The 52261-nt window shown below is 52.8% G+C and carries 52 protein-coding genes, 1 tRNA gene and 1 pseudogene; 25 read left to right on the top strand and 29 right to left on the bottom strand.

Annotated elements, in window-relative coordinates; all coding sequences use genetic code 11:
• Positions 1 to 119 precede the first annotated feature (119 nt).
• From K9N21_17400 to K9N21_17385, 4 genes are all read right to left on the bottom strand, one after another.
• Positions 120 to 287, bottom strand: a complete 168-nt coding sequence (locus K9N21_17400) for a hypothetical protein (GenBank protein ID MCF8145690.1) — start codon at positions 285 to 287, stop codon at positions 120 to 122.
• 123 nt (positions 288 to 410) lie between these two features.
• Positions 411 to 797 (bottom strand): hypothetical protein, encoded by a 387-nt coding sequence (locus K9N21_17395; GenBank protein ID MCF8145689.1) that lies wholly within the window; start codon positions 795 to 797, stop codon positions 411 to 413.
• Between the two features lie 302 nt (positions 798 to 1099).
• Entirely contained in the window at positions 1100 to 1372 is a 273-nt protein-coding gene (locus tag K9N21_17390) for a hypothetical protein (protein ID MCF8145688.1), read from the bottom strand.
• A gap of 262 nt (positions 1373 to 1634) precedes the next feature.
• Positions 1635 to 2663 carry a restriction endonuclease gene (locus K9N21_17385; protein ID MCF8145687.1) on the bottom strand — a complete coding sequence of 343 codons (1029 nt, stop codon included), beginning with the start codon at positions 2661 to 2663 and terminating at the stop codon, positions 1635 to 1637.
• 795 nt (positions 2664 to 3458) lie between these two features.
• On the opposite strand from K9N21_17385, the gene K9N21_17380 reads away from it, so the two are divergent.
• Positions 3459 to 3710, top strand: a complete 252-nt coding sequence (locus K9N21_17380; GenBank protein ID MCF8145686.1) for a hypothetical protein — start codon at positions 3459 to 3461, stop codon at positions 3708 to 3710.
• 267 nt (positions 3711 to 3977) lie between these two features.
• Here the strand turns inward: K9N21_17380 and K9N21_17375 are convergent, their stop codons facing one another.
• Complete coding sequence (locus K9N21_17375) at positions 3978 to 4232, bottom strand: DUF4926 domain-containing protein (GenBank protein ID MCF8145685.1); 255 nt, start codon at positions 4230 to 4232, stop codon at positions 3978 to 3980.
• Between the two features lie 1442 nt (positions 4233 to 5674).
• Here K9N21_17375 and K9N21_17370 point away from each other — a divergent pair.
• Positions 5675 to 7480, top strand: a complete 1806-nt coding sequence (locus tag K9N21_17370) for an acyl-CoA dehydrogenase (GenBank protein MCF8145684.1) — start codon at positions 5675 to 5677, stop codon at positions 7478 to 7480.
• On the opposite strand, the gene K9N21_17365 is transcribed toward K9N21_17370, so the two are convergent.
• Positions 7477 to 8076 (bottom strand): HD domain-containing protein, encoded by a 600-nt coding sequence (locus K9N21_17365; GenBank protein MCF8145683.1) that lies wholly within the window; start codon positions 8074 to 8076, stop codon positions 7477 to 7479. The two genes, K9N21_17370 and K9N21_17365, sit on opposite strands and share 4 nt — an antisense overlap.
• Before the next feature lie 223 nt (positions 8077 to 8299).
• Between K9N21_17365 and def the strand changes: the two genes are divergently transcribed.
• The 5 genes from def to rpe all read left to right on the top strand — a co-directional run bounded on the left by def (position 8300) and on the right by rpe (position 13430).
• Positions 8300 to 8797 (top strand): peptide deformylase, encoded by a 498-nt coding sequence (gene def / locus K9N21_17360; GenBank protein ID MCF8145682.1) that lies wholly within the window; start codon positions 8300 to 8302, stop codon positions 8795 to 8797.
• Between the two features lie 65 nt (positions 8798 to 8862).
• Positions 8863 to 9792, top strand: a complete 930-nt coding sequence (fmt, locus tag K9N21_17355) for a methionyl-tRNA formyltransferase (GenBank protein MCF8145681.1) — start codon at positions 8863 to 8865, stop codon at positions 9790 to 9792.
• A 539-nt stretch (positions 9793 to 10331) separates the two neighbouring features.
• Positions 10332 to 11168: a DUF116 domain-containing protein gene (locus K9N21_17350; protein MCF8145680.1), complete on the top strand. Its 837-nt coding sequence runs from the start codon at positions 10332 to 10334 to the stop codon at positions 11166 to 11168.
• A gap of 4 nt (positions 11169 to 11172) precedes the next feature.
• Positions 11173 to 12528, top strand: a complete 1356-nt coding sequence (gene rsmB / locus K9N21_17345; protein ID MCF8145679.1) for a 16S rRNA (cytosine(967)-C(5))-methyltransferase RsmB — start codon at positions 11173 to 11175, stop codon at positions 12526 to 12528.
• Positions 12529 to 12767: 239 nt separating this feature from the next.
• Positions 12768 to 13430, top strand: coding sequence for a ribulose-phosphate 3-epimerase (rpe, locus tag K9N21_17340; protein MCF8145678.1), 663 nt, complete (start codon positions 12768 to 12770; stop codon positions 13428 to 13430).
• 21 nt (positions 13431 to 13451) lie between these two features.
• On the opposite strand, the gene K9N21_17335 is transcribed toward rpe, so the two are convergent.
• The 14 genes from K9N21_17335 to K9N21_17270 all read right to left on the bottom strand — a co-directional run bounded on the left by K9N21_17335 (position 13452) and on the right by K9N21_17270 (position 24565).
• Positions 13452 to 13619, bottom strand: coding sequence for a hypothetical protein (locus K9N21_17335; GenBank protein ID MCF8145677.1), 168 nt, complete (start codon positions 13617 to 13619; stop codon positions 13452 to 13454).
• A gap of 141 nt (positions 13620 to 13760) precedes the next feature.
• Positions 13761 to 14246: a cyclic nucleotide-binding domain-containing protein gene (locus K9N21_17330; GenBank protein ID MCF8145676.1), complete on the bottom strand. Its 486-nt coding sequence runs from the start codon at positions 14244 to 14246 to the stop codon at positions 13761 to 13763.
• A gap of 141 nt (positions 14247 to 14387) precedes the next feature.
• Positions 14388 to 16160, bottom strand: a complete 1773-nt coding sequence (locus K9N21_17325; protein MCF8145675.1) for a Na(+)/H(+) antiporter subunit D — start codon at positions 16158 to 16160, stop codon at positions 14388 to 14390.
• Positions 16153 to 16449 carry a hypothetical protein gene (locus tag K9N21_17320; GenBank protein ID MCF8145674.1) on the bottom strand — a complete coding sequence of 99 codons (297 nt, stop codon included), beginning with the start codon at positions 16447 to 16449 and terminating at the stop codon, positions 16153 to 16155. The genes K9N21_17325 and K9N21_17320 overlap by 8 nt, the downstream gene beginning before the upstream one ends.
• A 336-nt stretch (positions 16450 to 16785) precedes the next feature.
• Positions 16786 to 18261 carry a monovalent cation/H+ antiporter subunit D family protein gene (locus K9N21_17315; GenBank protein ID MCF8145673.1) on the bottom strand — a complete coding sequence of 492 codons (1476 nt, stop codon included), beginning with the start codon at positions 18259 to 18261 and terminating at the stop codon, positions 16786 to 16788.
• A 128-nt stretch (positions 18262 to 18389) separates the two neighbouring features.
• Positions 18390 to 19883, bottom strand: coding sequence for a monovalent cation/H+ antiporter subunit D family protein (locus tag K9N21_17310; protein ID MCF8145672.1), 1494 nt, complete (start codon positions 19881 to 19883; stop codon positions 18390 to 18392).
• Positions 19880 to 20275: a cation:proton antiporter subunit C gene (locus tag K9N21_17305; GenBank protein MCF8145671.1), complete on the bottom strand. Its 396-nt coding sequence runs from the start codon at positions 20273 to 20275 to the stop codon at positions 19880 to 19882. The genes K9N21_17310 and K9N21_17305 overlap by 4 nt, the downstream gene beginning before the upstream one ends.
• Before the next feature lie 3 nt (positions 20276 to 20278).
• Entirely contained in the window at positions 20279 to 21103 is an 825-nt protein-coding gene (locus tag K9N21_17300; GenBank protein MCF8145670.1) for a sodium:proton antiporter, read from the bottom strand.
• Positions 21100 to 21345, bottom strand: a complete 246-nt coding sequence (locus tag K9N21_17295; protein ID MCF8145669.1) for a DUF4040 domain-containing protein — start codon at positions 21343 to 21345, stop codon at positions 21100 to 21102. Before K9N21_17295 ends, K9N21_17300 begins: the two co-directional genes overlap by 4 nt.
• 174 nt (positions 21346 to 21519) lie before the next feature.
• Positions 21520 to 21840: a monovalent cation/H(+) antiporter subunit G gene (mnhG, locus tag K9N21_17290; GenBank protein ID MCF8145668.1), complete on the bottom strand. Its 321-nt coding sequence runs from the start codon at positions 21838 to 21840 to the stop codon at positions 21520 to 21522.
• A gap of 119 nt (positions 21841 to 21959) precedes the next feature.
• On the bottom strand, positions 21960 to 22241 hold the full coding sequence (locus tag K9N21_17285) for a pH regulation protein F (protein MCF8145667.1): 282 nt from the start codon (positions 22239 to 22241) through the stop codon (positions 21960 to 21962).
• Complete coding sequence (locus K9N21_17280; GenBank protein MCF8145666.1) at positions 22241 to 22819, bottom strand: Na+/H+ antiporter subunit E; 579 nt, start codon at positions 22817 to 22819, stop codon at positions 22241 to 22243. The genes K9N21_17285 and K9N21_17280 overlap by 1 nt, the downstream gene beginning before the upstream one ends.
• Positions 22820 to 22947: 128 nt before the next feature.
• Positions 22948 to 24021: a PAS domain S-box protein gene (locus K9N21_17275; GenBank protein MCF8145665.1), complete on the bottom strand. Its 1074-nt coding sequence runs from the start codon at positions 24019 to 24021 to the stop codon at positions 22948 to 22950.
• A gap of 67 nt (positions 24022 to 24088) precedes the next feature.
• Positions 24089 to 24565 carry a response regulator gene (locus K9N21_17270; protein ID MCF8145664.1) on the bottom strand — a complete coding sequence of 159 codons (477 nt, stop codon included), beginning with the start codon at positions 24563 to 24565 and terminating at the stop codon, positions 24089 to 24091.
• A gap of 285 nt (positions 24566 to 24850) precedes the next feature.
• Between K9N21_17270 and K9N21_17265 the strand changes: the two genes are divergently transcribed.
• The gene (locus tag K9N21_17265; GenBank protein ID MCF8145663.1) at positions 24851 to 25798 is read left to right on the top strand and encodes a D-2-hydroxyacid dehydrogenase; all 948 of its coding nucleotides are present in this window, start codon (positions 24851 to 24853) and stop codon (positions 25796 to 25798) included.
• A 66-nt stretch (positions 25799 to 25864) separates the two neighbouring features.
• On the opposite strand, the gene K9N21_17260 is transcribed toward K9N21_17265, so the two are convergent.
• Both K9N21_17260 and K9N21_17255 read right to left on the bottom strand, forming a co-directional pair.
• Positions 25865 to 27274, bottom strand: a complete 1410-nt coding sequence (locus tag K9N21_17260) for an MFS transporter (GenBank protein ID MCF8145662.1) — start codon at positions 27272 to 27274, stop codon at positions 25865 to 25867.
• Between the two features lie 71 nt (positions 27275 to 27345).
• Positions 27346 to 27885, bottom strand: coding sequence for a nitroreductase family protein (locus K9N21_17255; protein MCF8145661.1), 540 nt, complete (start codon positions 27883 to 27885; stop codon positions 27346 to 27348).
• Between the two features lie 662 nt (positions 27886 to 28547).
• Between K9N21_17255 and K9N21_17250 the strand changes: the two genes are divergently transcribed.
• Both K9N21_17250 and K9N21_17245 read left to right on the top strand, forming a co-directional pair.
• Positions 28548 to 28985, top strand: a complete 438-nt coding sequence (locus K9N21_17250) for a hypothetical protein (protein MCF8145660.1) — start codon at positions 28548 to 28550, stop codon at positions 28983 to 28985.
• A 25-nt stretch (positions 28986 to 29010) separates the two neighbouring features.
• Positions 29011 to 30138, top strand: coding sequence for a hypothetical protein (locus K9N21_17245; GenBank protein ID MCF8145659.1), 1128 nt, complete (start codon positions 29011 to 29013; stop codon positions 30136 to 30138).
• A gap of 99 nt (positions 30139 to 30237) precedes the next feature.
• On the opposite strand, the gene K9N21_17240 is transcribed toward K9N21_17245, so the two are convergent.
• Genes K9N21_17240 through fusA form a run of 3 tightly spaced genes read right to left on the bottom strand, consistent with a single transcriptional unit; the run spans position 30238 to position 33416 of the window.
• Positions 30238 to 30759 carry a DUF3795 domain-containing protein gene (locus K9N21_17240; GenBank protein ID MCF8145658.1) on the bottom strand — a complete coding sequence of 174 codons (522 nt, stop codon included), beginning with the start codon at positions 30757 to 30759 and terminating at the stop codon, positions 30238 to 30240.
• Positions 30759 to 31301 carry a MogA/MoaB family molybdenum cofactor biosynthesis protein gene (locus tag K9N21_17235; GenBank protein ID MCF8145657.1) on the bottom strand — a complete coding sequence of 181 codons (543 nt, stop codon included), beginning with the start codon at positions 31299 to 31301 and terminating at the stop codon, positions 30759 to 30761. The genes K9N21_17240 and K9N21_17235 overlap by 1 nt, the downstream gene beginning before the upstream one ends.
• Positions 31302 to 31337: 36 nt before the next feature.
• Positions 31338 to 33416 carry an elongation factor G gene (fusA, locus tag K9N21_17230; protein MCF8145656.1) on the bottom strand — a complete coding sequence of 693 codons (2079 nt, stop codon included), beginning with the start codon at positions 33414 to 33416 and terminating at the stop codon, positions 31338 to 31340.
• A gap of 52 nt (positions 33417 to 33468) precedes the next feature.
• On the opposite strand from fusA, the gene K9N21_17225 reads away from it, so the two are divergent.
• From K9N21_17225 to K9N21_17155, 15 genes are all read left to right on the top strand, one after another.
• Entirely contained in the window at positions 33469 to 33795 is a 327-nt protein-coding gene (locus K9N21_17225) for a hypothetical protein (protein MCF8145655.1), read from the top strand.
• An 86-nt stretch (positions 33796 to 33881) separates the two neighbouring features.
• On the top strand, positions 33882 to 34811 hold the full coding sequence (locus K9N21_17220; protein MCF8145654.1) for a tyrosine recombinase XerC: 930 nt from the start codon (positions 33882 to 33884) through the stop codon (positions 34809 to 34811).
• A gap of 28 nt (positions 34812 to 34839) precedes the next feature.
• Positions 34840 to 35394: an ATP-dependent protease subunit HslV gene (gene hslV, locus K9N21_17215; protein MCF8145653.1), complete on the top strand. Its 555-nt coding sequence runs from the start codon at positions 34840 to 34842 to the stop codon at positions 35392 to 35394.
• Positions 35395 to 35560: 166 nt separating this feature from the next.
• Positions 35561 to 36964 carry an ATP-dependent protease ATPase subunit HslU gene (hslU, locus tag K9N21_17210; protein MCF8145652.1) on the top strand — a complete coding sequence of 468 codons (1404 nt, stop codon included), beginning with the start codon at positions 35561 to 35563 and terminating at the stop codon, positions 36962 to 36964.
• A 73-nt stretch (positions 36965 to 37037) separates the two neighbouring features.
• Positions 37038 to 37919: an acetylglutamate kinase gene (gene argB, locus K9N21_17205; GenBank protein ID MCF8145651.1), complete on the top strand. Its 882-nt coding sequence runs from the start codon at positions 37038 to 37040 to the stop codon at positions 37917 to 37919.
• A 69-nt stretch (positions 37920 to 37988) separates the two neighbouring features.
• Complete coding sequence (locus tag K9N21_17200; GenBank protein MCF8145650.1) at positions 37989 to 39167, top strand: acetylornithine transaminase; 1179 nt, start codon at positions 37989 to 37991, stop codon at positions 39165 to 39167.
• Between the two features lie 177 nt (positions 39168 to 39344).
• Positions 39345 to 40601 carry an argininosuccinate synthase gene (locus tag K9N21_17195; GenBank protein ID MCF8145649.1) on the top strand — a complete coding sequence of 419 codons (1257 nt, stop codon included), beginning with the start codon at positions 39345 to 39347 and terminating at the stop codon, positions 40599 to 40601.
• 87 nt (positions 40602 to 40688) lie between these two features.
• Entirely contained in the window at positions 40689 to 42095 is a 1407-nt protein-coding gene (gene argH, locus K9N21_17190; protein MCF8145648.1) for an argininosuccinate lyase, read from the top strand.
• Positions 42070 to 42564, top strand: coding sequence for a hypothetical protein (locus K9N21_17185; GenBank protein MCF8145647.1), 495 nt, complete (start codon positions 42070 to 42072; stop codon positions 42562 to 42564). Before argH ends, K9N21_17185 begins: the two co-directional genes overlap by 26 nt.
• 177 nt (positions 42565 to 42741) lie before the next feature.
• Positions 42742 to 44034, top strand: a complete 1293-nt coding sequence (lysA, locus tag K9N21_17180; GenBank protein ID MCF8145646.1) for a diaminopimelate decarboxylase — start codon at positions 42742 to 42744, stop codon at positions 44032 to 44034.
• Entirely contained in the window at positions 44034 to 44861 is an 828-nt protein-coding gene (dapF, locus tag K9N21_17175; protein MCF8145645.1) for a diaminopimelate epimerase, read from the top strand. Before lysA ends, dapF begins: the two co-directional genes overlap by 1 nt.
• Positions 44862 to 45007: 146 nt before the next feature.
• Complete coding sequence (gene dapA / locus K9N21_17170; protein ID MCF8145644.1) at positions 45008 to 45880, top strand: 4-hydroxy-tetrahydrodipicolinate synthase; 873 nt, start codon at positions 45008 to 45010, stop codon at positions 45878 to 45880.
• Between the two features lie 147 nt (positions 45881 to 46027).
• Positions 46028 to 47437 (top strand): MATE family efflux transporter, encoded by a 1410-nt coding sequence (locus K9N21_17165; protein ID MCF8145643.1) that lies wholly within the window; start codon positions 46028 to 46030, stop codon positions 47435 to 47437.
• Between the two features lie 36 nt (positions 47438 to 47473).
• Positions 47474 to 47920, top strand: a complete 447-nt coding sequence (locus K9N21_17160; protein MCF8145642.1) for a DUF3783 domain-containing protein — start codon at positions 47474 to 47476, stop codon at positions 47918 to 47920.
• A gap of 171 nt (positions 47921 to 48091) precedes the next feature.
• A complete protein-coding gene (locus K9N21_17155) occupies positions 48092 to 48487 on the top strand; it encodes a pyridoxamine 5'-phosphate oxidase family protein (protein MCF8145641.1) in 396 nt (131 codons plus the stop codon).
• 118 nt (positions 48488 to 48605) lie between these two features.
• Here K9N21_17155 and K9N21_17150 read toward each other — a convergent pair whose 3' ends face one another.
• The 4 genes and pseudogenes from K9N21_17150 to istA form a co-directional block, all read right to left on the bottom strand.
• Positions 48606 to 49049 (bottom strand): hypothetical protein, encoded by a 444-nt coding sequence (locus K9N21_17150; protein ID MCF8145640.1) that lies wholly within the window; start codon positions 49047 to 49049, stop codon positions 48606 to 48608.
• 141 nt (positions 49050 to 49190) lie between these two features.
• Positions 49191 to 49261: transfer RNA gene (locus K9N21_17145), tRNA-OTHER, on the bottom strand.
• Positions 49262 to 49445: 184 nt separating this feature from the next.
• The gene (locus K9N21_17140) at positions 49446 to 50489 is read right to left on the bottom strand and encodes a site-specific integrase (GenBank protein MCF8145639.1); all 1044 of its coding nucleotides are present in this window, start codon (positions 50487 to 50489) and stop codon (positions 49446 to 49448) included.
• Between the two features lie 730 nt (positions 50490 to 51219).
• Positions 51220 to 52223: pseudogene (gene istA / locus K9N21_17135) on the bottom strand (IS21 family transposase).
• Between the last annotated feature and the right edge of the window lie 38 nt (positions 52224 to 52261).

Raw genomic sequence — 52261 nt, 5'->3', positions numbered from 1 at the left:
GCGGCATCCCGAGCGTTGGTCCGGGAAGACTCGTAACTGGAATCCAATACCAACGGTGCGGCTGAATCCGCAGCTGAAGGACGAAATGAAAAAAGCTGCATAGTCACCTCGTCCGACAACTATCTTGACACGCGCCGATTCTTCATGGATGTTGAATCGCTTAGATCTACAAACAATACGCAAACTTCTTTTGCAGAATTTTCAATCTCTTTTCCAAGGATAGAGTATTCTTCTTTTTTCTGATGTAATCGCTTGACTAACTCATCAATATTTGTTGAACTTGTCATTAAGAAGACTCCTTATATAGGCCGAACGAACGCCTTACCGGCGCGCGGCGGTCTTCCGCGCGTCCGCGTACAGGCGAATGTTGGGCTCGAACCGTTGAAAGGTAGCTCTCAGTTCAGAGCATTTCATTTATCGCAGCAAATTGTAACTCTTGCATCATCTCCGCTGCAGTCGCCGGAACACCACGCTGCTAGTTGGTACTGGCCGTTTCCGCATTTTGGCTGGGCAACTTTCTCTTCAACAGGATATGCCGTGCAGCGTAGTTGCTTGCCAGCGAGGATAGAAACTTTCCTGTTGAGTTCAAGCAGGCCGTCTTTGTCAGCCAGTTGCTGCTGGATTTTGGAAACCTTGTCCTTTAACAATTTGACCTGTGTTGTAGTCTCAGCTGTCCTGTCATCAATCCGCCTATCTAAGACTGCGACGACGCCAAAGCCAGCTACGAAGGCTGCCACTGCTACGCCTAAAACCCACTTGAGCACTTCAAGGCTTGCGCCCCCATTCTGATTGATCATTTCTGACCTCCTCTTTTGCTTCGACTTTAGCCCAACATAGTATTATCCGACAGTATTATTGAGCTGATTTGATATTAGAACGAAAAAAAACGACATGCAAAAGAACAAGAACCAGCTCTTTTTAGTCCTTTCATTGTTGGATATCGTCGATGTGACATATTGTTGATATGCCGCATCGTGGTCCTGCCTTCAGTATAATTTTTTAGCCCTTAGCAAGGCTAAAAGAGTCTGCTTTATTTGCGGCCCTCCCAAATCTTACGCCTTTGCCAGTCTCCTCCCACACTCCCTCTGTTAAAGATATCCTATCCCTCCGGATACACCCCCTCCGTCACCAGGCCCGTACAATTCACAGCGAGATGTTTCCGGAAACCCAACCAGGACTTCAACCTCACATCGCCCCCATGCTCGCGTCTGTTATATGCCGAGGTGCCGTGCCCGTCGAATATGATCATGTCATCGCCAAGGGTCATGTCGTAATTCACCTGATCCAGTGTGGATATGTCCAGCTCCCTGATGATTTTTCCGGTCTTCCCATCTTCGACCATCGCCTGCTTGTCGACAAACCGGACAGCCAACACCTGATCCCCGCTGATCGCCCGATGCCGCAAATCCTAAAGCAAGGCCTTAAGCCCCGAAAAGTCCCTTTTCACCCTGTCTTAGTCCCAAAGAACAAAACCCCCCATCCCGACAAACACAACCGTCAAAACGGCAATCCTACCCAACCCCCTCTGCCACCCCTTAACCACAAAAAGAACCCCTTACATCCGGATATGACGCTTTACATAAGCTGTTTGGTTAATTTTTAGCCAATCCGCTTATGCAATGTTAGTTTATTATTCAGAAAATATCCTTAAAGGGAGTGGCAGATTTCAACCATTCCGTAATGCCATGTATATCTCTCAATTCAAGTTGCCAACGATATTGCCTTGCCAGCTGCCAAGCACCTTTCGTGAATTCCGAAGTAGTTGCGATACATGATTTTGTTGCACGATAATGGTTATGTAAGAATAAAAGCTGTCTTACAGGTTCAACACCGACTTTATTTTTATAGCGCTTAGCTTGGAGAAGATATCTATGTTCACCTAATGTGCTATCTTTCTTTATTGCAAATAAATCTATACCTTCGTCTTTAGTTCCGCTTTGTAATTCTATCGAGAACCCCATTGAAGTGAGAATGTCTGCTAATAATTTCTCAAAAGCTCTCCAGTTTAATGCCTTTAGTAAGTCTGGATGCTCTATTAAAGATTTATATAAATCACTACTTATAACATCTAAGCGAATAAGAGGTGAAGAAACCTGATTCACATTGGATTTGGTATAAAGAAATGACTTATCAACAATTGTTTTTATGTCACTGGGTACATATTTAATAAGGAAAGGTTCAAAAGAATGATACCCACTACTCGAACGATTATGACCAAAGTTTGTAAACACATCCGGAGCATCCCCTGGCCTTAAATCATAACTCGTGCCATCGTAAGCGACATCCATCAAATCAACTATAGGCCCATAACTTTTATCTAATTCACTATCCGGAATATAAAAATCATCGAGATTTTGGCAGAGGCTGTCTATAATCAAATCCCGCGCATCACTTTCGTTTCTACATAATTCAATTGAGTATGCCATCTGTGGATCCATAAGGACCTCTATTAGTGTATCCGAAAGCAGATCTCTGGCATCATCAGAAAATGTATGTATATTAGATTCCAAATGTAGTTTATCACCACGACAAATATTTTCTATCAATGTCATGATGAACAGATGCCATTTATCTGGTTCATCTGATAGATAATTCGCTGCTGCTGAAATTATATTTTGTTGTGATTCCACTGTATATTCTGTATTACCTACACTGGCGTTCACCTGCGGCGCACGAGGCGCTGTCAGGTGCAACGCCTCGTTTGTTAGGCCCCCGCTTCAGAAGGCACTCACGACCGAACAAGAGATTCACCGACCCAACGCGTGACAATGTTTAGATCCACCAGAAGGATGTACTCCTCCCGGTACAGCATCTGCCGCGGCAATACTTGACGACACCTCCTGATCCTCCAAGGCCACACCCGGGACGAACGGATCCGCCTTGCTCAGCACCCGCTGAATAGCGTCCAGTTCCGGCCTGGGGATAGGCGGGATATACGAGATCAAATACTCTAGATCTGGTTCCTCTTCTTGCATGATCTAACGGTGCCTAAATAGTATTATCCGACAGCATTATTGAACAGGTTTCATATTGGAATCCAAAAAAACGACATAAGAGTTGATATAATCCATCTCTTTTGGCCATCTCATTGTTGGATACCGTCACCCTAACATATTCCTGAACTTTGCCAATCGCTTTCGAATCATCGCTGTTACGGGAAAAGATGATGCATTGAGGAGGTGCCTAAGCTGCGGTAGCTGTTTGGCTGTGAGGTGAAGAGTTGCCGAATTGTTGGATAGGGTTTTTATGTATCCGATTTTTTCCATTGTCAAGGATTTTTACTTGACATTTGCCTTAATTGGGAAAGATAATATCAAAAATATTGAGATAAAAGGCGTCCGGGCCTGATCCGCCCGGGGCGAGAGATAAGGCTGGTATGGAGGCAATCCGTACCGGCCTTTTTGTTTTTCCATGCCTCTTGGATAAACCCAACGAACCAACGAAAGGAGGTCCCATCCATGATCAACTCCAGAACCATCCAGTATCCCTTTGAAGAATCCGATCTGACGCGCCTGATCGAGTACGATGGGAGTAACCTGGCTCTTTACCAAGGCCGGGCACCGCCCGGCACGCCCACCAGTGCGGCCGCGTCGCAGATCCGGAAATTCCTCTATGATGGATCCAAAAATGAGACGGCCAGAAAATTCGCCGGCGGGACCAACGATTACAATCAGGTGTGGGGCGATCGGGCCACATTGTCGTATTCGTAAGGAGGATCGCCATGGCGAACGGAATGCCAAGCTAGGAGTGTCGGGGAGTGTCGTACCCAAAAACGACCAAAAATATAGATTTTTAAAAATCGAAAGTCAATAATAACAACAACTTATACACTAAAGCATATCATGAATCTAACTTATAATCCGCAAATCGGGGGTCCGAATGCTCCCAGGCGCGCCAGCTCCCTGGAATAAGGTTCACCTCGCTCAAAAAAATAGAGGCAGGAAGAGTCAGCATGCAGTTTCTGGCAGTGCAGGTGGTTATATCGCAGAGATGTTGTCAAACTGTCGAACCTGAAGGATCTCATTCTCGTGAACAGGAAAGATCTTTGACTCCTCCACAACAACGACAGCGATGGTATTCCCCACAGCATTGAATACTTCCAGAGAATAGCCTGCCTCCTGGCCGGGACCACCTTCGTGCCGGTCCACAATGGTGGCGATATCTCCTTTTTTGAGACCATATTCAGGCAGATCTACCGCCAAAGATACACGGGTAAATAATTCATAATTCATTTCTATACCTCCTTGTCCGGGAACAGAGTGATAAGTTTGGTTTCACCGGACACTTCCTCCGTCATCCAGATGGCAACAACACGAAGTTTGACGCCATTCGGGCCAATGAGGTCACCACGAATTCTAAAAAGATCTCCATAAGGCGTCTTTCTAACCAGCGCCGCATCGCCCGGCAGTATCTGTGCGCGGATATCATGTTCAAGTCAAAGAACGTTCACAGGCTCACAAATGATATGTGGACACTTATATCAAGGTTCTGGGAATATTTTGCTTTACCGATTTTGTGAATGCTGGAAAGGGATTCATCTTCAAGCGTCAATCCAGTGTGAATTCACCTGTAAGCGCTATGGACCTATACAAAAAAATATCTTATTGAGTCAAGGGATTTGGTGGCTTGATTCACTAAATTTAGAAAGCCTGGACTTATTTTAGGAAGAGAAGCCTGGGATCAATCGCTGATACATGAGGGAAGCGATCCCACCCAATGGTCCATCAGAATGCCAAGGCATTCACCTGCAGAGCTGGTTGCAAACCGTCATTTGTACGGCCTCTCGAAAAAGGTTTCGCGCCCATGTTTCCTTGACTCTTACACGTCGCGCCTGGCCCTGTGCCCTGAGATCCAGGTCCATGCCTTATCCTGCGCCCATGTATAGGGTGCAAACCACGGATTCATTCCCGCACAATTTGATGTGATCTACAACCTATAACATGCTTGATTTATTCCCATACCTTCCCACGGATGCTTCAAGGAGCCGAGTTCCAATCCGCAAATCGGGGGTCCGAATCCTCCCAGGCGCGCCAGAAAATTAAGGGCTTAGCCGATCTCGGCTAGGTCCTTTTTTTAGGCGACAGATCGGAGTCCATATCGGTCAATACATCCTTGTCGGCAAAAAAGAAAACCCTGGACCTTATCGTTGGAGGAAAACGACAAGGTTCAGGGTTTTTGAAGGAGTGCCGAGAAGAGCGACGCAGGCAAAGCTCTCAGGTGGCCTCACGGTTACACCACACTCCCCCCACCAGCGCAGGGGACGCTGGTCTTCTTGCCCAGTGGGAGAGCGGGACCCACAAGACAAAGATATCACCGGTGTCCTTCAGCAAAGATTTGAACTGTTCCTCTGCCAACCATCTATTGTGAGAGCTGTATTTCCTGTGAGTTTCAGAGATACTATGTTCATTTCTCAATCCAGGGACAATGGGGTAAAAACCGTATTTGCATGAGAAATACCCGCACGTTTCGATTTTTTTATTTGGCATCTTGTTGCTAATCGCTGTAGATTGATCCATCTTACGCGCAAGGCCGAATCATGGACCATTCCGCCCTAAACCTGAGGGTCACCTGATGGCGGAATCCCCATTGAGTGCCTTGTCAATTAACTTTGCATGGCCGGAAAACAATTTAATAATGGCAAAAAAAATAGGCTCACATGAGAGGAGGGGGTATTTTGGCTGAGAAGTTCATGAGCATGAGGAACCTGAAATTTCTCCTGTACGAGGTATTCGATGCGGCCTCGCTGACCCGGTATGGGTACTACGAAGAATACGATCAAAAGATGCTGGACATGGTGCTTCAGGCTGCCTGGGAATTGGCTCAAGGACTCCTGTGGCCCCATTTCCAGGAAATGGACCGAAACCCTCCGGAACTGGTGGGTGAAGTGGTAAAGGTCCACCCATCGGTGAGAGAGGTGATGAGAACATTCGGCCAAGGGGGATGGATCGCCATGACGGTTCCCGAAGAGCTGGACGGACAGCAGCTTCCCCAGATCATGGCGGACACTTGCCATTTTATCTTCTGCTCGGCCAATTACTCGGCGGCCGTCTATCCCGGACTCTCCGATGGGGCCGCGCGGCTCATTGAAAATTTTGGAAACAAGGCGTTGTACGACGTCTTTGTTCCCAACATGCGAAGCGGCCGATGGCAGGGGACCATGGCCCTGACAGAACCGGAGGCGGGCAGTTCTCTTGCCGATATTGTCACAACAGCTGAACCCACCGAGGAGGGATATTTCAGGATCCGGGGGCAGAAAATTTTCATCTCGGGAGGAGATCACGACGGGGTCGAAAATGTGGTGCACCTGATGCTTGCCAAAATCAAGGGGGCGCCTGCCGGGGTCAAGGGCATCTCCTTATTTGCGGTGCCGAAAAAGCGGATTACCGAAACAGGGGATCTGGTCTCCAATGATGTCATCACCTCGGGAATTTTTCATAAACTGGGTTACCGGGGATGCCCCATTGCACAGCTCAGCATCGGAGACAAAGATGACTGCCGGGGCTATCTGGTGGGAGAGCCTCATAACGGCCTCCGGTATATGTTTCAGATGATGAATGAATCGCGGATCGGTGTCGGCATCGGGGCTGCTGCCATGGCCACAGCGGCCTACTATGCTTCCCTTGAGTATGCGAGAATCCGAAAACAGGGGCGGATGATTACTGAGAAGGACCCTTCTCTTCCCCCGGTGCCCATTATTGAACACGCCGACGTGAAACGTATGCTGCTGTTCCAGCGTGCAGTGGTGGAAGGGTCTCTTTCCCTGCTGCTGCAATGCAGCAAGTATGTGGATTTGAAAAGGGTGGGGAGCGATGAAGAGGCAGAGAAGTATTCCCTTTTGCTGGATCTTCTCACCCCTGTGGCCAAATCCTATCCATCCGAGGTCGGCATCCTGTCCATCAGTCAGGGACTTCAGTGCCTCGGGGGTTCCGGTTATTGTGATGATTACCCCCTGGAGCAGTACTACCGGGACGCACGGATACATCCCATTCATGAGGGGACCACCGGGATCCAGGGCCTGGACCTGCTGGGCCGGAAGGTCATGATGAGGGGGGGTAAGGCATTCGGACTCTTTGGCGAGGAGGTGCGCAAGACCATCTCCCAGGCCATAGGGGAAGAACCTCTACGCCCCCATGCCGATGCGCTTGAACAGGCACTGATCCTGTTGGAGGAAGTGACCAAGCATCTCAAAAATGTGGCTGCCAAAGGGGGCCCGGCACTTTTTCTGGCCGACGCGACCTTGTACCTGAAGCTTTTCGGAATCGTGGCGATAGCCTGGCAGTGGCTCAAACAGGGGGTCATCCTGGTGAAGGGCCTGGACGGGGCTGCGTTGGAGAAGGAAAAGAATTTCTATCAGGGCAAGCTGTATGCCCTACGATTTTTCTTCGCCTATGAATTGCCCAAAATGGGCGGTCTGGCAGAGCGGCTTATGAATGGCGACGGTCTGACCGTTGAAATGCAGGAGGCGTTTTTCAAAGATTAACCCTGATTGAGGGAGTGGTTGTTTTTAGGGCCGTTGATCCACCAGTCTGTCTTTTTGTCAAACCACCAGGAGTCCCTTTTTGTGGTCATGATTTCCTGGGCCAGCTGCTTTCCACTCGCGGTGAGCAGCCTTTTCAGGGCAAATGAGAGCCACTCCTCAGCCTGGGTATTGCCCAGGTCAAGTTGTTCCTTGAGTTCAAGAATGAGATCGAGCTGGTCTGCGTCCTTTGAAAGCCTGGCTTCAAGGGTTTCCAGCCCATTGAATTCCTGAATCAGCCGTGAGACCTCATCTCCAAAGGGAAGCCCCTGCACCTGATCCTGGACGGCCTTTTCTTCATCAACCGTCACATATTTTTTGTTTACATAATTATGATCGCCGGTCCTGGCCTCCGGAAAATCGTGAAACAGGCACATGAGAATCACCTTTTCCCGATCGGCCTCGGGTTCCATGGATGCAAGCGCATATCCGATAACGGCCGTCCGGAAAGTGTGGTCTGCCACAGATTCCCGGCCGGAACCCAAGAATTGGTATCCGGTGCGAGGGGTCCTCTTGAGCATGCCCATCTCAAACATGAATTCCACCATTCGTTTCAGCATGTCCCTTGATAGGCAGGGCATATGCAAAAGTCAAGGGGTTAGCTGAGGGATCTGTCGCTTTTATCACGGCACCTTCTTGATTTATTCCGGCAAAGCGTATATATGAGAACCATATGGAGGGAAGCTGCGACCCCTTGCGTGACGCGGATCGTGCCGTCCCTGCCGTAACAAATGGAATGGAAACAGAGCGGGTGAACGGCTGATGGAAGATACTGAACGTGAGATGAGAATATATACCTATCCCGATCCGGTTCTCAAGACCCCGGCTGAACCGATACGGGAGATTGATGAAGACCTGCAGCACCAGATCGACTGGATGATAGAAACCATGTACGCCGCCCCTGGCATCGGGCTTGCTGCCAACCAGGTGGGCCTTCTCAAGCGGGTCATTGTATTCGACTGCCGGCCGAGGGAGAAGGGGAGGGATCCCGCAGTTCTGATCAATCCTGAGGTGATCTTGGGAGAGGATAAGATAAGGTGGGAGGAGGCCTGTTTGAGCGTCCCTGATTTTTCCGCCGAGGTAGTCCGGAAGGCCCAGGTAAAGGTGAAGGGGCTTGACCGCAACGGCAATCCAATAGATATCGAAGCCGAAGATCTGCTGGCCGTATGCCTCCAACATGAGGTGGATCATCTGAACGGAACCCTTTTTATCGATCATCTCAGCACTCTCAAACGGGCCCTGTATAAGAAAAAAGTGATGAAAACGCTTAAAGAACAATAGGTTACGTGGAATACACCAAGCACCACCCGATAGAAGGGTTTCCCGCCGATCCCACGATCATCTTCATGGGCACCCCAGAATATGCCGTGCCTTCGATGGAAAAACTGGTCGAACACGGGTATTCCCTCCTGGCTGTTGTGACGCAACCGGACCGGCCCAAGGGCCGGGGCAGGAAATCGATTTTCCCGGCGGTCAAAGAGGCCGCCAGACGGTTCAGCCTTCCTGTTCTTCAACCTGAAAATGTGTCGGACAAGGATTTTTGCAAGATTATTCAGGATTTGGGTCCTGATCTCCTGGTCGTGGTCGCATTCGGCCAGGTTCTCAAAAAGGATCTCCTGGATATCCCCCATTGGGGAGCACTCAATATCCATGCGTCACTCTTACCCAGATATCGAGGGGCCGCTCCGATCCAGTGGGCCGTCATCAATGACGAAAGAGAGACCGGCCTGACCGCCATGCACATGGATGAAGGTCTCGACACCGGGCCCATTCTGTTCCAGGAGGCGGTGCCCATCGGTCCGGAGGAGACATGGGGGGAACTCCATGACCGGCTTTCACGTCTTTCAGGGGACGTGCTGGTGAAAACGATTAAGAAGTTGATAAGCCATGAACTGATGGAAAAGGCGCAGGACGATAATTTCGCGACCTATGCACCCAAGATCGACAAGAGCATCTCCAGAGTGGAATGGGCGCGATCGGCCCGGTCAGTGTCGGCCCTGATCCGTGGCCTGGATCCATGGCCCGGTGCATCGACCCTTGCCGGGGGTAAAGAGATAAAGCTTTTTTCCGCCAGGGTTGAAGAAGCCAACAGTTCCGGTATTCCCGTGACCCGTAACCCGGGCAGAGTCGCAGGCCGTTCTGAAGACGGTCTGCTGGTGGAGACAGGGGAGGGGACGGTACGGATCAGGGAGCTTCAGGCTCCCGGTCGGCGAAGACTGCCTGCCGCCAAGTTTCTCCTGGGATTTCAAATAGATGAGGGAACCGTCCTGGAATGATAATCTGAATCTTTATCTGTAATTTCGCGGTCCGGGACCATTTGCGAAAAATATTGTTGAACCGCAAGGACGCGAGGGCGCGTTGTTTTGTTTTGCTTTAGGCTCTTTGACTGTAACTTTTACGCAACGTGCGGAGAAGTTTTGGTGAACCGCGAAGGCGCAAAGGACGCGAAGAGGTCTTGATGGGTTTATTCTGATCCTGAAAGAAAGATTCAGGATCAGAACACAGCAGGCTCTGCCGAGCCGTCGTTCGTTATTCGGTAATGGCCTTTGAATAAAAGAGATCTTTGTGTCTTGGGTGCGGTGGTTGGACCGCGCCAGGGCATAGTCCTCAGAGTTTTTCATTTAATTGCCAGAATTCCTTAACTTTAGGCACTTTAGATCACTTTAGACATTTTAGTCACTTCTGGGCGATAATTCTTTGGTCGTCAAATGTCAATAACCAAAAAAATCTTTGTGCCTTTGTGCCTCAGTGTGAGATATTTTGGGTTGCGGCCCATAGAAACTTTAGTCATTTTTAACTTCAGGCGTTGGATCATATGAAAGGTTTGGAAGGAGTCGAGAAGTCACAGGAGGAGCGCCCCTTCCCCTTGGCAACCGGGAGGGTGGCGGACGATCCCAATGTGGACAGGCCGAAAAAGCGCATCTTCATCTTTCTGCTTTTGGTTTCCTGTGTGGTGCTGGTGGGGGTGGCCTTCCTCCTTTGGTGGGTCCCCTATGTAGGCCTTGCAAATATCCACCCGAGCCTTCCCCTCATTCTGGCCATCGCCCTGGCCTGTCTGGTCCTCTTCGGCCTCGGCGGCGCATTGACCCTTGTATTGACCATCCTTCGGGGGAAAAATCTTTTTTTCAACCGGCGTATCCGCGGGGTGGTGATACGGGAACTCTTCCCCCTGCTGGTGGGTGTGGGCAGATGCTTCGGTATCAGTAAACAGGCCATCCGAAGATCCTTTGTGGCCATCAACAACAAACTGGTTCTGGCTGAGGCCAAGAAGGTTAAGCCGAACCAGCTTCTTATCCTTCTCCCCCACTGTCTCCAGAATCACGACTGCACGGTCAGAATTACCGGTAAGGTGGAGAACTGCAAAAAGTGCGGCAAGTGCAAGATAAAAGATCTGGCGACACTATCGGAAACCTACCATGTGCCCATTGCGGTGGCCACGGGCGGGACCCTGGCGAGGAGGATTGTGGTGGAGAAAAAACCCAAAGTCATTATCGCTGTGGCGTGCGAGCGGGACCTTTCCAGCGGCATCCAGGACAGCTACCCGATACCTGTCTTCGGCATATTTAATAGAAGACCGTTCGGCCCCTGTTTTGATACGGATGTGGATATGGAACTCGTGGAGAAGGGGATACGGACCTTTCTGGAGCCATAAGCCCGTGACACCGAGGGACCTCGCATTAGCCGCACTCAACCGCACGGATGATTCTCCCGGTTTTTTTGAACGATATGTGGAGGCGGCTTTTGAGAAGGGATCGGGCCTCGATGAAAGGGACAGGGCATTTGTCGTCCATCTGGTCCAGGGGGTCCTGCGGTGGCGGATCCGTCTGGACTGGATCATTCAACAAAACGTCCGGTTTTCCTTCAAAAAGATCGAGCCCGCCACCCTGAATATTCTCCGGCTGGCCCTCTACCAGATATATTTCATGGATCGGGTCCCTGATCGTGCTGCGGTCGATGAGGCGGTCAAGCAGGCCGGCGGACCGGTCAATCGGCATGTGGCGGGTTTTGTGAACGGGATACTGAGACATATCTGCAGGGAGAGGGCGGCGATCCGGTTTCCGGACCCGGTGGGCGACCGAGACCGCTATCTTTCTGTTTATTATTCCTATCCGCTCTGGCTGGTGAGAAAATGGATCAGGGAGTTAGGCCCCCAGGCAACAGAGCATCTTCTGGAGGCCGGAAACCGCATCCCGGACCGTGTCGTCAGGGTCAATACCCTGAAGATTGATCAAGAGGGCCTGATCTCGCGGCTGAATCACGAGGGCGTCTCTGCGACCCGGTGTGCCTATTCCCCTGAAGCCCTGCGCATAACGGATTGCAAAGGACCTTTAACCCGGTTGAAGGCCTTCAGGGAGGGACTTTTCCAGGTGCAAGGAGAGGCAGCACAGATCTGTTCCCATCTGCTGGGTGTCCGTGAAGGGGATATGGTGCTGGATGTATGTGCAGGTCTGGGAGGCAAGTCCACCCATCTTGCTGCGCTCATGAAAAACAGGGGGCGGGTGGTTGCCCTTGATAGGCAGCCAGGCCGGCTGATGGACCTTATGGAGAGTGCCGGTCGTCTGGGAACAGAGATTGTCCTGCCCGTGGCCGCAGATGCAGCCGGGGCGCTTTCCGCCTGGATAACCGCTTCTTTCGACAGAATCTTGGTGGACGGCCCCTGTTCGGGTCTCGGAGTGATATCGCGACATCCGGATATAAAGTTGACCAAGAAAAAGACGGACATTCAACGTCTGGCCATGTTGCAGAAGGTGATTCTGAATCAGGCGATTCGCCTCCTGAAACCGGGGGGGAGACTGTTGTATACGACCTGCACGATTTCGCGGGAAGAGAATGAGGAGGTGGCGGAGGGCATTACCAGGGAAAACCGGGGGGTGGTCCGAGGCGATCTCAAAAAGATTATGCCCCCATGGGGGGTGGATCTGATGGATGATGACGGATTCTTCAGGACGTTTCCCCATGTCCATGGGATGGAAGGATTTTTTGGGGCGCTTTTTCAAAAATCGAAAATTTGACAGTTGAAGTTGGAGAAGACGCAGGGCCTCCGGAGGCGCGTCTGCACACAGGTTCGGGGGACGAGGGGAAAGACGAGCACGAAATTCCCGCGCAAAAAAGCCCTGCGAGAGCGGCATCTTGCCGCGATTTTTCGCGGCTGGAAAGCCTTTTTCACAGAAGAACAACTAATGGATTTGGTTGATGCGGATTCGTGGGTTGAGCACATTTTAATGACAAACGAGTAACTGGAGGAGATGATATGGGAAAGATCGCGCCGTCGATCTTGTCAGCGGACTTCACGTGCCTGGGTGAAGAGATCCGGAAAGTGGAAAAGGCGGGTGCCGACTACATCCATGTGGACGTCATGGACGGGCATTTTGTACCCAATATCACCATCGGCCCCATGATCGTAAAAGCGGCCGCACGCGTTACCGATCTTCCACTGGACGTGCATCTGATGATCTCCGATCCCGACGACTTTATAGCAGATTTTGCCAAGGCCGGGGCAGACATTATCACCGTGCATGCAGAAGCGGCAACGCACCTTCACAGGACCGTCCAGTTTATTCGGGATCACGGCGCCAGGCCGGCCGTGGCCCTTAATCCGGCTACCCCTCTGAACGCACTGGAGTATGTGCTGAACCACCTGGACATGGTTCTCCTGATGACTGTAAATCCAGGCTTCGAGGCCCAGGCCTTTATCCCGGAAGTGATTCCGAAGATCAGGAAACTGAGACGGATGGTGGATGATCAAGGTCTCAACGTGGAGATTGAGGTGGACGGGGGGATCGGTCCGGACACCATCAGTCAGGTGTCGATTGCGGGGGCGAACGTTTTTGTGGCGGGTTCTGCGATCTACTACAGTGAAGATTATAAAGATACCATCCGCCTGATGCGGGAGCGGATGACGCCGTTTTCGTGAAGACCACAGGGGGTGTGCTCGCTACCGGTTACCGGTCCCCCCATACAGCTCCGAAACCCATGCGTGGAACCAGGGTGGCTTTTCAAGGACCACATAGAGCAGCAGCAGGGCCGTAAATGGAATGGGAATGACCATATCCATCATGGCGAGGACCACGAGTCCAATTGAAAGTTTGGTCTTGAATTTCATGATGTCCACCTTCTTGATGCCGGTCTCTCTACGGTGATTTGCTGGAAACCGTCTCTTTGTTCTGTGTTGGCCGTAAGAGAAGACCCTGGTGAGGTATTTTAACCGTGGCGTACTGAAAGGGTTCAGGCCGGCTTTATGGGATTATCCCTGTTGAAACAGTTGCTGGATGTCCGGGTGGTTTTCGATGGCCTTCAGGAATTGCTCGGTTCGTCGCTCCAGGCGGCTCTTGAGGATGCTGGCGATAATCTGCATGACCCGATATCCCATGCTGTGATCCTTTTCCAGCAGATTTAAGAAATCCTCTCCCGGTATGCTCATCACCTCGCATGGCTCCACGCACACAGCGGTGGAGGTATACTGAGAGCCGGGAAGGAGGGCAGACCAGCCAAAGCAGAAGCCGGACTTGACCACGCCCATGGAGACGCTGATGGACTCTGAGGCATCCACCTCCAGGAGCACCTTTCCCTCCTTGAGCATATAGAAAAATCTCGCAGCATCTCCCTGTTGGAAGATGGTATCGCCGGCCCCGAACAGCCGCATCTGCAACAGGGGCGACATCCTCCCCAGCATGGAATCCGTCAGGTTTTCCATCAAATGGATTTTCCTCAGCTCTTTAAACGGGACCATGGGATTTCCTCCACTACCTAAAAATATCTCACACAGAGGCACAGAGTCGCAAAGGGTTTTGTTTCAATAGACGATTGGCGAATTTCCCCAAGACTTTTTTTGCGTCTTTGGTCATTTTGCGATTCAACCAGAATTATTCTTTTACATCAGAACAAAGACCAGTACAAGGAATGCCGTGGCGGCGCCTGCCCCAAGCCCGACGGGGCATGTCCCCCCCATTACATCGGCATAGAGGTTGAGTTTTCTCATTCGCAGTCGTTCCCCGCGTAATCCTGTCAGCATCCAGAAGGTGACCATCACGAAAACAGAAAGCCTCGCGATGATGTCCTTGGACAGATGGGCGATGCTTCGGACGATTCCTTTGACAAAAAGCCGCTCAGAGGCCGCGTTGATGGGGTTGAGGGTCCTGGCCATGACACGATAAAAGAGCCTGCCCCCCTTGCGGTAGAACCAGTCTACATCCAGGTTGATACACCGGATCTCCGCCGGGTAGATGCCGGAAAGGAGAAGGAGGGTGAAGGCCAGGGCCGAGAAAAAAAGGAGCTGGGTCTGGCCGAGGATGTGGGGGGCCGTGTAAGGGACGTATTCCACCGGATAAGGAAGCAGGCTGTACAAGGGGGCCGGATAGACACCGATGAATATGGATAAACCCGCGGCGATGCCCATGGCCAGGAGCATGTGGACCGGGGCCTCTTTGGGACGCATGCCCGAGTCGTGGGAAAAAAACGCAAAATAGGGGATCTTGATCCCGGCATGATGGAACACGCCGGCCGAGGCAAAGAGAAGCATGAACCAGATGATCCTCATATGCCCTGCGCCCGCCGCGTCCATGACCATGGATTTGCTGACAAAACCGCTGAAAAGGGGAAAGGCGGAGATGGAGGCGGCGCCCACCATGCAGAAAATGCAGGTCAGCGGCATGGTCCGGTAAAGCCCGCCCAAGTCCGTGCCGTTGATCTTGCCGGTGCGGTACATGACCGCGCCCATGGACATGAAAAGGAGGGCCTTGAACAGGATGTCGTTAAAGGCGTGACATACGGCCCCGTTGATGGCCAGGGCAGTCCCGATGCCGATCCCGCAGACCATGAATCCCACCTGGTTGATGAGGCTGTAGGCCAGCACCCTCCTGAGATCGTTCTCGATTACCGCGTAAAAAATAGGAAAGGAGGTCATGACCGCCCCGATCCATATGAGCGCCTGTGTGCCGGGAAAGGCCCTGGCCAAGGCATAGACCGCCACCTTGGTGGTAAAGGCGCTCAGGAATATGGTTCCGGTAATGGTGGCCTCGGGATAGGCGTCCGTGAGCCAGGGGTGGAGGACCGGCCAGGCGCAGTTGAGACCGAACCCGAAGAAGATGAGGTAGGTCCCCGGGCCGTTCAGGCCCAGATACCCCAGCTCAATGGATCCGGTCTGATTCACATGGAGCACGATCCCAGCCAGGAGACACAGCCCCCCGGCCGCATGGACCAGGAGGTACCGATACCCGGCGCCCAGGGATGCCCCGGTGCGCCTTGCCCAGATCAGAAAGATGGAGGATATGGTCAGCATCTCCCAGAAGACAAAAAAGGAAAAAAGCTCTCCTGAGAAGACCGCCCCCAATGCGCTTCCCGCATAGACCAGCCCTGCCACATGCTGAATGTCGTCCTTTACATGGAGGGCGTAGAGGATTGCGATAAAGGATATGATATGAAATATATATCCGAAAAGAAGACTGAGCCGGTCTACCCTGCCGAAGATCAGGTGATAGTCCAGGAATGGGACGATCCAGTAAGTCCCTTCTTCCATATGGACCAGATTGATGAATCCGAGCACTGGAATCAGGAGGAGAAGTCCGGATTTCCATCTCCCTTTAAGAAGGGGCACAAGCAGGGCACCCAATATGAATATAATGAACGGAGGGAGCGGTTCAGTCATAATAATCCTCTCGTCTCTTTACGAGGGGCCTCAAAATGTATTTTGCGGCCACCACAAGGACCACGCATGCCACAAAGCCGTATACGGCATAGAATTCAGGCCATGCCTCCCAATCGAAGTGGGGATGTTTGTGCACGAACCACTCGATAATTAGGAGGACCAGCAGCGATGCGTAAAAGCACCCGAGGAGGATCTTCACATTCCGCGGATTGTCGAAGAGATAGCGCTTGGATGCTGGATGCTGGATGCTGGATGCTGGATTCGTATGATTTACATTTTGATCTTGCATGATTATATCCCTTTTCTAAATGGGTTTTTCATGTTGAGGTTCGGGATTCAAAGGGTCTTGAAGAGGATGAGACCCAGATACAGGACGCCGATGGTGATGGCGATGAAAAAGACGGTCCGGTATCCCGGGACCGGCTCGTGCGTCAGCTCCATCTTCTCTCCGGTTTGCTCGCTCATGCTGCAACTCCTCCATGGGTTAATACTCTGAAAAAGGGACCCGGACGACCCAAAAGACCCAATGAGCGGTGTGGATCGCCCGCCATCGGAGGCCGGAGATCAGAAGACAAGGCATCCGATCATCAAGCATCCGGTATCCAGAAACCAGTATCCAGAGCCATCACCCTCCAATTGCCTTGACCGCCATCTGCGCCAGCCGGAAAAAGGGCTGGGGATAGAAGAAGAGGATGATGGATATCAGGGCGGTGATCGTCAGCGGGGCCACGCAGAACAAGGGGGCCTCCTGTATCCGGGATTCCGCGCCCTGCGTCTCCGGGCGACTGAAAAAGGCCCGGTAGACGATGGGCATGAAATAGGCGGCATTGAGGAGGGAACTGGTCAGGAGGACGACGAGGACGGCTTTCTGTCCGGCCTGGAGCGAGCCTAAGACCAGGTACCACTTGCTCAGGAACCCGCCGGTGGGGGGCAGCCCGATAATGCTCAACGCCCCAAAGAAAAATGCCATCATGGTCAGGGGCATCCTTCTCCCCAGCCCTTTCATCTCGCTGATATTCCGTTTTCCGGTGGCCACAAAGATGGCCCCGGCACAGAAAAAAAGGGTGATCTTTCCAAAGGCATGCATGGCGATATGGAGCATCCCGCCGGTCATCCCCTTGGGGGAGAGGAGACCCACCCCCAATACGATGTAGGATAACTGGGCAATGGTGGAAAACGCCAGGAGGCGTTTCAGATTATCCTGAGAAAGGGCGATGAGGGACCCTGCAATGATGGTGAAAGAGGCAATGATGCAGATGAGGGTGTCCAGGTGAAGGGTCGATAACAGATCGATGCCGAATACCCCTGTCAACACGCGGACAATGCTGAAAACGCCCACCTTCACGACAGCCACGGCATGGAGGAGGGCGCTCACCGGCGTGGGGGCCACCATGGCCGCAGGGAGCCACGCGTGAAACGGCATGATGGCGGCCTTGGCAAAGCCGAAGAGAAACATCAGGAGGAGGAGCGTCACCAGCCCTTTGGAAGAGGTCCCGGTCAGGAATCCATGACTCGAGAATTCCAGGGTCCCGGCCTGGGTATAGCAGATCAACATGGCCGGAAGGGCCAGTCCGATGGATGCGCCCAAGATGTACGTCAGGTACTTCCGGCCCGAAGTCCGTGCCTCTGCGTCCTGATGGTGGGTCACCAGGGGATAGGTGGCCAGAGAGAGCATCTCGTAAAAGAGATAAAGGGTCAGGAGGTTGGCCGAAAAGGCCACCCCGATGGTGGCTGAAAGGGCCAGGGCAAAGAAACAGAAATACCGGGTCTGGCTGTGTTCATCGAGCCCCCGCATATATCCGATGGAATAGGCGCTGGTGATGATCCACAAAGAGGAGGCCACCAGCGCAAAGAGCATCCCCAGGGAATCGACCCGGAACCGGATGGCGACCCCCGGAACCACCTCTGCCAGGGTAAAGACCATCTGGTGTCCCTTGAGTATAGCGGGGAGCATGGAGAGGACAATAAGGAATTTCGCTACGGCGGCGATGAATGTCCAGGACTCCCGGATATTGGCCCTCTTGCTGAGGACCAGAAGCGGGATCGCGGCGATGGACACCAGCACGGCGATGAATGGCTTTATGGAGATGATGGGTTCCAAATTAAGTGCCTAAAGTGAGCTAAAGTTCCTAAAGTGCCTAAAGGTTGATGAAGTTGAAGGCTCAAAGCTCAAAGCTGAAAGCGATGAACATCCAGTATCCAGCATCCAGCATCCAGTATCCAGCACCCCTACCGCACCAGGGTCGCGGGGATGATGGGATCGATGACGGTCGTTACGATCGTCCCAGTATACACGCCGATGATCACCAGTCCTGCTGAGACAATTAAGAGCGGGGCCAGCATGGTTGCAGGGGCCTCTGTCCTTGGCCCGGCCGGAGATCCATGTCCGTGAGGGTGTTGCATGTCCCCGTAGTAGCTTATTTCAATCACCCTGAAAAAGAGGATAACGTTAACCAGGCTGCTGAACAGGAGCGCTGCCACGAAGCCGTACTGCCCTGCCTGAAGGGCCCCGGTGATGAGGTACCATTTGCTGAAGAATCCGCAGGTGGGCGGCACCCCGATGATGCTCAGGCCGGCCGCCACAAAACAGGCCATGGTCAGGGGCATCCGGTGAAAGAGCCCCCGCAGCTGGTGGAGTTCCAGGCCGCTGATTCGGTAATGGACGTTGGCTGCAGTAAGAAAGAGACAGATGGTCATGAGCGCGTCATTGAGAATGTGAAGGATCGCCCCTGTCATGCCCGCGGCATTGCCGAGCCATGCCCCTCCCACCATGTACCCGATTTCAGAGACAATGATATAGCAGAACATCCTTTTGAGGTTTTTCTGGGCCAGGGCCAGCAAGGCCCCCGTGACAATGGCCAGGATAGACAGCCAGACCATCGCAGTCCCCAGGCTCAGAACCGAAAAGGTGAAATCGATGGTGAAGACCGAGAGCATGAGGCGGATCATCACATAGACCATGACCTTGGTCATGAGGGGCGCCATGAGACTGCTCACCGAGGACGGTGCAAAGGTGTAGGCATTGGGAAGCCAACCATGGAGGGGGAAAAAAGCCATTTTAATGCCTATCCCCACCATGCAGAAGGTAAAGGCCGCCCATATGGCGGTTGAAGAATATATCCCAGGGAGGAGGGAGGCCACGTCCGCCATGTTGAGGGAACCGGTCATGATATAGAGGTAGCCTACGCCCAGGAGATAGAAACAGCCGCCGATGGTCCCCATGAAGAGATAGTTGAGGCTGGCCAGGGGGGCACGGGGGCCTCCCAGGGCGATCAGGGCGTAACTGGTCAGGGAGGCCACCTCCAGCAGGACGTAGAGATTGAACAGGTCTCCGGTCACCACCATGCCTACGAGACCCACAATAAAGAGGAGATAGAGGGTATAAAAGGCGCCTTCTTTTTCAGGAAATTCAGCTGACACGCTCCTGCGGGTTGCCACCAGATTGATGAAGGCCAGAACAGATACCACCGCCAGCACCATGCCGTTGAGGGTATCCACATGATACCCGATACCCCAGGGCGTTTCCCATCCTCCCAATCGGTACTGAACCACGCCCTTTTGAAGGACATCGGCCAGGAGCCGGACTGAAAACCAGGTGCACAGGCCCGATCCGACAAGCGCCAACGGGTAGCACAGGCCCTTTCTGATCCATGCCATGCCGCTGACGAGGAATGCGAACAGGAGCGGTGAAATGATCAAAAGGGCAGGGTAATGGTCGTTCATCTGGGCCTCAATCGCGCGAGGATTTCATCTTCTTCCAACGTCTTGTATTGGTGATAGGTCTTAATTGCCAGCGCCAGGGCCACGCCGAAGGTGGAAACAGAAACCACGATGGCCGTAAGCATCAGCACATGGGGAAGCGGATTGACATAATGGGAAGGATCGATGGCATGATGGCCGGCGGCCATTCCGTGCTGGATGATGGGGATGGTTGCCCCCTTTTTGCAACCGATGGAGACATAAAAAAGGATGATGGAGGTCTGAAAGATGTTCATCCCCACCAGTTTCTTGACCAAGTTGTTCTTGGCGATCATGGCATAGAGCCCGATCATCATCAAAACAATGTAGAGCCAGTAATTGTACTTGGCCACTAGAATGGGAATGAGATCAGACATCGCCTATAACCCCTCATCCTGTTTTCCGGCCGAGGCCAGATTGTTGTAGATGGAGATCATGACGGCCATGACCGTAATCCCCACGCCGATCTCGACACCTAAGATCCCGTGTGAACGGGCCATGATCTCATCTGCAAAAAGAATCACGGAGAGATTGCCGTAATCCAGGAATGCGGCTCCTAACATGACGCACACGGCCCCGATTCCAGCGTATATGAATACGCCGACGGCCATGAGGAGGTTGTCGACTTTTTCGCTGATGCGGGCAATGGCGGTCCGCATGTTGTGGGAAATGGCGATCAGAATGATGCTGGCGCCCAGGATGACCCCCCCCTGAAAACCGCCTCCGGGGCTGTGGTGACCATGGGCGATGACATAGAGGGCAAAGAGCTGGATAAAAGGGGCCAGTATCCGGCAGACGGTCTTGATGACCAGGTCATAGGGGGTCCACAGGGTGTCGATTCTTTCGAACTCCCTGGATTTGTTCGGGAGCCTTCCACCCTTGATGTGAAGGGTAATTTCGGTGGCAATGTGTCGGTAATAGCGGTCCTCCGGCTTCTGCCTGAATATCCTCAGGAGTACGAAACAGCCGATACCGGCGCAGAAGATGACAGTCGTTTCAAACATGGTGTCAAAGCCCCGGTAATCGGCTAACACTGCCGTGACGATGTTGGGGACGGCAGTCTCTTCCGTGGCCTTCTGAAGATACCGGGGGGACACATGGGTGCTGGCGGGCGAGTCAGGCGCTCCCCACGGGGGAAAATCTTGGGTGGCATAGAGAAGGAGCCCCCCGGTCAATAGAACGATGATAAGTCCTGCCGCCTTCAATCTCGAGTCCTCCGGGTCGTGCGGAATACGGCCGCTACAAAAAAGACGGTGCTCACCCCGGCCCCGACAGACGCCTCTGTGAAGGCCACGTCCACAGCCGCCATGATGGCCCAGAGGAGGCACATGAGAAAACTGTAGGCCCCGAACAGGATGGCGCAACCGAGTAGATCTTTTACTGAGATGGCGGCAATGGCGGTAAAGATGACCAGTGTCAGAATCGCAAGGTCCAGTTGCCAGATCATGAGGAGGTCCTCTTGGAAGTGACTAAAGTGACTAAAGTGAGCTAAAGTGCCTAAAGTGAGCTAAAGTGACTAAAGTGAGCTAAAGTGACTGAAGTTACGAGTGCCTGAAATTGCAGGCGCCTGAAGCCTTGGATTAGATTTCGTGTTCTTCATTCGACGTTGGATGTTCGACGTTCATTTCTTCTCCTTTGTCCAGGGCTTGAGGCCGGCCCTGACGCCTGCATCGACAATGGCATGGGTGGCCGTAGGGCTCAGGACAAAGACGAAGAGCACAATCAACATTATTTTCAGGCTGGTAATAAGCTGGTTCCATGTGAAATCATGAAGGTTGAACAGTGCCACGGCCAGTACCATGAGAAGAGATCCAAGTGTATCCATTTTGCCGGCCGGATGGAGCCGCGTGTAAAAGTCGGGGAGTCGCAAGATCCCCACTGCCCCGCCCGTAAAAAAGATCAGGCCGCTGATAAGGAGAAAAATTACAATGATGTCCAACATGAGCGCCCTCAGAGATTGATGATTATCGATTGATGATCCAGAGAACCTGACATTTGAAACTTGGAACTCATTATTTTCATTCGCGAACCCAATAAACCCGACAAAAACCGCAATTGCCGTTATGACGACTCTTCGTAAAGGCCCTTCTTTTTCTGAAAATACCTGGACGCAGCCAATACGGCCGTGAAATTGAGAAGGGCATAGGCCAGGGCGATGTCCACGAACATATCCACTCTGCCGTAGATCAGACCGATCAGCAAAAGGAGGATGACCGTCTTGCTTCCGATGGCATTGACGCCGATCAGACGATCCAGGACCGTGGGGCCGAAGATGGCGCGATACAGCGATGCAATCATCAACAGACAGAGATATAGACCCGTATAGAGAAAGACGTTCGACATCAGACCTCCTTGAATGCCCTGATGATCCGGGCCTCCATTTCCCCCGGAAGGGGTTCTCCCGATTTCCTGTCGATAGCATGGACCTGGAAATCTCCATCCACGGATACATAAACAGTGATGGTGCCCGGCGTCAGGGTAATGGAGTTGGCGAAGATAACCAGGGGAAGTTCTTCTTTGAGCCTGCTTTGGAATCGGATGATACTCGGATCGATGAGATCCATCATCCTGGGGTGAAATACCAGATACAGGATATGGAAATTGGCCATGAGAACCTGATAAAGCAGCCACGGCACATATAGGGCGACCCTGAAGCCGAGCCGGATCAGCCCCGTTTTCCTCGTCCCCGGAAAGAGAAGATCGCCGGAAAAATAGGTGACCATGAGACATGAGATGACCCCTAAGGTGATGTGGAAGGAGTCAAACTGGCCGGAAAGAATGAGCCAGAGGAAGAACAGAATGAAGAAGGTCAGGATGCGGGGAAGAATCTCAAGGCCAGGCCGGTGGGACCGGGCAGCTCCGGATGCAGAGGCCTTTCGCCGTGGGCGACGGGGGGTGTCTATCTGGGCATGGACCTCCAAGTATCCGCTCCTTTCAAGAGATTCCTTGAGAACAGCTACTCCTGCACATGCTCGATGCCCGGTCCTTGATGACCCGAAAGGAGGCGTGACCAAAACCGGACATTCACGTCCATAACAGCGTATAACAATTAAGAGGCAGGGAGTCTGATGAAAAAGGTCGTTCCTTCTCCTGCTTCGCTTTTAAAAGCCAGACTACCTCCCAGTTTACCGATGATGTTCCGGCAGATGGGAAGGCCGAGGCCCGTCCCTTTGCCACGGGGTTTGGTGGTAAAAAAAAGATCGTACATCCGTTTCTGATTTTCTTCGGAAATGCCGATGCCATTGTCGGAAATCCTGATCTCGATCATGGATTCATCACGCACGGTTTCAATCTGGATCCGCCCCCCCGTCTCCTTCTTTTCCTTAACGGCATAGACAGCATTTGACATGAGATTGACCAGGACTTGTTCCAGCAGCTGCTTGTCTGAATCCATCAGGAGCGGACCATCCATAAGATTCAGCACTACCTCGATCTCCTTATATTTCAGATCGGGATGCAAAAAAGAAGCGGTTTCTTCCAGGAGCTGGTGGATGTCTATGGATGTCTTCGAAGGCCCTGAATCCCTTACAAAGCTCAACACTTGATGGGTGATGCTCCGGCAGCGTCTCGTCTGTTCCCTGATATGCTGCACGGCTGTTTCTATCTCTTCTCGATCTTCAGGATTGAGTCCCTTGGCGTCCGCTGCCACCGCTTCGATCCAACCTGCAATTTCACCGATAACCGCAATCGGATTATTGATCTCATGGATGATGCCCGATGATGTCCGGCCGATTTCGGCCAGCCTGTCGACCCGTATGAGATCCTCCTGAATCTCTTTCCACTGGGTGATGTCCCGACAAACCCCTACGGTTCCGACGGGTTGTCCTTGAGTATTGGTAAGGGCGTTCAGAGAGACCTCGCAGTAGATGGTGCGGCCGGTCTTGTGCTGAAATGGAAACTCCGGACGGATAGCGCTCCCCTCCTTTTGAGAAACGGCCGCCAGTCTGTCAAATTCCGATGGGTCAACAGCCAGCTCCCTGACGGCTCTACCTGCGATCTCCGCCCAGGAGTAACCCAGTGCCTTTTCTCCCCCGCTGCTGAATGAGACCAGGATGCCGTCGAGATCCGTGGCGAAAATCATATCATCGATGTTCTGCAGGAGGAACTGCAAATACTTCCTCATCTGCAGAAGTTCCCTTTTATGTATCGAGACCTCCTGTGTAGTTTCATTTGAAAGGCAGCAGAAAGGGTCAGTCAATTCCATAGATCTTTCGCACTTTGTTCATCGCCTTCTTAATCCCTCTAGCCCCAAGGCCGGACCGGTAAATATTTTCAACTTCCTCTCGGAATTTGGCGTTCTGCAACTGTACCTTTGTCTCGTATGCTTCTCGAATGGTTTCCACCAGATTTTCGTATTCGATCGGTTTGAGGAGATATTTGAAGGCATCGTGCTTGCCGCTTTCAAGAGCGGAATCGAGGGTCCCGTGGCCCGTGAGGACAATGCTCTGGAGGAATGGCTGGATCTTCTTCAGTCTCTTCTGTGTCTCAACACCATCCATCCCCGGCATTTTAAGATCGACGACAGCCACATCAAAGTCATCGTTACTGGCCACTTCGATCGCTTCCTCTCCCGAAAAAGAGGCCTTAACAGTGAATCCTTCCCTCAGGAGGCGTTTTGAGAGGTATTCGACAAGGGTTTCTTCATCGTCAATCAGCAACACTCTTATATCCTGTATATTGGGTTTATCATTCATGGCTGGCTCCTTGGATTGGCAAGTTTTGATACAGATGTGTTGAATAGAAGACGCTAAAATTCCTTCCATTTTGTACGCCGCAGTTCCATCCTTGTCAACCTTTTTCCGCAGGGGGCCTTCCCTCCACCCATCTGACCGCAGATCCAGGTAACCACACTTGAAAAAACAGAGGACTTGATGTAATTGTATTGGTGATCATGAAATCAGAAAAACAGTGCAGCCGCAGCGTATGGGGTACGCCTCTTGAGGTGATGGAAAATGATGAAAAAAAATCGTGTTCTTATCCTGACCCGGGATCCGGATCCCTATGTCCGCTTGATCGCAGCACTGGATCTCCCTGACCTGGATGTCAACGCCTGCAGAACACCCAGGGAGGCGGCCACTTATGTTGATTCCTGTAATATCATCCTGGGGGAGCCGAAACGGATCGTTCCGCTGATGGCCCATGCCGGATGCCTCGAGTGGATTCAGTCCGCCTTTGCAGGCGTCGAGGCGCTGGTCGCCCCTCCTCCACGTAGCGATTATGTCCTTACCCGTGTTGAGGGGATATTCGGGACGCTCATGAGCGAATATGTATTCGCTTATATCCTTGCCCTGGAACGGAACCTCTTTCAGGCCCATGAGTATCAGAAGAACAGGGAATGGTCGGATATGCCCTACCGGTCCTTGACCGGTTTGCTCCTCGGCATCTGTGGACTCGGATCGATCGGCATGGAGATTGCGCGCACCGCAGACTGTTTCGGCATGAAGGTGTGGGGATACAGACGTTCAGGGGAACCCGTTCCCGGTGTCGACCGTGTCTTCGGCCGTTCCGGGTTCACGGAATTTCTTTCAGGCCCGGATTATGTGGTGGTCACCCTTCCCCATACCATGGAAACCGTACATATTTTTGACGATACGGCGTTTCAGGCCATGAAGCCGTCGGCCGTGCTCATCAATGTGGGGAGAGGAACGGTCGTTTCGGAGCATTCGCTGGTCCGTGCCGTGACGCAACACCGGATACGGGGGGCGGTTCTCGATGTATTTGAACAGGAACCTCTCCCGAAAGAGAGCCGGCTCTGGGAGTTGCCGAATGTCTTCATTACCCCGCACCATTCCGCAATCAGTTTCCCGAAGGATGTCGTGCCGATTTTCGCTGAAAATTATCGCCGGTTTACGGCCGGCCTTCCCCTCATGCATGTGGTCGACTTCAAAAGGGGATACTAGCGTCTTTTGTCTGCAACTCCCATATGTGCGGAAAAATCCTGTCGAACCATGAAGGCCCGATCCGGCTTACGGCCCTTTTTTTCTGGTTCGCGACTGTCGAAGATAATCGGTGAAGAGGGTGAAGGTGGCCCCTGCAATGGGTCGAATCTGACTCACTCTGAATATCAGTTCACCGTGGCTGATGGGCTCCACAGTGCGAACTTCTCGAAATTTCATTAAGAAGAAGCCGGCCGAGACAAAGCGGACAAGACCCGATATCAGGAAGATCACCGGCAGGGCCGAGATCGGCGTCCACGTCCATTGCCCGAGAGAGAAGGATTCCGGCAGCTCATTTGCCACGAGACCGCCGCACAGGGAACCGAAAAAAACGCAGAGGCCGTTTATCAACCCTTGATAGGCGACGCACCGGGCCCGTTTAGCGGGAGTGACTGCGTCAAAGAGAAAATTGGCGGCCGAAAGGCTGAATCCTGCCCATATGAGCCCGGCATAGGCCTGGATGACGATCAGATATCCTGGATGGGTGGACACCAGCCAGAGCATGGGGACGAGTCCGATCCCCCACCCGCAGAGATTGAGGATTTTTTTGTTGCCGAAACGATCGGTCAGGCCGCCCCAGTATCGGAAGGTGAGGAATTGAGCGATGGTAGCCACTGCAGTCACAATGGTGAATTGAAGATATGAAAAACCCAGGTCCCTGAGCATATACAGGGCGAAATAGGGACCTGAAAAGGAAACGCCGAAATTGACCGCCCCCACAAAAAATACGAACTTGGCAAAATTGGAACGGGGTGAACGCCTTATAAATTGCCGGAAGGTGAATACCTGTTCCGGCGAGAGATGGAAAGCGGGATCCGCATACCTGGCAAGCCACCGCACTGAGTTCAACTTGGCTGTCAATGCTGCGAAAAAGATGATCAGATATCCCCACGCGACCTGATTCTGTCCGGAAAACATCTGCAGAATCCCGCCGGCAGCGATAAGCGCGAGAAAGGTGCTCATGCCGCTGAATCGGTTTCGGTTTCCGAAAAACCTTCCCCTGATGTCTGAAGGCACCAGATCGCCTATCAGGCTGTTCCAAACCGGCACAACCGCCCCGTTGGCTCCATGATAAAGGATCGCCAGGGCGATAAGGAGCCAGACCGTCATCTCTCCTCTTTTAAAGGCAAAGGGGAGAAGCGAGATCGGGAGCCAAACAAGCCCCTGGAAAAGAGCCCCTGCCACAATGATGCGCCGACGACCCGTAAAACGGTCCATTGAGATGGCGCTTGCCCATTGCATTACGGCCCCTAAGAGTTGTGGAAGGCTGGCCAGAATGCCCACTTGAAGCGTGGTGGCCTGTAAGTATATGCCAAAAGGTCCCAGATAGATTTCGCCCGCCCCCAGCATGACCGCATGGGAAACCCCATCGTGCATGGAGGCCTTAAGGGAGGGGTCGGTCGGGTCGTCTCTCTTTTCCATGGCGGGTGCGGCGTTCATGTGTTTTTTACTCCCTGGGAATGACCAGCCATCGGCTGTACCCGGAGGATTCCAGGGGCGCAAGAGGTGAATTACTTCCGGTAAGGTCTTCCATAAGCGCCGGAAAATACCCTTTCGTAGAGAAGCGCTTCTCCTGGATGGGGCACCGCTTTTTCGGCCGGATAACCGATGGCGATCATGGCCTCCACCTGCAGATGACCGGGGATGTCCAGGATCTCGGAAATGTACGCCCCCGCGGGCTTATTCTCATTGTGCATCCTGTCCCTGATCTGTATCCAACAGCTTCCCAGACCTAAGGATTCGGCTGCCAGATGGATGAAGATGGCGGCAATAGACGCGTCTTCGATCCATACAGTGCTTTTTTCGGGGTCTGCGCAGACGATTATCGCCAACGGCGCATTTTTCAGGAAGGCGGCCCCGTGGGGTTTGGCCGCGGAAAGCCTCTCGAGGACCTCCGGATCGGTGACAATGACAAACTCCCACGGGGTGTTCCCCATGGAAGACGGGGATCGAAGGGCCGCCTCAACCAGCAGGTCCAGCTTTTCGGCCTCCACCGGTTCTTGGGTATATCTTCTAATGCTCCGGCGTTTTCGAATAAGGGAAAGAAACATGGTGAAACTCCTTAATCTTATGTGCGTTTAGAATCTTAACGTCTCCCCGCCCTGGTGAGAAACACTTCGACTTGTGAGGTCCACTGGCCTCTCCGGCAGGCGGTTATTCGGCCGCTCTGGGGATTTCTTGGATAATTTAGATAATGACCCTACCAAGGTCAATATCAAAAATCAAGTCGGTGAGGGACACCCAGGATTTTTAGTTGGCGGTATTTGAGCCACAAGAGGTATGGATGGAAGGCAAAAGACATTGGTAGAAATGAAAAACGTTTTTTTGGGGAATCCTAAGGGAATTTTCTTGCCTGAGACCGAAAGGGCCTGGTATGCTTGTAATTAGTGCCTGAACGAAAATCACGCCTTGGCGTGATTCAGGCACTATTGAATATTCAAGAATTGAAAATTGAAAATTGATGGAACAAAATCAACATTAACAGAACCTCTTCTCATATTTCACCGTTTCTTGATTTTCCGGGTTTCCGTTCGGGTACTAATTATGAACCCCAAGGCGGCCTGACAGCCGCAGCCAAAAAGGCATGGGTGCAAAGCCCGAAGATTTTCAGAGACCCCCACGCGCTGACTGATAAGGCGCCAACTTCTCTGCATGGTGTCCCGCAAGGCGGGATTACAAACAAAGTCTCTAAACAGTTATGGAGGAGAAAGGCATGAAAATCCCCTGTTATGTTACTGAGGAGGAGGTAAAACGGGTCTGCAAGGAGGTCAAGATCAGTGATTGGACTCAAAAGAAGGAGTCCAAAGTCTCGTTAAAGGAGGCAAAGATCATCCTTTCGGAAATAAACCCACGCAAGATGGCGATCGATCCCAAAGAGTTCCAGGCAGGCCTTGAGGTGGAACTGGAGCACGGGATGCGGTTTACGGATGCCAATGTGACCAACAATCATCCCCTGCTCACCGGGCTCATCGTGCTTGCCCACCTCAAGGAGTCCTTGGACTATTACAAGCTCCTGGAAGTCGCAGAGCTGGAGGGGGACCTTCTCAGGGCGGTGGCCCAAGGTCGGTCGAAGAAAATCCGCGAATACTATTCACGGCTTGCAAAGGCCAGAATTGCGCTCAGAAAAGCCGAATTGGAAAGGCTGGAATGAAAGTCTGTAAGAGACACTTTTTGAGATGATGTGGGCTTCAGCCATATATATCTGTCCGGTGAGGGGATTGGCGGACCTTGAACCGCCTCATCCGGTCTATTTGGGCCGGACCGCCGGGATTGCCCGAAGTCTTGGTTTGGATCGTCTGATGATTCCGGTATTAGAGGAATCTTTATTGAGAGCGAACCGGCATAAAGTACGATTTCTGGATGGACTCATTCAGGGGTTGGACCAGGTCGAGGATGCAGGGATCAAGGTCTGGCTGTTGGCCCCGGCTCAGCGGATTCTGGGCGTGGAATGGGTGGCGCCCTATCTGGTAAGGGGATCTCTGGATTCAAGGAGCACCCCGGTATTTGTTGATGGCGCCATGAGACCCCTGCGTCCTTTTACGTGGTGGGCCGATCCTTCCATTGTCAGGAAACGGCTCGAATGTTTTCGGGAACTGGTGGCTGCTATTGGTGGACATCCTGCATTGGCCGGGTGGGTCATCATGGACCGCATTGTTGAATGGTCGAAACCCGAGTCTCAATCAGCGGATTTGATCCTGAAATCCTATTGCGCCGAGATCAGAGCCCACGATGAAGCCGGAGAGATATGTCTCAGCCTTGATATGTCCGGGCTTCTGTATCCCCAATTGATTCGAATGCTGGCCCGGCAGGTGGATGCGCTATATCTGAGAGGGATGGACGCCGATTTCAAGGAATGGAAGCGGCGTGATGATCTGACAGAAGAAGTATCACTGGCATCCTACCTCTGTTCAATGGCACACTGGCTGTTTGGAAAACAGGTCTCCCCGGAGATCGGCTGGGCCATGATGTCGGATATGGACGTCCGGGAAGAAACCCTTGCGTCGGTTTCGGTCTTCGGACGCCAGGGAGGGGCAGGCCTGACATGGCTCAATCTGATAGACCCGGAAAAGCACCTCCATTCCCGGCCGCCTTGGAATGTGCAGCCCGGATATGAAAAAACAGGGTTGCTGGATTGGGGGGGAGAGCCGAAGAAGGGGGTTGAGGCCCTTATTAAAGAGATCCGATCCAACCCGCACCAAAGTAGTGCCATCGATTTTATCGATATCGATCAGCAGGAGTATCTGACCGATCCCGCGACCCATCTCCGCAGGCTGTGGGACCACTTCCGGGAAGCTACGGGGTAGTCGCCGTGCTTCGTTGAGATCGCGGGCGCGCTCCTGCTCCTCACGGGAATCCATGAGCGTACCGCAATGTGAAGTCAATAAAGTTGGGATGTATGGGATTTACAGAGATCCATCCAACACGTCGGCGACAGGTTGCTTGCAGGCCCGGCACCGCTGGGCCCCCCTGAAGAGAGGTTCGCCGCAGGAAGGGCAGTGATATCGTTCACATTCAGCCCGTGCCCACTCAACACTCCCCTTTTCGTCGCCCTGTTCGGCCACCTTTTCACGCCACAAGGGAATGGCCCGTTTCATGACCCGGACGCCGGTGGCAAACGCGAAGTTCTCGATCATGCTGCACGGCCACTCTTGGCATTGATGACACGAGTAAAATCCTTTTGATCGTACGCAATCCCGTATGGTGCACTGGGTGCAAAAGCCGTACAGCATTTCCGGCGGATCCGGTTGCATGCAGCCGAGGCATTTGGTCTTCTCCGGCGGTGTCCCGTACAGGTTTCCCATGACGGTCCTGAATTTCTCGTTCCTGTCTCTTGTGGAGATGTAGACGCCGCACGTCCCGCAATACAGACCACACGGGGCCATCAGATTCCTGTTGGCCAATTCTTCCTCGGTCCAGCCTTTCATCAGGGGGTCTCCTTGTCTTGCGCATCGGGAAGGGACGGTGAAGGGGTCTCGGCGCAGTCCGTGGGGTCTCCTGCCAGTTTTGACAGGGCATGATCCAGGGCAGGGAGCACCACGGAAAGGTTCTCTTCAGCCCCGCGGGGGCTGCCGGGGAGATTGATGATGAGAGAGGCCTTTCTGACCCCGACCATGGCCCGGGAAATCATGGCATGGGGGGTCTTTTTGAGGCTTTCCGCACGCATGGCCTCTGCCATCCCCGGCACCTGGTAATCGATTACCTGTTCCATGGCCTGGGGGGTTACATCAGTGGGGCTGAGCCCGGTGCCGCCGGAAGTGACGATCAGGGAGAGTCGGTCTACGTCCGTCCATCTGACAAGGATATCCGCAATCTTCTGGCGTTCGTCGGGGACAATGTCCCGGTTTACGACATCAAAACCATGGCCCACCAGAATGCGGAGGACGGTCTTCCCGCTCTCATCCTCGCGACGCCCCCTGGCCCCCTTGTCGCTGATGGTCAGGATCCCTGCCCTGATCTTCTTGTCCATGATCCCTGCCCTGATCTTCTTGTCCATGATCCCTGCCTAATCCTCTTCGTTGGCCGCAGCGATAACCTTTTCTGCCAACTGGGCGGGCATTTCTTCGTAATGAGAATGCTCCATGCGGAATGTCCCCCGGCCCCCGGACAGGGCATTCAAATCCAGTGCATACTTGAGGACCTCGGACATGGGCACCTGGGCCTTGATAATCTGATATTTACCTTGGGAATCCATCCCAAGGACCCTTCCCCTCCGTCCGTTGAGATCCCCCATAACATCGCCCATAACATCCTCAGGCACGGTAATTTCCATCTTCATGATGGGCTCCAAAAGGATCGGGTTTGCCAGCTGTACGGCCTTTTTCAGACACATGCTCGCTGCGATCTTGAAGGCCATTTCCGAGGAATCCACTTCATGGGATTTTCCATCGTAGAAACGCACCTTCAAATCCACCACCGGATAACCTGCCAGTGTGCCGCTCGTGAGCGCTTCATGCAGGCCCTTTTCAACTGCCGGGACAAAGTTCCGGGGCACGTTCATCCCTGTCAGGGCCTCATCAAACTCAAAGCCCGTATCCGGTTCCAATGGAGAGACATCGAAATGGACCTCGGCAAACTGCCCTCTGCCGCCGGACTGTTTCTTGTGCCGGTAGACGACCCCGTTCGCCGGCTTTTTGATCGTCTCTCTGTAAGGCACCCTCACCGGCTTCAGATTGACCTCAACGCCGAACTTCCTTGCCAATCGTTCGCAGGCGGTTTCCAAATGTATTTGCCCCGTCCCAGACAGGATCACCGCGGCTGAGGCCTGATCTCTGTCCAGTTTAAGGGTGGGATCTTCTTCAAGGAGTTTGGCAAAAGAGCCAAAGACCTTATCCTCGGTTCCCTTGACCTTTGCCTCCACCGCATAGGAGATGACCGCCGGGAGCCCCTGGGTGGGCGTATAAATAACGGGATCGCCGGCAGAACAGAGGGTATCTCCGGTGGTGGTTTCCTTGAGTTTGGCAACGGCGACAATATCCCCGGGGCCGGCCGATTCAATGGGGTGTTGCTTCTTGCCCTGGAGTATGAGGATCTGTCCCAGTTTTTCTTTGATCTCCTTATTTGCATTGTACACGGTGGAATCGGATTCGACCGTACCGGAGAAGACCCGCATGAGGGTGAGTTTGCCTGCAAAGGGGTCTGCAACCGTCTTGAAGACAAGGGCCGAAAAAGGGGCATCCACAGCCGGGATCCGTTCGATAGTCTCTTCTTTTCCCGGTACAGAGCCCTCCTTAGGCGGTCTCTCCAGGGGCGAGGGGATCCCCTGGACAATCAAGTCCATCAACTGTGGGACACCTATGTTCGGCAGGGCGGCGCCGCAGACAATCGGGATGACCGCACCGGATTTGATCCCCTGAATGAGGGTTGCTTCGACCTCCTGGTCTGACAAGGTCTCTCCTTCCAGGTATTTTTCCATGAGATCGTCGTTCACCTCTACAATATTTTCAATCATTGTCTCCCGCCATTCAGCGACAATTTCCTCCATATCAGAAGGGATGTCAGCAGCATCGGATTTGCCGCTCCCATCTTTGGCAAAGACAACTGCCTTCTTCCTGACGAGATCGACCACTCCCGAAAAGTTCGCTTCTGCCCCAATCGGCAGGAAGAGGGGGGTTGTTTTGATCTCAAAAACACGGGATATGTCTTCAACGACTTTGAAGAAATCAGCCCGCTCCCTATCCATTTTGTTGACAAAGATGATCCTTGGGAGTCGCTGCTCATCTGCAAAGGCCCATACCTTTTCCGTACCGACCTTCACACCTGCGGTGGCGTCAATAACGACGACGGCGCCGTCGGCCGCCTGAAGGGAAAATTTGGTGTCGGAGAGGAAGTTGTCATCGCCCGGAGTGTCAATCACGTTAATAATATGCTTTTTCCAGGTGCAGTCGTGGAAGGCGGTGCTCAGGGTTGCCTTTCTTTTGATTTCCTCCGGCTCAAAATCAAAATGGGAGGTGCTGTCGTCTACCTTGCCGAGCCTCGTGGTTGCCTTTGCATTGAACAGGATGGCTTCAGCCAGAGAGGTTTTCCCCGAGCCCCCATGCGCGATGAGAGCGATGTTCCTCAATTGCTCACTCTTTCTTTCCATAGTCAGAAACCCTTTCGTTATATATATAATATTGGCGGTTGTAACCGTGTGGATGGGGCAATTACCGACTCTTTCGCAGGCGCCGTTGACCCCGATGGGGCATGGTCCATCCATTGAGCGCGTTATGCCGCAAAACAGGTGCATTGGTGAGGAACAAATGCCCCGGCTGCAACATCAGGCATGCCTGGGTGTCGAAACTGAGAAAAAATTAGAATTACACCAACAGTCGAATCAAAGTCAAGTCAAGAATTTAAGGGGTATTTTTTTAATTGCCAATTTCAAGAAATATGTTATCTTAAACACTTATGTCAGCCGCAAAAGACGCGCAATAGTCACCAAAACAGGACTGCCGTACAGTAAAAACAAAGGGTTATCATAGAATCGCGAATCAGGCGTTTACAAGGTCATCAAACCGGATGGGGGTTGCCAAACGCTTTTATCCGGGAAAGGCGGAATAGACCCACCTTGCTGCTTCACGACGGAATAGCGCTTTTCGAGAGTTACCTGAGAGATCAAAAGGGATATTCTCAACATACCGTGAAGAGTTACATCACTGACCTGGGCCAGTTTTGGGAATTTTTGTCCTCAAAAGGGGTATCGTCGTCTCAAGACACCATGGGCGATATCGCCGTAGATTCCATCGATGCTTTGACAGTACGGGAATATGTGGGGAGCTTCTACGGCAGGCTTCGGCGGTCGTCGATTTCCCGCAAACTCTCTGCTGTCCGCACATTCTTCCTTTTTCTGGAAAGGCAGGGCTTAAACTCCAGGAATCCGGCAGCCGATATCGCGACACCCAAGCTGGAAAAGTATCTTCCCGCATATCTTCAGGTGGATGATGTCTTCAGATTGCTTGAACGTCCTGATCGCAAGAAGACCCTGGGCCTGAGAGATCTGGCTATCCTGGAAGTGCTGTATTCATGCGGGATCAGGGCCGGAGAGCTCCAGGGCCTCAACAGGGCCAGTGTCGATTTTGATCAACGGCTGATCAAGGTTAGAGGGAAAGGCGATCGGGAGAGGATCGTCCCGGTGGGACGTCAGGCGTTGACTGCCCTCAAGAACTACCTTCACGCGACTGTCGAAATGAGGAAAAAGGCAGGAGGAGGTCTATCGGCGCAAAGTCCCCTGTTTATTAATTTTCGGGGAGGGCGTCTTTCGGTCCGGAGCATCGGGAGAATTGTTAAACGATATGTGAAGGAAACAGGACTGACCAGTGAGATCAGCCCTCATTCCATGCGCCATACGTTTGCCACCCACCTGTTGGACGGCGGGGCCGACCTTCGTTCGGTACAGGAATTGTTGGGGCACGCAAGCCTGTCAACCACCCAAAGATACACCCATGTCAGCATGGACAGGCTCATGGCGGTGTACGATAAGGCCCATCCCAGGAGTTAACAGGAGAAGTTTTAGGTAAGGATTTACCATGACACGAGATCATTCAAATACGCTACGGGCTACAACAGTCCTTGCTGTCATAAAAGAGGGGAAATGCGTCATGGCTGCCGACGGCCAGGTTACCCTTGGAGAAACGATTATGAAACACAAGGCTTCAAAGATCCGGCGCATGTACAACGACAGTGTCCTGGTCGGATTTGCGGGGGCGGCCGCCGATGCCTTCAACTTATTCGAGCGACTGGAAGGAAAGCTGGAGGCCTACAGCGGAAACCTGGTTAGGGCCGCGGTAGAACTGGCAAAGGATTGGCGAACCGACAAAATATTACGAAAGCTGGAGGCCCTCCTGCTGGCCATGGACAGTGAACATATCCTGATAATATCCGGAACCGGGGATGTCATTGAACCGGACCAATCGGTCGCAGCGATAGGTTCGGGAGGCCCTTACGCCCTCTCCGCTGCACAGGCGTTGGTGGCACACTCCGAACTGGACCCGGCCGATATTGCCGCTGAGTCCATGAAGATCGCGGCCTCCATTTGCCTCTATACCAACGATCAGATTACGGTCTTCGAGCTGGATGCATAGATCTCCTGACCACCTCGGCGACTTCGGGTCTCTCGGACGATAGGGACCTGAACGCCTTTCCTTTGATATATTGAGGTGGGCGGGAATCAGCCGTAATTTTTTCATACGACAAAACTGTAGCCGTCCGTAAACCGCAGGGTGCGGGCGTACCAATCATGAGGTGGGAATGACAAAGGCTGTTGAAGAAGACGACCAGTTGGTGGAGGTGTTGACCCCCAGAGAGATCGTGTCTGAATTGGATAAGTACATTATCGGCCAGGACCAGGCAAAACGTTCTGTGGCCATTGCGCTTCGAAACAGGTGGCGCAGGCAGCAGGTTCCCCCGGAATTGAAGGATGAGATCGCGCCGAAAAATATTATTATGATGGGGCCCACCGGAGTAGGGAAGACAGAGATCGCCAGACGATTGGCCCGCCTCGCCAACTCGCCGTTTCTGAAGGTGGAGGCCACCAAGTTCACCGAGGTGGGTTACGTGGGCCGGGATGTGGAGTCCATGATACGGGACCTGACGGAACTCGCCGTCAACATGGCCAAGAAGGACGAGCAGGAGGTTATCAAGCCAAAGGCGAGGGAACTGGCTGAGGAAAGGTTGCTTGACATCCTTCTGCCGAAGAAGACCGAAGAGGTTCATGAGGAAGAGGAGGGGGAGAGGGAACGGATATTGGAGGTGGTCAGGTCCGATAAACCGGATCATTCAACCCGTGAAAAATTGCGCCGAATGCTCAAGAGCGGGAAGCTGGACAAGCGCTACGTGGATCTGGAGGTCGCCAACACCACCATGCCGATGGTGGAGATTTTTTCCAGCGCAGGCCTTGAAGAGATGGAATTCAATGTCAAGGAGATTTTCGAAAATATACTCCCTTCGAGAAAGAAAAAGCGGCGGGTCAAGGTCACCGAGGCCATTGAAATTCTTTTTCAGGAAGAATCCCAACGTCTTATAGACATGGATAAGGTGGTCGAAAAGGCCATCAGGATTACGGAGCAGAACGGGATTATTTTTTTGGATGAACTGGACAAGGTCGCGGGATCCGAGTCGTCCTACGGCCCGGACGTCTCCCGTGAAGGGGTTCAGCGGGACCTCCTGCCGATTGTAGAAGGGTCGACCGTTGCTACAAAATACGGGATGGTGAAGACGGACCATGTCCTGTTCATTGCAGCGGGCGCCTTCAACGTGAGCAAACCGTCTGATCTTCTGCCTGAACTCCAGGGGAGGTTTCCCATCCGGGTGGAACTGGATTCTCTTTCCATGGAAGATTTCATACGGATCCTGCTGGAGCCGAAAAATGCGCTTATCACCCAATATGAGGCCCTCCTTGCCACGGAAGGAATTGAGCTCGTATTTGAGGAACCTGCTGTCAGAGAGATTGCCAGCATGGCCAGCAAGGTAAACGAGCGTACGGAAAATATCGGTGCGCGTCGTCTCCACACGGTTATGGAAAAGCTGGTGGATGAAATATCGTTTGATGCCCCGGATATGACCGTCAAAAAGGTAAACATCAACAAAGAATATGTGACAGAAAGGCTCGCGGATATCTTAGAGGACGAGAACCTGAGCAGGTATATTCTGTAGATTCAGGATATTGAGGAATTGGGGCAATTATGAATTTCCCGAATCCCCCAATCTTTACCATATGGCAAATCTTATGAATTCAGACATAGACAGGGCCCGGGTCCTTATAGAGGCCCTCCCATACATCCGGCGTTTCAACGGGGCCACCATTGTTGTCAAATACGGCGGTCACGCCATGGTGGATGCACAGTTGAAACACGATTTTGCGCTGGATATCATCCTGATGAAATATGTGGGGATGAACCCTGTGGTGGTCCATGGGGGAGGGCCCCAGATAGGCGATTTCCTGAAAAGGCTCTCCATAGAATCCGAATTTGTGGACGGGATGAGGGTTACGGACCGGCAGACCATGGACGTGGTGGAGATGGTCCTGGTGGGCAAGGTTAACAAGGAGATCGTCACGTTGATTAACCATAACGGTGGGAGCGCCGTGGGTCTGTCAGGGAAAGATGGGAACCTTGTCTGTGCCAGGAAAATGAAATATCTCAAGAGCCGGGGAGAGGATCAGGCGCCTGAGATCATCGATATGGGAATGGTGGGTGAGATTACGGCGATTAATACCGGTATCCTGTTCAGCATCATGCAAGGTGAGTTCATCCCGGTCATTGCGCCGGTGGGCATGGGTGATGAAGGGGAAACGTATAATATCAATGCAGACCTGGTGGCAGGTGCAATCGCGTCATCCCTCAATGCCAGGAAACTCATTTTACTCACAGATACCGAAGGGGTACTGGATAGGAATAAGACGTTGATATCAAGCCTGAAGGCCGATGAGGCCCGCACGTTGATGGGGGACGGGACTATCGTCGGGGGGATGATTCCCAAGGTGAATTGTTGTCTGAACGCCCTAACCAGCGGCGTCGGTAAGACCCACATCATCGACGGACGCGCGCCTCACGCCATCCTGTTGGAAATTCTTACTAAAGTAGGCGTCGGGACGGAGATCCTGGCATGATTGGGAAAACTTCGACAGCTTTGAAAGAGGAAGACGTGAATGAACGATATAAGAGAAGACGGATCAACCATGGAACTGGCAGACAAATACATGTTTCGGACCTACGGCCGATTTCCGATCGTGCTGGTGAAAGGGGAAGGATGCCGGGTCTGGGACGAGGATGGTAAGGAATATCTGGATTTTGTGGGCGGGATTGCCGTCTGCGCCCTGGGACACAGCTCGCCTCTGGTGACCCGTGTTCTGGAGGAACAGTCAAAAAAACTGGTCCATGTGTCTAATCTTTATTATACGCGACCTCAGGTGGAACTGGCGCAACTCCTGGTGGAGAACTCCTTTGCCGACCGGGTGTTTTTCTGCAACAGCGGGGCCGAGGCGAACGAGGCAGCCTTGAAACTGGCACGCCGTTATGCCCATGAAAAGTCCGGATCAAACCGCCATGGAATCGTTTCAATGATCAATTCGTTCCACGGCCGGACCATGGCGACCCTTTCGGCGACCGGCCAGACCAAGATCCAGGCCGGTTACGATCCCCTGCTTGAGGGATTCCGGTTCGTCCCATTCAATGATATGGAGGCCCTTGAACAGGCCGTGGATCCTTCTGTATGCGCGGTCATGCTCGAGCCGATCCAGGGAGAGGGGGGCGTTGTTTGCCCGGATCCTGAGTATCTCAATGGGGTCAGGAAGCTGTGCAGTGAGCGGGGGGTGCTGTTGATCTTTGATGAGGTTCAGGTGGGAATGGGAAGGACCGGGAGACTGTTCGCCCACGAACATTACGGCGTTACGCCTGATATCATGACACTCGCAAAGGCACTTGGGAACGGGGTTCCGATCGGCGCCATGCTTGCCACTGAGGAGCTGAGCCCGGCCTTCGGGCCTGGAAGCCATGCCACCACCTTTGGCGGGACGCCCCTTTTGACAGCCGTCTCAAAGGCCGTGGTGAGCAGCCTTTTGGAGGACGGATGGATCTCCCATGCAGAAAAAACAGGCGCTTATTTCAAAGAAAGGCTGGAGGGCCTCGGCCGGAAATATGATTTTGTTCAGGAGGTCAGGGGTCTGGGCCTGATCATCGGCATGGAGCTGAAACGACCCGGCGCGCCGGTGGTGGAGGCATGTCTGAAAAGCGGATTTTTGATCAATTGCGCCCAGGAAAAGGTGCTCCGTTTCGTCCCGCCACTGATCGTGCAGGAGGATGAGGTGGACCGATTGATCGAAGCGCTTGACAGGATATTTGAAGGGATGGAAGACTGAAAGATTCGGGAATTCAGGAATTCGAAAATTTCGGGATTGAGGTTTAACGGGGAATCGGAGCCAGGGAAGAAAACCAGGACAACCCTATTTCTTTGATAAGATCTCCGTGTCCCTGTGTCTCTGTGTGAGATCTTTTTGGGGTTGCGGCTGTTTCGCGTTAGTGCGGAATCCTGTGGAATGGATATCAATAGAGGCTTTGACAACATCAACGGACGGAGAAGTGAATTGAGCGAAGAGATCAAGAAAATCGTCTTGGCATATTCCGGAGGATTGGATACCTCCGTCATCCTGACCTGGCTTAAAGAGACCTATGGCTGCCCTGTGGTGGCATATGCCGCGGACCTGGGGCAGGGCGACGAGGTGGAAGGCATTAGAGAGAAGGCCTTGAGCACCGGGGCCGATGATGTGGTGGTGGATGACCTGAAGGAGGAATTCGTACGGGATTTTGTATGGCCTGCGCTGCGGGCAAACGCGGTGTATGAATCGACCTATCTGTTAGGGACCTCACTGGCACGACCGCTTATTGCACGTGGTCAGGTAGAGGTAGCCAGGCGTGTGGGGGCCGATGCGGTCAGTCACGGCGCCACAGGAAAGGGGAACGACCAGGTGAGGTTCGAACTGGCGTTTATGGCGCTCGAGCCGGGTTTCAAGATCATTGCGCCGTGGCGTATATGGGATTTCAAGGGACGGGAAGACCTCATGGCGTATGCCCGGTCCAGAAATATCCCGGTGCCGGTAACCAAAAAAAAGCCCTATTCCAGCGACCGGAATCTGCTGCACATCAGCTTTGAAGGCGGGATATTGGAAGATACATGGGCTGAGCCGCCTGAAGATATGTTTGTGCTCTCGGTTTCGCCCGAGAACGCGCCCGACCTGGCGGAGTATGTGGAGATCGCGTTTGACAAAGGAAACCCGGTCTCTGTGAACGGCGAGACCCTGTCGCCTGCCGGGCTCCTGGCACGCCTGAATGAACTGGGAGGCAAAAACGGCATCGGCCGCATCGATATGGTGGAGAATCGGTATGTGGGGATGAAGTCTCGGGGGGTTTATGAAACACCAGGGGGCACCATCCTCAGAAAGGCCCATATTGCCATGGAATCCATTACTGTGGATCGGGAAGTGATGCATATCCGGGACGGGCTGATTCCGAGATATTCAGACATGATCTACAATGGATACTGGTTCTCCCCTGAAAGAGAAATGCTCCAGGCCCTGGTCGACGAATCGCAGAAAAATGTCACCGGCGTGGTGCGATTGAAGCTCTATAAAGGGAATTGCATGGTGGTCGGAAGGATGTCGTCACTGTCCCTGTATGATCCTGATTTTGCCACCTTTGAAGAAGATGAGGTCTACAGACAGGCGGATGCCGAAGGATTCATACGACTGAACGGTCTTCGGCTCAAGATCGCGCAGCTTCTGAAGCGCAAGTCATGAGAGAAAGCAAATCTGATGTCGAGCATGCCATGAGGATCTTTTGTCCCGCTGAATGGGGATGCAATTGAATCTCAAAAAGGATTTTCCATGACAAAAAAACTATGGGGGGGGCGTTTCAAGCAGGATACAGATGCCCTGGTGAATCGATTCAATGCGTCGATCGAATTTGATCGTCGTCTTTACTCCTATGACATTCGGGGGAGCATTGCGCACTGCCGGATGCTGGCGGCACAGGGGATCATCAAAGATGAAGAGTCCACCCGGATTGTGGAGGCCCTCGGAAAGATCCAGCGTGAGTTGGACCATGGAGAGTTTTCTTTTGAAGACGATTACGAGGACATCCACGGCCTCGTGGAAAAGGCCCTTGTCCAAAAAATCGGGGCCTTGGGGGAAAAGATCCACACCGGAAGAAGCCGCAATGATCAGGTCGCCCTTGATGTGCGGCTCTATGTAAGGGATGTGAGCGAGGGCGTCATTGAACTGATTAAAGAGAACCAGCGGGCCCTGGTGAAGCTGTCTGAGGAAAGTCTGGATATCATCATGCCCGGATACACTCACCTGCAGAGGGCCCAGCCTGTGCTCCTGTCTCATCATCTCCTAGCCTACTATGAGATGTTCGGGAGGGACCGTGAGCGGTTTATTGAAAGCCTCGAACGGGCAAATGTCATGCCCCTGGGAAGCGCCGCCCTGGCCGGTTCCACCTTTAACCTGGACAGGGAAATGGTTGCGAGGGAACTGGGGTTTGATCATATCTCTCGAAACAGTATGGATGCGGTCAGCGACAGGGACTTTGTCCTGGAATTTCTCTTCAATGCCTCGGTCCTGATGATGCACATGAGCCGGTTGAGCGAAGAACTGGTGATCTGGTCAAGCCAGGAATATGGATTTGTCCGCATTTCCGACGCGTTCTGTACGGGCAGCAGTATCATGCCGCAGAAAAAGAATCCGGATCTGCCGGAACTGATCCGGGGAAAAACCGGCCGTGTATATGGCCATCTCATGTCCCTGCTGACCACCATGAAGGGTCTTCCCCTCACCTATAACAAAGACATGCAGGAAGACAAGGAGGCCTTGTTTGATGCCTTCGATACCGTGCACATCTGTCTTGAGGTGATGTGTCGGCTTCTGGGAGAGATCACCTTCAACAAAGAACGATTAAATGAGGCCATACACAGCGGTTTTCTGGTGGCGACGGATTTGGCGGATTATCTGGTGCGAAAGGGGATTACCTTCCGACAGGCCCACGAGACCGTGGGGAAAATGGTGCTCCTTGCCGTGGAGGAGAAAAAGGAACTCCATGAACTCACGCTCAGCGATATGAAAGGATTTGCGAGGCAGATCGACGAGGATGTTTACGAATGGCTGGATCCGCTGTTGTCCCCGGCGAGAAGGAACAGCCCGGGCGGAACCAGCCCGGACAGGGTCAAGATAGAGATTGACGGGGCAAAGCGAGAGCTGGGAATGGATAATGAAAAGGGATTCGAACGGACCTAACCCCTATGAAAGAGGGCCGGCCACCCTGAACCGAATACCGGCGATTTTACTGCTCTCATTACTTTTGACAGTTCTATCAGCACTCTTTCCTGCGTGCGGAAAGAAGGGTCCTCCTTTTCTCCCGGAGAAGAAGCTTGCGGCCAGGGTGGATGGATTGACCGGAACGTGGGTGGATGGACGGATCAGGCTGGAGGGAACCCTGGAGGCCGCCGATAAGGGAGCTGATATCGCCGGTTGCAGGATTTATCATGCGTGGTATCCTCAGGACCGTCCGCCCTGTGAGGGGTGCCCCATCGAGATGACGGCTTTTACAGATACCGTGGAAACCACTATCTCAGGGAACCGTTTCACCTGTGATATTTCCATCCCGGAAAAAAAGGGGATATGGTTTTTTGAAGTTCGTCTGATCGGCAGCCGGGACGCTGTAGGTCCCCCATCGGAAAGGATCAGAGTGCAGATTGAAAATTGATCATTGAGGATTGCCCATGGGGCGGAGGTGCCCTCTGAACCCATTCCTTCAATATTGAGTTTTCAATCGAGGGTCGTGGAGCCGGATGCGCTGGGTGAGTCAAGCGCGATCCAGCGTGCCCTTTTCTCATGGAGAAATGGGCGTTTGTCATCAATTTTCAATTGCCGATATATTCAGATGCATCACTTTCAGTACAGAAACAACGCATTATATGGTGAAGACGTGCCTGTGGCAGATATTGCGCGGCAAGTGGGCACCCCGTTCTACCTCTATTCCCATGCCACTCTGACGCGACACTTCAAGGCCTTTGACGGGGCATTCAGCGGCATGAAGCACCTGACCTGCTTTTCCATGAAGTCCAATTCCAATATGGCCATCCTGAGGCTCTTCGCACAGTTGGGAGGCGGCGTCGATATCGTATCGGGGGGAGAGCTGTACCGGGCCTTGAAGGCAGGGGTGGACCCCTCAAGAATTGTCTATTCAGGCGTGGGGAAAGGGACTTCCGATCTCGAATATGCGCTGAAATCGGACATCCTCATGTTCAATGTGGAGTCCGCCCAGGAGATCCGGACGCTCAATGAGATCGCTGAACGGGTCGGCAAGAGGGCGAGGGTGGCCATTCGGGTCAATCCGGATGTGGACCCGAAAACCCATCCCTATATCTCCACCGGCCTGAAGGAAAACAAGTTCGGCATCGATATTGACGAGGCCCTGGAGCAGTATGCGGTTGCCGACGGACTCAATGGACTGGATGTCACCGGGGTTTCCTGCCATATCGGTTCTCAGCTCACCCAGGTGAGTCCCTTTGTGGATGCCCTTCGAAAGCTCAAGGAATTCATCCAACGCCTGAGTGATATGGGTATTACGATCTCGTATCTGGACCTGGGGGGGGGCCTGGGGATCACCTATGATACAGAGACTCCGCCCCTCCCTGAGGATTATGCCCGGAAGGTCCAGGAGGAAATGGGGACCATGGATGTGACCCTGATCCTGGAACCGGGTCGTGTCATCGTGGGCAATGCCGGAATTCTGGTTGCCAAGGTCCTTTACACCAAGCCCACCCGGGAGAAGATGTTTTTTGTGGTGGATGCGGCCATGAATGATCTGATGCGGCCGAGTCTCTATCATTCGTATCATGCGATCCAGCCTGTGACGATCACCGGCCGTGAAACCATCAGGGCCGATATCGTCGGACCTGTCTGCGAGTCCGGCGATTTTCTGGCAAAAGGGAGGGATGTGGAGAGGCTTGAGCCGGGGGACCTCGTGGCGGTCATGAGTGCCGGGGCCTATGGTTTCAGTATGTCTTCCACCTACAATTCACGCCCGAGGGTCTGTGAGGTGATGGTCAAGGGAGATTGTTTTCATATCATAAGGGAGAGGGAAGGGTTTGAAGATCTAATCCGGGGGGAGCGCCTTCCCGACTTTTTGTGCGCCGATGGGGAACCGGACAGGATGAGGGGAGAGTCATGATGGCGCCGATCGAATTCTGGAAGATGAGCGGGAGCGGCAATGACTTCATCCTGATTGACAACCGGGATGGGCGTATAAGAGAAAATGACATGGCCCGGTTGGTTGAGAGGGCATGCCGGCGGCGCATATCAGTGGGCGCAGACGGCGTCATTTTTGTTGTTCCATCGGAGAGGTATGACTTTGGATGGCGCTTTTTCAATGCCGATGGCGGGGAGGTGGAAATGTGCGGCAACGGAGGGCGTTGCGTCTCCCGTTTCGCCTACATCAAGCAGATTGCGGGTGCCCAGATGACCTTTGAGACCCTGGCCGGGCCGATTTCTGCCGAGGTCAAGGGACGCAGGGTGAAGATCCTGATGCCTAAGCCCGGCCCGGCCTCCCTGAACATCGACCTGGAATTCCAGGAAGGCCGGGTAAATTGCGATTTTATCAATACAGGGGTCCCCCACGTGGTGGTGGGGGTCGAAACACTTACAGATTATCCGGTAAAGGAACAGGGAAGGCGCATTCGCCGCCACGACCGGTTTTCGCCGGAAGGAACCAATGCCAACTTCATGATGAGAATCGGGCCTGATCGCCTCCGTGTAAGGACGTACGAACGCGGGGTGGAAGATGAGACCCTGGCGTGTGGAACAGGAGCCATTGCATCCGCCCTGGTGGCCGCAATCCGGGGGATGGTGGACTCTCCGGTGACCGTCGAGACCCTGGGGGGTGAGGAGCTGGTTATCCATTTTGAGCGAAACGGGGATGTCTTTGAAAGGGCATGGCTCGAGGGAAATACGGCGGTCATCTATGAGGGGCGGCTCAATCCGGAGGCCCTGAACCTTTGACAAGATGCCATTTTTTTGTAAAATATGATCGGAAAGATAATCAATGGCTGGTTGTCCAAGAGCAGAAACCTGTCAGTCAAAAGCATTGCCGTACGGCCGGGAAACCCCAAATTCCAATCTCAAAATAGACGCAAAGGGAGGTTACCATGTTTAGTGGATCTATTGTCGCAATTGTGACGCCTTTTAAAAACGGGCAGGTGGATGAAGAGGCGTATCGTCAACTTATCGAGTTTCAGATTACAAACGGCACGAGCGCCATTGTACCTTGCGGTACTACCGGTGAGTCCGCCACCCTGAATGTGGAAGAACATGCCCGGGTGATCGATATCGCTCTGGAGGCCGTCAACAAGAGGGTCCCGGTGATTGCCGGGACAGGCGGAAACAGCACCAGCGAGGCCATTGAACTGACGGAACATGCCAAGAAGGTCGGAGCGGATGCCTCCTTGCAGGTAACGCCCTACTATAACAAACCCACCCAGGAAGGATTGTATCAGCACTTCAGGGCCATTGCAAAGGCGGTGCCCTTGCCCCAGGTCCTCTATAACGTGCCGGGTCGCACCGGCGTCAACATGTTGCCCGAGACAGTGGCCCGTCTGGCCGAGCTGCCCGAAGTGGTGGCGATCAAGGAGGCCTCGGGGAACATCGGTCAGATGGCTGAAATTGTCCGATTGGCAGGGGACAATATCACCCTCCTGTCCGGCGATGACAATGTGACTTTGCCGGTGCTTTCCCTGGGTGGAAAGGGAGTGATTTCCGTAGTGGCCAATATCGCGCCCAAGGATTCGGCCGATCTGATCAAGGCTTGGGAAGCGGGGAAGGTAGCGGAGGCCAAGGCCCTATTCTTCAAATTATTTCCCCTGTGTCAGGCTATGTTTTTCGAGACAAATCCGATTCCGATAAAGACTTCCCTCGCCCTGATGGGCAAAATTCAGGATGAGATGCGGCTGCCGCTCTGCCCCATGTCGCCGGGCAATCTCGATCGCCTGAAGAAGGCATTGACAGATTATGGTTTGATCTAGGCGATATTCCCTGGTGACGGCAACTTCAACAAAAGGGCGTCTTGGCCAATCGCGAGAACGGCAAAGACGCCTTTTTTAGGGCATGATATACGCTCTCATGAACCCCTGAGCCTTTGAACCCTTCACCCCTGAACCTGAAGACGATTCATGTTTCAACGTTGGTCAAAACCATACGGCTACCGTGAAGTCATGGCCATCAGCCTTCCGCTGGTGGCTTCCATGGGCTCTATCACGCTCATGCAGTTCACGGACCGCATATTCCTGGCCAATTATTCGGTGGATGCCATCGCGGCCGCGCTGCCGGCCGGAATCGCATCGTTTACATTCATCTCATTTTTTATGGGGGTGGCCAATTACACCAATGCCTTTGTGGCGCAGTATAGCGGGGCAAAGGCCTTTCACCGCATCGGCGCGGCCCTCTGGCAGGGAATTTGGTTCTCCATCCTTTCAGGGGCCTTGCTGGCCCTCCTCTATTTTGTGTCTGAGGACCTCTTCAGCCTTATCGGGCACTCCCCCGCGATTTACTCTCTCGAGGTCACCTACTTCAATATACTGACCCTGGGCGCCGGTCTTGCGGTCCTCGGTTCCACCTTGGCGTGCTTCTACACGGGCCGGGGATTGACATGGACCGTCATGCTGGTCCATATGACCGGGGCGGTCGTCAACATCCCTCTGGATTACTGCCTGATTAACGGCGCAGGGCCTTTTCCCGAGCTGGGGATCATGGGGGCGGCCATCGCCACGGTCGTGGCTTACAGCACCATCGTACTGACCCTGGGGCTCCTCATCTTCAGCAGGAAGAACCGGATCCGGTTCGGCACCTGGAAAAACAGGGGGTTCGACAGGGAGCTTTTCGGACGCCTCATGCGCTATGGCCTCCCCAGCGGCGTTCAGTTTTTTCTCGAGGTATTCGGGTTTACCTTTTTTATCCTGATGCTGGGGAGACTGGGTGACCTGGAACTGGCGGTTTCCAACATCGTGCTCTCCATCGAGGCCCTGGCGTTTCTTCCCATGGTGGGATTTCACATCGGAAACGCCACCCTGGTGGGCCAGGCCATCGGGCGCGAGCAGCCTGAGGGAGGCGTGGAAGCGACGACCAGCGCCCTCCACATTACCTTGGCCTACATGATGCCCCTTGCAGCCCTCTTCATATTCATGCCAGAGCCTCTCCTCTCCCTTTTCGAGACAGCGGGGCAACATCCGGCCCAGCACAGGGAAATCGTGGAGAAAGGTATTATCCTCATGCGATTCGTAGCGGTTTTCTGTTTTTTTGATGCACTCAATCTCATCTATTCGGGGGCAATTAAAGGAGCAGGCGATACCCGGTTCATCATGTGGACCATCGGCGGGGTCTGCATCGGGTTGATGATCCTTCCGGTATATGTGGCAGTAGAAATAGCGGGGGCCGGACTCTATACGGTCTGGACGTTCGCCACGATTTACGCCTGCGCCTTGGGGGTGGCATTCATGCTCCGCTACCGCCAGGGCAGTTGGAAGAGAATGCGCGTCATTGAGGAAGTGCCCGATCTCTCCCAGGCAGGGGCATTTCCGGGCTGAGGACTGCCGGGGATTGACAGAAGGAGGTTTATGGATATGACGGATTCGACTTTTAAAAAGGTGGGAAAATCGGAAAAGCGGATGTTCGGACCGCCCTGCCTTCTCATCTGCGGATACAGGGCCGATGAGCAGGATCAGATCCTTTCCCTGATCGAGACCTGCGGGCTTTCCGGGCACGCGGTGGTTTTCGCCGGAACAGATGATGAAGACGCGATCCTCAGAGACATGGTTCAGGCCGAATCGGGAAAGGGGAGGGGGCTCTCTTCCGGGCTTGCAAGAGCGATCATTATGTCCGGACTGACTGAAAGGGAAATCCATTTACTTCTTAGCGCCTATCGAACCCAAAACCTGACCCGGCAGCTCTGGGCCACCTTAACCCCAACCTCTGAAGGCTGGACCCTCAAGGCCTTGCTGAAAGAGATTGCCGCCGAGGCAGAGGCATTCAGGAAGAGACAGGAGGAAAAGGAGGCGGAGAAGCAATAAGGGCCCTTCTGAAAGAGGGGCAACTAAACTGGTCGCCAGGGGTTCAGGTTTCGGTTCCGCGCATACGGGATCGGCAAATTCCCCCGCCACGGGAACACCCGAGATCCTGATCTGCAATATGTTGTAAATTGCGAGACCCTTAGCGTCTTGGAGCATCATAAGGAGGAGGATATGAAACCAAAAGAATACTTCGACACGGTCAAAGGGAGGGGGATACTGGCGACCTCGGATGGCGACGGGAAGGTGGATGCCGCGGTATATTCCAGACCTCATTTCATGGAAGACGGCACCCTGGCATTCATCATGGCCGACCGGTTGACCCATCACAATCTTCAATCCAATCCCCATGCGGTGTATCTGTTTATGGAGGAAGGTGCGGGATACACGGGACAGCGTCTTTTTCTCAAGAAAATCGGAGAAGAACAAGATACCGATAGACTGTATGCGCTGCGCCGGCATAAGTCTCCGTCAAAAAGGGAGGGGGAAGGCCCCCGTTTTCTGGTTTTCTTTGAACTGGAAAAGGTCCTTCCGCTCATCGGCGCCGGAAGGGAAGAAGACACCCTGTGAGGTTAAGTGCCTAAAGTGCCTAAAGTATGAGAGCCCGGCAGGGAGTGAGGAAGTTCAAATCTGAAAGCCCAAAGCAACCCGTAACGAGTTTCATGGAATGCGATTGGGGATGGCGGGGCTAGGTCATGAGACCTGTTTCACTGTCATAGCGTCTGGAAAAGACGGCCGCCTTGCCGGAAAAGACGTTGCATCGGGTCAGGACGTGTTCAGCCACCGCCTGCCTCTGGGATACGCTGAGCTCATTGAAGGCGGAGACCCACATGGTTTCGTCCGCCATGGTGGAAAGGACGCCCCAGATCTCTTCTGCCGGCATGTCAGGACCTATCTGAAGCCCTGCGGCGGACGACGGGGCCTTGAAGAGGGTCCGGGCTTTCTGCTTCATCTGTTCAAGCCTCTGAATCAGGAACTGGGATTCCTGCTCAAATGCCTCGAAGTCGTCACATGGCCTGATGACGGGGCACACGGTTTCATGGCCGGCGACCTTCAGGCGTATGCCCAGCCGGACCGAAACCTTGCCGTCGCCTGTCTCTGCTATGGTCATCAATTCAAACATGTCTTCCATGAAGGATTCCTTCTATGTCCATGAATTACGGTATTTCAAAGGATCTGTGCATCCTGTCTGTGGGGTTACAAGGTGATGTATTTCAAATCACACAACGAAAAAAGGGGCAGCCGATTCCGGCTGACCCCCCTTATCTCTCTCTGGTAGTCCCAACGGGACTCGAACCCGTGTCTCCGCCGTGAGAGGGAAATAACACGGGATGCCAAATATATCGAAAATCCCCATTATTCTAATACTTTACAACGTATAGGCAAAAACAGCCGGTGTAAATTTTGGTGTAAAAAATACCCTTCTGGAGGCCTTTTTCGGGGCGATTTACACCAGATTTACACCACGATTTACACCACGAAATCGGCTCGAAAGAGCCAGCAAAATCCGTCGCATTGGAATCCATTTTCAAAATGCACCCGCCTCAAACATTGGTCCCAAATCCTCTTTTATTCGTTTGATGTATTTGTCTGTTACGCTGACTGCATGGTGACCCATACGGTCCCGGATGGTTTCCAGGTCCAGGCCTTCCGAGACCAATTTTGAAGCGTAATAGCGTCGCAGACCATGAAATCCAAATTGCTTTATTCCGGCTTTTTTACACAAACCCCGTATGAATTTTCGTCGGGCTGTAAACTTCTGACCATAGTTCGGATGTCTGCGGGTAACATTGCCATTCTTATCAATCCATTCAGCCCGATTTTGAAACACATAATCCGAATGTGAAAGCCGGCGCCGAAATTGATCCTGAAGAGCCTTGTATAGATTGTTGGACATGGGAATATACCGATACCGCAGCTCCCGTTTTTGATTTTTGCGACTCCCCAGGCGCAGCAACCGATTGCGAAAATCAACATCATCCGACCATGTGATCCGAAACACTTCCGACCGTCTAGGACCTGCCTCGGCCAAGGTAATTATTAAATTCCGGTCCTGCCCCGGGCCAAGGATTAAAAGCAGCTTGGCATATTCCCCTTGAGTTGGTACGGGCTGGTTGGCTCTATCCGAAGGCAATTTTTTAATGGCTTTTACCGGATTGAACTTTACACCATGGAAATCCACCGCGTAATCAAAAAATGTTGACAAGTCTTTTCTGCGATGGTTGTAGAGTTGTGCGGTCGGTTGTTTAAGGAGAATTTCGTGAAGAATCATTGCAGGCTGAACCTCATCAGCCGGAATATCCCCTACTGTTGCTATCAATTGTTTGAGCGCTAATTTTTTATTGGAATATGTCCCCTTGTGGTATTGGACTTTAACATAATCAAGGTATTTCGTGGATATTTCAAGTAGATAAGAGCCCGTGTGGGTCGTCTGCCGTTCCAATTGGTCTAATTCTTCGGCTTTGGCAGCTTCCCATGCTTTTGCGGCTTTTCTTGTCGGAAACCACTTTGAATGTCGCTTGAGGTTTCGGTAAATCTGGGCTCTGTATCCGCCCCTCTCCTTGTAGGGCATTTTTCAAACCTTCCCAAGTAAAAAGCCAATTCCCGATCTTTTTACCGCCTAATTCCGCCGCATGAATATACACATATTTTTTCGATTTTCCAAGATAATCAGCGACCTCTTTAACGGACAGTGGCCTTGGCAACTCAAAAGGATTCTGTCCTTGGTCATTGAAAGCATTTGCAGCGGCGGTTGTCAAGGGTTTCAATCTCCATCAACCTGATTATTTTGCCAATTATTCAAAATCGGTGCTCCTTGTGAATAAAAACATGTATTCATTCCAACATCAGGGTACATTGCGGCTTCAACATTAAAGCTTTCCAGCCATCATTCTTGCTGTGCAGGCGTGGGATCCCGCGGCCTTACCACCTTGGCCACCCCGCAACAATGGGCCATCCCTGAACTAAGCTATCTCACGATCATTTTCCGGAACGACTGCTCCTGGGCCTTGGGCCGCAGAGAGGTCAGTGTATCTCCGGAGGAAACCATGCTGCGGCTGCTTTTTATCCGTATCCACCGGCTCCTCAGAGGATCGGATGGAACAGAAGAGGGCCGCAAAAAAAATACTTTTGTTAATAAAATTTACAAAAAGGCGAAGTAATACATAACAAAATACTCCAAAAAGCGTATTGTGTCAAGAAAAAAACATCCGATTGCCTTACCAGATCTTCATTTTTTTCATGGCCCAGAGCTTGTCGATGGTTTGTTCATGAATCATCCTCTTCCTCCTTTCCCTGGTAATATCCCTGCCTCGGATATTATGATAGAGAGGAGATGCCGCGTCTTCAGGGAAGAGCAACGGCTGTTGATTTAGATTGTTTTTGAGAATGAACTTGACGCTTTTGTAAGAGAACCCGTTGATTGCCAGGGCACGGGTGCATGCATTTTCAAGACGCTCAGGGGTATAGTGACCAGCCAAACGGATGATGCCTAAGGAGGATCGGAACCCTTAATGGGACCAAAATCCAGCGTTCTGCCAAGAGGACAGCGGTTTCGACCTTTGCTTTCTGGGTTTGAATGGACGGGCAGGGATGACAGTGATCCCATAATGCTCTGCGAAGTCCTGGTAAGTGGGGTTGATATCCGGCTCATAGCGGCAGGATTTGGTGACGCCTGCTTTGAGGTTGTCCGGGACGATGATCTGGGGAACGCCGCCAAAGTATTCCAGGGCATGGACATGGGCATTGATCCAACTGGGAAGGTCCTGAGATAAGGTGGCCTCGGCGTATGTGTAATTGCTGGCGCCGAGAACAGCGATAAAAAGCTGAGCATTTCTGATCTCTCCGATGTGGCCTTGACGATATCAACCGTCTGACCGGCAAAGTCCACAAACATCTTCTCCCCGGCCAGGTGGTTTTGCCGCAACGGCACATCAAGATTTTTGACCCAATTGCGGTATTGTTCGCAGAAGAAACTGTACTGGTAGCCGTCGGGATGGTGTTCTTTGTATTCATACCAGAGAAGCTGAAGGGTGACCCCCTTCTTCCTGCGCAGTTCCCTGTAAAGGGAATCCATCGCAGGCATTGAAGCGCGGGAAGGCTCAATAGATTCATTTTGAGGGTAAAGAAGGGCCTCCAACGCGGTGTCGTCAAGGTCACAGGCATTCGGCCATGTGAGACCTGCCTGTTCTGCCCGTTTCAGGTACTCCTGAACGGTACTTCTGGCAATGTTACAGCTCTTGGCAATCTGCCGATCCGAATGCTCAGAGAGCCACTTCAGCCTAAGGACTTCTTTGATCTTTCGCATGGATAATCTCCTCCCAGCCATGATGTTTCCTCCTTGAG

The sequence above is a fragment of the Deltaproteobacteria bacterium genome (genome assembly GCA_021737785.1).
In the GTDB taxonomy this organism is placed as follows: Bacteria; Desulfobacterota; DSM-4660; order Desulfatiglandales; family Desulfatiglandaceae; genus AUK324.
The sequence above is the reverse complement of the archived record's forward strand: the minus strand, read 5'-3'. Positions and strand labels throughout refer to the sequence as shown.

What these genes read in the sequence shown, in the direction of transcription:
- mnhG (MCF8145668.1), bottom strand. Translation starts at nt 21,840, where the DNA reads ATGTTGGACATCATTGTAATTTTTCTCCTTATCAGCGGCCTGATCTTT.
- K9N21_17395 (MCF8145689.1), bottom strand. Translation starts at nt 797, where the DNA reads ATGATCAATCAGAATGGGGGCGCAAGCCTTGAAGTGCTCAAGTGGGTT.
- K9N21_17330 (MCF8145676.1), bottom strand. Translation starts at nt 14,246, where the DNA reads ATGGTCCCGTTTAAAGAGCTGAGGAAAATCCATTTGATGGAAAACCTG.
- K9N21_17380 (MCF8145686.1), top strand. Translation starts at nt 3,459, where the DNA reads ATGATCAACTCCAGAACCATCCAGTATCCCTTTGAAGAATCCGATCTG.
- lysA (MCF8145646.1), top strand. Translation starts at nt 42,742, where the DNA reads ATGCATCACTTTCAGTACAGAAACAACGCATTATATGGTGAAGACGTG.
- K9N21_17250 (MCF8145660.1), top strand. Translation starts at nt 28,548, where the DNA reads ATGAAAATCCCCTGTTATGTTACTGAGGAGGAGGTAAAACGGGTCTGC.
- K9N21_17195 (MCF8145649.1), top strand. Translation starts at nt 39,345, where the DNA reads ATGGATATCAATAGAGGCTTTGACAACATCAACGGACGGAGAAGTGAA.
- K9N21_17255 (MCF8145661.1), bottom strand. Translation starts at nt 27,885, where the DNA reads ATGTTTCTTTCCCTTATTCGAAAACGCCGGAGCATTAGAAGATATACC.
- K9N21_17310 (MCF8145672.1), bottom strand. Translation starts at nt 19,883, where the DNA reads ATGAACGACCATTACCCTGCCCTTTTGATCATTTCACCGCTCCTGTTC.
- K9N21_17225 (MCF8145655.1), top strand. Translation starts at nt 33,469, where the DNA reads ATGGGGCAATTACCGACTCTTTCGCAGGCGCCGTTGACCCCGATGGGG.
- K9N21_17200 (MCF8145650.1), top strand. Translation starts at nt 37,989, where the DNA reads ATGGAACTGGCAGACAAATACATGTTTCGGACCTACGGCCGATTTCCG.
- K9N21_17150 (MCF8145640.1), bottom strand. Translation starts at nt 49,049, where the DNA reads ATGGAAGACATGTTTGAATTGATGACCATAGCAGAGACAGGCGACGGC.
- K9N21_17350 (MCF8145680.1), top strand. Translation starts at nt 10,332, where the DNA reads ATGAAAGGTTTGGAAGGAGTCGAGAAGTCACAGGAGGAGCGCCCCTTC.
- dapA (MCF8145644.1), top strand. Translation starts at nt 45,008, where the DNA reads ATGTTTAGTGGATCTATTGTCGCAATTGTGACGCCTTTTAAAAACGGG.
- K9N21_17400 (MCF8145690.1), bottom strand. Translation starts at nt 287, where the DNA reads ATGACAAGTTCAACAAATATTGATGAGTTAGTCAAGCGATTACATCAG.
- K9N21_17240 (MCF8145658.1), bottom strand. Translation starts at nt 30,759, where the DNA reads ATGAAAGGCTGGACCGAGGAAGAATTGGCCAACAGGAATCTGATGGCC.
- K9N21_17275 (MCF8145665.1), bottom strand. Translation starts at nt 24,021, where the DNA reads ATGAGGAAGTATTTGCAGTTCCTCCTGCAGAACATCGATGATATGATT.
- rpe (MCF8145678.1), top strand. Translation starts at nt 12,768, where the DNA reads ATGGGAAAGATCGCGCCGTCGATCTTGTCAGCGGACTTCACGTGCCTG.
- argH (MCF8145648.1), top strand. Translation starts at nt 40,689, where the DNA reads ATGACAAAAAAACTATGGGGGGGGCGTTTCAAGCAGGATACAGATGCC.
- K9N21_17305 (MCF8145671.1), bottom strand. Translation starts at nt 20,275, where the DNA reads ATGTCTGATCTCATTCCCATTCTAGTGGCCAAGTACAATTACTGGCTC.
- dapF (MCF8145645.1), top strand. Translation starts at nt 44,034, where the DNA reads ATGGCGCCGATCGAATTCTGGAAGATGAGCGGGAGCGGCAATGACTTC.
- K9N21_17160 (MCF8145642.1), top strand. Translation starts at nt 47,474, where the DNA reads ATGACGGATTCGACTTTTAAAAAGGTGGGAAAATCGGAAAAGCGGATG.
- K9N21_17335 (MCF8145677.1), bottom strand. Translation starts at nt 13,619, where the DNA reads ATGAAATTCAAGACCAAACTTTCAATTGGACTCGTGGTCCTCGCCATG.
- fusA (MCF8145656.1), bottom strand. Translation starts at nt 33,416, where the DNA reads ATGGAAAGAAAGAGTGAGCAATTGAGGAACATCGCTCTCATCGCGCAT.
- K9N21_17235 (MCF8145657.1), bottom strand. Translation starts at nt 31,301, where the DNA reads ATGGACAAGAAGATCAGGGCAGGGATCCTGACCATCAGCGACAAGGGG.
- K9N21_17140 (MCF8145639.1), bottom strand. Translation starts at nt 50,489, where the DNA reads ATGCCCTACAAGGAGAGGGGCGGATACAGAGCCCAGATTTACCGAAAC.
- K9N21_17285 (MCF8145667.1), bottom strand. Translation starts at nt 22,241, where the DNA reads ATGTCGAACGTCTTTCTCTATACGGGTCTATATCTCTGTCTGTTGATG.
- K9N21_17165 (MCF8145643.1), top strand. Translation starts at nt 46,028, where the DNA reads ATGTTTCAACGTTGGTCAAAACCATACGGCTACCGTGAAGTCATGGCC.
- K9N21_17155 (MCF8145641.1), top strand. Translation starts at nt 48,092, where the DNA reads ATGAAACCAAAAGAATACTTCGACACGGTCAAAGGGAGGGGGATACTG.
- fmt (MCF8145681.1), top strand. Translation starts at nt 8,863, where the DNA reads ATGGGCACCCCAGAATATGCCGTGCCTTCGATGGAAAAACTGGTCGAA.
- def (MCF8145682.1), top strand. Translation starts at nt 8,300, where the DNA reads ATGAGAATATATACCTATCCCGATCCGGTTCTCAAGACCCCGGCTGAA.
- hslV (MCF8145653.1), top strand. Translation starts at nt 34,840, where the DNA reads ATGACACGAGATCATTCAAATACGCTACGGGCTACAACAGTCCTTGCT.
- K9N21_17320 (MCF8145674.1), bottom strand. Translation starts at nt 16,449, where the DNA reads ATGCAAGATCAAAATGTAAATCATACGAATCCAGCATCCAGCATCCAG.
- K9N21_17365 (MCF8145683.1), bottom strand. Translation starts at nt 8,076, where the DNA reads ATGCTGAAACGAATGGTGGAATTCATGTTTGAGATGGGCATGCTCAAG.
- K9N21_17260 (MCF8145662.1), bottom strand. Translation starts at nt 27,274, where the DNA reads ATGAACGCCGCACCCGCCATGGAAAAGAGAGACGACCCGACCGACCCC.
- K9N21_17265 (MCF8145663.1), top strand. Translation starts at nt 24,851, where the DNA reads ATGATGAAAAAAAATCGTGTTCTTATCCTGACCCGGGATCCGGATCCC.
- K9N21_17185 (MCF8145647.1), top strand. Translation starts at nt 42,070, where the DNA reads ATGAAAAGGGATTCGAACGGACCTAACCCCTATGAAAGAGGGCCGGCC.
- K9N21_17375 (MCF8145685.1), bottom strand. Translation starts at nt 4,232, where the DNA reads ATGAATTATGAATTATTTACCCGTGTATCTTTGGCGGTAGATCTGCCT.
- argB (MCF8145651.1), top strand. Translation starts at nt 37,038, where the DNA reads ATGAATTCAGACATAGACAGGGCCCGGGTCCTTATAGAGGCCCTCCCA.
- K9N21_17295 (MCF8145669.1), bottom strand. Translation starts at nt 21,345, where the DNA reads ATGATCTGGCAACTGGACCTTGCGATTCTGACACTGGTCATCTTTACC.
- K9N21_17245 (MCF8145659.1), top strand. Translation starts at nt 29,011, where the DNA reads ATGATGTGGGCTTCAGCCATATATATCTGTCCGGTGAGGGGATTGGCG.
- K9N21_17325 (MCF8145675.1), bottom strand. Translation starts at nt 16,160, where the DNA reads ATGACTGAACCGCTCCCTCCGTTCATTATATTCATATTGGGTGCCCTG.
- hslU (MCF8145652.1), top strand. Translation starts at nt 35,561, where the DNA reads ATGACAAAGGCTGTTGAAGAAGACGACCAGTTGGTGGAGGTGTTGACC.